Origin of the sequence: uncultured Sphingomonas sp., from assembly GCF_946477935.1 — a bacterium.
Lineage (GTDB): Bacteria > Pseudomonadota > Alphaproteobacteria > Sphingomonadales > Sphingomonadaceae > Sphingomonas.
Genome location: NZ_CAMLAC010000001.1, coordinates 1 through 55,286 on the forward strand (window position 1 = coordinate 1; position 55,286 = coordinate 55,286).

General features: G+C 65.2%; 58 protein-coding genes and 1 riboswitch (1 of these 59 running past the window's edge). Of the genes, 24 read left to right on the forward strand and 34 right to left on the reverse strand.

The window, feature by feature from the left end:
- Positions 1–222: 222 nt before the first annotated feature.
- The 13 genes from Q0U08_RS00005 to Q0U08_RS00065 form a co-directional block, all read right to left on the reverse strand.
- On the reverse strand, positions 223–972 hold the full coding sequence (locus tag Q0U08_RS00005) for an HAD-IIB family hydrolase (protein ID WP_004212890.1): 750 nt from the start codon (positions 970–972) through the stop codon (positions 223–225).
- Positions 969–3,470, reverse strand: coding sequence for a heavy metal translocating P-type ATPase (locus Q0U08_RS00010; protein WP_004212886.1), 2,502 nt, complete (start codon positions 3,468–3,470; stop codon positions 969–971). The genes Q0U08_RS00005 and Q0U08_RS00010 overlap by 4 nt, the downstream gene beginning before the upstream one ends.
- Positions 3,467–4,075 carry a cation transporter gene (locus Q0U08_RS00015; protein ID WP_004212885.1) on the reverse strand — a complete coding sequence of 203 codons (609 nt, stop codon included), beginning with the start codon at positions 4,073–4,075 and terminating at the stop codon, positions 3,467–3,469. Before Q0U08_RS00015 ends, Q0U08_RS00010 begins: the two co-directional genes overlap by 4 nt.
- Positions 4,072–4,758: a ZIP family metal transporter gene (locus Q0U08_RS00020; RefSeq protein ID WP_004212882.1), complete on the reverse strand. Its 687-nt coding sequence runs from the start codon at positions 4,756–4,758 to the stop codon at positions 4,072–4,074. The genes Q0U08_RS00015 and Q0U08_RS00020 overlap by 4 nt, the downstream gene beginning before the upstream one ends.
- Positions 4,759–4,761: 3 nt before the next feature.
- Positions 4,762–5,175, reverse strand: coding sequence for a hypothetical protein (locus Q0U08_RS00025; protein WP_004212881.1), 414 nt, complete (start codon positions 5,173–5,175; stop codon positions 4,762–4,764).
- A 47-nt stretch (positions 5,176–5,222) separates the two neighbouring features.
- Positions 5,223–5,600: a hypothetical protein gene (locus Q0U08_RS00030; protein ID WP_004212880.1), complete on the reverse strand. Its 378-nt coding sequence runs from the start codon at positions 5,598–5,600 to the stop codon at positions 5,223–5,225.
- Positions 5,597–6,085, reverse strand: a complete 489-nt coding sequence (locus Q0U08_RS00035) for an SRPBCC domain-containing protein (protein ID WP_004212879.1) — start codon at positions 6,083–6,085, stop codon at positions 5,597–5,599. Before Q0U08_RS00035 ends, Q0U08_RS00030 begins: the two co-directional genes overlap by 4 nt.
- Positions 6,086–6,138: 53 nt before the next feature.
- Positions 6,139–9,384 (reverse strand): CusA/CzcA family heavy metal efflux RND transporter, encoded by a 3,246-nt coding sequence (locus Q0U08_RS00040; protein WP_004212878.1) that lies wholly within the window; start codon positions 9,382–9,384, stop codon positions 6,139–6,141.
- A 3-nt stretch (positions 9,385–9,387) separates the two neighbouring features.
- Entirely contained in the window at positions 9,388–10,566 is a 1,179-nt protein-coding gene (locus tag Q0U08_RS00045) for an efflux RND transporter periplasmic adaptor subunit (protein ID WP_004212877.1), read from the reverse strand.
- The gene (locus Q0U08_RS00050) at positions 10,566–11,843 is read right to left on the reverse strand and encodes a TolC family protein (RefSeq protein ID WP_004212875.1); all 1,278 of its coding nucleotides are present in this window, start codon (positions 11,841–11,843) and stop codon (positions 10,566–10,568) included. Before Q0U08_RS00050 ends, Q0U08_RS00045 begins: the two co-directional genes overlap by 1 nt.
- Positions 11,844–11,903: 60 nt before the next feature.
- Positions 11,904–12,200 (reverse strand): hypothetical protein, encoded by a 297-nt coding sequence (locus tag Q0U08_RS00055; protein ID WP_007406840.1) that lies wholly within the window; start codon positions 12,198–12,200, stop codon positions 11,904–11,906.
- Between the two features lie 73 nt (positions 12,201–12,273).
- Positions 12,274–14,241 (reverse strand): cytochrome c/FTR1 family iron permease, encoded by a 1,968-nt coding sequence (locus Q0U08_RS00060; protein ID WP_020486673.1) that lies wholly within the window; start codon positions 14,239–14,241, stop codon positions 12,274–12,276.
- Complete coding sequence (locus tag Q0U08_RS00065) at positions 14,241–14,867, reverse strand: cation transporter (RefSeq protein WP_004212870.1); 627 nt, start codon at positions 14,865–14,867, stop codon at positions 14,241–14,243. The genes Q0U08_RS00060 and Q0U08_RS00065 overlap by 1 nt, the downstream gene beginning before the upstream one ends.
- Before the next feature lie 75 nt (positions 14,868–14,942).
- Between Q0U08_RS00065 and Q0U08_RS00070 the strand changes: the two genes are divergently transcribed.
- A complete protein-coding gene (locus Q0U08_RS00070) occupies positions 14,943–15,362 on the forward strand; it encodes a helix-turn-helix domain-containing protein (RefSeq protein WP_007406847.1) in 420 nt (139 codons plus the stop codon).
- On the opposite strand, the gene Q0U08_RS00075 is transcribed toward Q0U08_RS00070, so the two are convergent.
- The 3 genes from Q0U08_RS00075 to Q0U08_RS00085 form a co-directional block, all read right to left on the reverse strand.
- On the reverse strand, positions 15,356–16,558 hold the full coding sequence (locus tag Q0U08_RS00075) for an aspartyl protease family protein (protein ID WP_081609172.1): 1,203 nt from the start codon (positions 16,556–16,558) through the stop codon (positions 15,356–15,358). The two genes, Q0U08_RS00070 and Q0U08_RS00075, sit on opposite strands and share 7 nt — an antisense overlap.
- 262 nt (positions 16,559–16,820) lie before the next feature.
- Complete coding sequence (locus Q0U08_RS00080; protein ID WP_081609171.1) at positions 16,821–17,042, reverse strand: GDCCVxC domain-containing (seleno)protein; 222 nt, start codon at positions 17,040–17,042, stop codon at positions 16,821–16,823.
- Entirely contained in the window at positions 17,042–17,458 is a 417-nt protein-coding gene (locus Q0U08_RS00085; protein WP_017980799.1) for a mercuric transporter MerT family protein, read from the reverse strand. Before Q0U08_RS00085 ends, Q0U08_RS00080 begins: the two co-directional genes overlap by 1 nt.
- A 62-nt stretch (positions 17,459–17,520) precedes the next feature.
- Between Q0U08_RS00085 and Q0U08_RS00090 the strand changes: the two genes are divergently transcribed.
- Entirely contained in the window at positions 17,521–17,937 is a 417-nt protein-coding gene (locus Q0U08_RS00090; RefSeq protein ID WP_017980798.1) for a helix-turn-helix domain-containing protein, read from the forward strand.
- A 73-nt stretch (positions 17,938–18,010) separates the two neighbouring features.
- Here Q0U08_RS00090 and Q0U08_RS00095 read toward each other — a convergent pair whose 3' ends face one another.
- Positions 18,011–19,258, reverse strand: coding sequence for a cytochrome P450 (locus Q0U08_RS00095; protein ID WP_017980797.1), 1,248 nt, complete (start codon positions 19,256–19,258; stop codon positions 18,011–18,013).
- A gap of 212 nt (positions 19,259–19,470) precedes the next feature.
- Here Q0U08_RS00095 and Q0U08_RS00100 point away from each other — a divergent pair, with 212 nt between their 5' ends.
- On the forward strand, positions 19,471–19,992 hold the full coding sequence (locus Q0U08_RS00100; RefSeq protein ID WP_017980796.1) for a DUF6118 family protein: 522 nt from the start codon (positions 19,471–19,473) through the stop codon (positions 19,990–19,992).
- Between the two features lie 52 nt (positions 19,993–20,044).
- Here the strand turns inward: Q0U08_RS00100 and cueR are convergent, their stop codons facing one another.
- Both cueR and Q0U08_RS00110 read right to left on the reverse strand, forming a co-directional pair.
- Complete coding sequence (gene cueR / locus Q0U08_RS00105) at positions 20,045–20,428, reverse strand: Cu(I)-responsive transcriptional regulator (protein ID WP_017980795.1); 384 nt, start codon at positions 20,426–20,428, stop codon at positions 20,045–20,047.
- The gene (locus Q0U08_RS00110; RefSeq protein ID WP_282098034.1) at positions 20,425–22,899 is read right to left on the reverse strand and encodes a heavy metal translocating P-type ATPase; all 2,475 of its coding nucleotides are present in this window, start codon (positions 22,897–22,899) and stop codon (positions 20,425–20,427) included. Before Q0U08_RS00110 ends, cueR begins: the two co-directional genes overlap by 4 nt.
- Positions 22,900–23,113: 214 nt before the next feature.
- On the opposite strand from Q0U08_RS00110, the gene Q0U08_RS00115 reads away from it, so the two are divergent.
- The 3 genes from Q0U08_RS00115 to Q0U08_RS00125 all read left to right on the forward strand — a co-directional run bounded on the left by Q0U08_RS00115 (position 23,114) and on the right by Q0U08_RS00125 (position 25,798).
- On the forward strand, positions 23,114–24,427 hold the full coding sequence (locus Q0U08_RS00115; protein WP_017980793.1) for a hypothetical protein: 1,314 nt from the start codon (positions 23,114–23,116) through the stop codon (positions 24,425–24,427).
- 70 nt (positions 24,428–24,497) lie between these two features.
- Positions 24,498–25,376: a DUF4396 domain-containing protein gene (locus tag Q0U08_RS00120; protein ID WP_017980792.1), complete on the forward strand. Its 879-nt coding sequence runs from the start codon at positions 24,498–24,500 to the stop codon at positions 25,374–25,376.
- Positions 25,377–25,465: 89 nt separating this feature from the next.
- The gene (locus tag Q0U08_RS00125; RefSeq protein WP_017980791.1) at positions 25,466–25,798 is read left to right on the forward strand and encodes a four-helix bundle copper-binding protein; all 333 of its coding nucleotides are present in this window, start codon (positions 25,466–25,468) and stop codon (positions 25,796–25,798) included.
- 45 nt (positions 25,799–25,843) lie between these two features.
- Here Q0U08_RS00125 and Q0U08_RS00130 read toward each other — a convergent pair whose 3' ends face one another.
- Genes Q0U08_RS00130 through copC form a run of 3 tightly spaced genes read right to left on the reverse strand, consistent with a single transcriptional unit; the run spans position 25,844 to position 27,465 of the window.
- On the reverse strand, positions 25,844–26,113 hold the full coding sequence (locus Q0U08_RS00130; RefSeq protein ID WP_017980790.1) for a flagellar biosynthetic protein FliQ: 270 nt from the start codon (positions 26,111–26,113) through the stop codon (positions 25,844–25,846).
- 52 nt (positions 26,114–26,165) lie between these two features.
- Positions 26,166–27,092: a copper homeostasis membrane protein CopD gene (copD, locus tag Q0U08_RS00135; protein WP_017980789.1), complete on the reverse strand. Its 927-nt coding sequence runs from the start codon at positions 27,090–27,092 to the stop codon at positions 26,166–26,168.
- Between the two features lie 4 nt (positions 27,093–27,096).
- Positions 27,097–27,465 (reverse strand): copper homeostasis periplasmic binding protein CopC, encoded by a 369-nt coding sequence (gene copC / locus Q0U08_RS00140; RefSeq protein WP_020486671.1) that lies wholly within the window; start codon positions 27,463–27,465, stop codon positions 27,097–27,099.
- A gap of 127 nt (positions 27,466–27,592) precedes the next feature.
- On the opposite strand from copC, the gene Q0U08_RS00145 reads away from it, so the two are divergent.
- From Q0U08_RS00145 to Q0U08_RS00205, 13 genes are all read left to right on the forward strand, one after another.
- On the forward strand, positions 27,593–27,862 hold the full coding sequence (locus tag Q0U08_RS00145; RefSeq protein WP_020486670.1) for a hypothetical protein: 270 nt from the start codon (positions 27,593–27,595) through the stop codon (positions 27,860–27,862).
- Positions 27,859–28,299 (forward strand): periplasmic heavy metal sensor, encoded by a 441-nt coding sequence (locus Q0U08_RS00150; protein WP_017980786.1) that lies wholly within the window; start codon positions 27,859–27,861, stop codon positions 28,297–28,299. The genes Q0U08_RS00145 and Q0U08_RS00150 overlap by 4 nt, the downstream gene beginning before the upstream one ends.
- 10 nt (positions 28,300–28,309) lie before the next feature.
- Positions 28,310–28,879 (forward strand): RNA polymerase sigma factor, encoded by a 570-nt coding sequence (locus Q0U08_RS00155; protein WP_018251214.1) that lies wholly within the window; start codon positions 28,310–28,312, stop codon positions 28,877–28,879.
- Positions 28,880–28,946: 67 nt separating this feature from the next.
- Positions 28,947–30,980: a copper resistance system multicopper oxidase gene (locus Q0U08_RS00160; protein ID WP_018251213.1), complete on the forward strand. Its 2,034-nt coding sequence runs from the start codon at positions 28,947–28,949 to the stop codon at positions 30,978–30,980.
- A gap of 32 nt (positions 30,981–31,012) precedes the next feature.
- Positions 31,013–32,269, forward strand: a complete 1,257-nt coding sequence (locus Q0U08_RS00165; RefSeq protein ID WP_239434238.1) for a copper resistance protein B — start codon at positions 31,013–31,015, stop codon at positions 32,267–32,269.
- A gap of 15 nt (positions 32,270–32,284) precedes the next feature.
- Entirely contained in the window at positions 32,285–32,869 is a 585-nt protein-coding gene (locus Q0U08_RS00170; protein WP_024310687.1) for a cytochrome c, read from the forward strand.
- Between the two features lie 25 nt (positions 32,870–32,894).
- Positions 32,895–33,632: a PepSY domain-containing protein gene (locus tag Q0U08_RS00175; RefSeq protein ID WP_168845682.1), complete on the forward strand. Its 738-nt coding sequence runs from the start codon at positions 32,895–32,897 to the stop codon at positions 33,630–33,632.
- A 160-nt stretch (positions 33,633–33,792) separates the two neighbouring features.
- Positions 33,793–34,158, forward strand: coding sequence for a DUF305 domain-containing protein (locus Q0U08_RS00180; protein WP_018251211.1), 366 nt, complete (start codon positions 33,793–33,795; stop codon positions 34,156–34,158).
- 71 nt (positions 34,159–34,229) lie between these two features.
- Positions 34,230–34,679 (forward strand): DUF411 domain-containing protein, encoded by a 450-nt coding sequence (locus tag Q0U08_RS00185; RefSeq protein WP_168845684.1) that lies wholly within the window; start codon positions 34,230–34,232, stop codon positions 34,677–34,679.
- Between the two features lie 897 nt (positions 34,680–35,576).
- A complete protein-coding gene (locus Q0U08_RS00190; protein WP_018251210.1) occupies positions 35,577–36,794 on the forward strand; it encodes a TolC family protein in 1,218 nt (405 codons plus the stop codon).
- Complete coding sequence (locus tag Q0U08_RS00195) at positions 36,791–38,290, forward strand: efflux RND transporter periplasmic adaptor subunit (protein ID WP_061780583.1); 1,500 nt, start codon at positions 36,791–36,793, stop codon at positions 38,288–38,290. Before Q0U08_RS00190 ends, Q0U08_RS00195 begins: the two co-directional genes overlap by 4 nt.
- Positions 38,287–41,424, forward strand: coding sequence for an efflux RND transporter permease subunit (locus Q0U08_RS00200; RefSeq protein ID WP_298089054.1), 3,138 nt, complete (start codon positions 38,287–38,289; stop codon positions 41,422–41,424). Before Q0U08_RS00195 ends, Q0U08_RS00200 begins: the two co-directional genes overlap by 4 nt.
- Entirely contained in the window at positions 41,424–41,750 is a 327-nt protein-coding gene (locus Q0U08_RS00205) for a copper-binding protein (RefSeq protein WP_017980774.1), read from the forward strand. The genes Q0U08_RS00200 and Q0U08_RS00205 overlap by 1 nt, the downstream gene beginning before the upstream one ends.
- 21 nt (positions 41,751–41,771) lie before the next feature.
- Here Q0U08_RS00205 and Q0U08_RS00210 read toward each other — a convergent pair whose 3' ends face one another.
- The gene (locus Q0U08_RS00210; protein WP_017980773.1) at positions 41,772–42,539 is read right to left on the reverse strand and encodes a glutaredoxin family protein; all 768 of its coding nucleotides are present in this window, start codon (positions 42,537–42,539) and stop codon (positions 41,772–41,774) included.
- Between the two features lie 63 nt (positions 42,540–42,602).
- On the opposite strand from Q0U08_RS00210, the gene Q0U08_RS00215 reads away from it, so the two are divergent.
- A complete protein-coding gene (locus tag Q0U08_RS00215; RefSeq protein ID WP_017980772.1) occupies positions 42,603–43,007 on the forward strand; it encodes a MerR family DNA-binding protein in 405 nt (134 codons plus the stop codon).
- On the opposite strand, the gene dmeF is transcribed toward Q0U08_RS00215, so the two are convergent.
- The 6 genes from dmeF to Q0U08_RS00245 all read right to left on the reverse strand — a co-directional run bounded on the left by dmeF (position 43,004) and on the right by Q0U08_RS00245 (position 48,209).
- Positions 43,004–43,948 carry a CDF family Co(II)/Ni(II) efflux transporter DmeF gene (dmeF, locus tag Q0U08_RS00220; RefSeq protein WP_017980771.1) on the reverse strand — a complete coding sequence of 315 codons (945 nt, stop codon included), beginning with the start codon at positions 43,946–43,948 and terminating at the stop codon, positions 43,004–43,006. The two genes, Q0U08_RS00215 and dmeF, sit on opposite strands and share 4 nt — an antisense overlap.
- Before the next feature lie 10 nt (positions 43,949–43,958).
- Positions 43,959–44,234 carry a metal/formaldehyde-sensitive transcriptional repressor gene (locus Q0U08_RS00225; RefSeq protein ID WP_081609170.1) on the reverse strand — a complete coding sequence of 92 codons (276 nt, stop codon included), beginning with the start codon at positions 44,232–44,234 and terminating at the stop codon, positions 43,959–43,961.
- Between the two features lie 134 nt (positions 44,235–44,368).
- Positions 44,369–44,851: a hypothetical protein gene (locus Q0U08_RS00230; RefSeq protein ID WP_125960890.1), complete on the reverse strand. Its 483-nt coding sequence runs from the start codon at positions 44,849–44,851 to the stop codon at positions 44,369–44,371.
- Between the two features lie 12 nt (positions 44,852–44,863).
- Positions 44,864–46,099, reverse strand: coding sequence for a molybdopterin-dependent oxidoreductase (locus Q0U08_RS00235; RefSeq protein ID WP_298089055.1), 1,236 nt, complete (start codon positions 46,097–46,099; stop codon positions 44,864–44,866).
- A gap of 89 nt (positions 46,100–46,188) precedes the next feature.
- Positions 46,189–47,340 carry a TDT family transporter gene (locus Q0U08_RS00240; RefSeq protein ID WP_298089057.1) on the reverse strand — a complete coding sequence of 384 codons (1,152 nt, stop codon included), beginning with the start codon at positions 47,338–47,340 and terminating at the stop codon, positions 46,189–46,191.
- Positions 47,337–48,209, reverse strand: a complete 873-nt coding sequence (locus Q0U08_RS00245) for a LysR family transcriptional regulator (protein WP_298089058.1) — start codon at positions 48,207–48,209, stop codon at positions 47,337–47,339. The genes Q0U08_RS00240 and Q0U08_RS00245 overlap by 4 nt, the downstream gene beginning before the upstream one ends.
- A gap of 146 nt (positions 48,210–48,355) precedes the next feature.
- Here Q0U08_RS00245 and Q0U08_RS00250 point away from each other — a divergent pair, with 146 nt between their 5' ends.
- Positions 48,356–49,423, forward strand: a complete 1,068-nt coding sequence (locus Q0U08_RS00250) for a sulfite oxidase (protein ID WP_168847122.1) — start codon at positions 48,356–48,358, stop codon at positions 49,421–49,423.
- On the forward strand, positions 49,420–49,932 hold the full coding sequence (locus tag Q0U08_RS00255; RefSeq protein ID WP_168847123.1) for an MgtC/SapB family protein: 513 nt from the start codon (positions 49,420–49,422) through the stop codon (positions 49,930–49,932). The genes Q0U08_RS00250 and Q0U08_RS00255 overlap by 4 nt, the downstream gene beginning before the upstream one ends.
- A gap of 52 nt (positions 49,933–49,984) precedes the next feature.
- Here the strand turns inward: Q0U08_RS00255 and Q0U08_RS00260 are convergent, their stop codons facing one another.
- From Q0U08_RS00260 to Q0U08_RS00275, 4 genes are read right to left on the reverse strand one after another with little or no spacing between them, the layout of a single operon-like run.
- Positions 49,985–50,755 (reverse strand): anti-sigma factor, encoded by a 771-nt coding sequence (locus Q0U08_RS00260; RefSeq protein WP_021224441.1) that lies wholly within the window; start codon positions 50,753–50,755, stop codon positions 49,985–49,987.
- Positions 50,752–51,261 (reverse strand): RNA polymerase sigma factor, encoded by a 510-nt coding sequence (locus Q0U08_RS00265; protein ID WP_168847124.1) that lies wholly within the window; start codon positions 51,259–51,261, stop codon positions 50,752–50,754. The genes Q0U08_RS00260 and Q0U08_RS00265 overlap by 4 nt, the downstream gene beginning before the upstream one ends.
- A gap of 1 nt (position 51,262) precedes the next feature.
- Complete coding sequence (locus Q0U08_RS00270) at positions 51,263–52,702, reverse strand: YncE family protein (protein ID WP_168847125.1); 1,440 nt, start codon at positions 52,700–52,702, stop codon at positions 51,263–51,265.
- A gap of 1 nt (position 52,703) precedes the next feature.
- Entirely contained in the window at positions 52,704–53,069 is a 366-nt protein-coding gene (locus Q0U08_RS00275; RefSeq protein WP_211091110.1) for a DUF305 domain-containing protein, read from the reverse strand.
- 167 nt (positions 53,070–53,236) lie between these two features.
- Positions 53,237–53,313, forward strand: a riboswitch (Fluoride riboswitch).
- 24 nt (positions 53,314–53,337) lie between these two features.
- Here Q0U08_RS00275 and Q0U08_RS00280 point away from each other — a divergent pair.
- Positions 53,338–54,729, forward strand: coding sequence for a voltage-gated chloride channel family protein (locus Q0U08_RS00280; RefSeq protein ID WP_298089059.1), 1,392 nt, complete (start codon positions 53,338–53,340; stop codon positions 54,727–54,729).
- Entirely contained in the window at positions 54,729–55,094 is a 366-nt protein-coding gene (locus Q0U08_RS00285) for a DUF190 domain-containing protein (protein WP_168847126.1), read from the forward strand. Before Q0U08_RS00280 ends, Q0U08_RS00285 begins: the two co-directional genes overlap by 1 nt.
- A 129-nt stretch (positions 55,095–55,223) precedes the next feature.
- On the opposite strand, the gene Q0U08_RS00290 is transcribed toward Q0U08_RS00285, so the two are convergent.
- Positions 55,224–55,286 carry the final stretch of a hypothetical protein gene (locus Q0U08_RS00290; RefSeq protein ID WP_168847127.1) on the reverse strand. Its footprint extends 75 nt past the window's final position, so the window shows 63 of its 138 coding nt (coding positions 76–138); its start codon lies off the right edge, out of view; its stop codon occupies positions 55,224–55,226.

A 55,286-nucleotide genomic window follows, 5' to 3' on the forward strand; every position in this document is an offset into this window, starting at 1 on the left:
ATCGCTGGCCCAAATCCTTAGCGTAGGATTCCGCCCCCTCCCGCAAACGCCCCCTACGATTGAGAAGCGCGGCGGAATCTCTTAGATTGATCGCTGGAGGCTTTGTTCGCGGAGACGCGCACATTGCCTTCTTTTCGTTTTAGGAAGCGCTGCCCTAAGCGACAGAAGCCAGAGCTTTGACAATGCGGCATTCCGCGATGGAGCCGACCATGTATCTTGATCCTATCGGTGCAGACACGCGATGATGGCGGTCACGACGGCGGTGGTTTCCGCGACGTCGCGCACCCTCACTGTGTCGAGGCCGATTTCAGCAGCGGGATAGTCATTCCCACCGGGGAATATCGCATCCCCAATGAACAGCATCCCGTCGAGCGGGACACCGCTCTCGGCACTCAGGCGCTTCAGGCCATAGCCCTTGTCGATCCCTGCTCTGGTCACGTCGATCGATGTCGTGCCACCGAGATTGATCGAGAGCTCCGGCAGCTTCGCGCGCAACGTGGCCTGCAACGCGGTCCTCTTCTTTCGGTCAGGATCCCACGCTTCCTTTTCCTTCAGCGGCGCTGCCTGCCCCAGGCCCGAAAAGGTGATCTGGCTGCCCCGGTCCTCGATCCGTTCGCCCCAGATACGTTCGTCGGCGAGACCGGCATCGGTCAGCGCCTGATCGAAGGCCGTGCGGATCTTCGCCTTCTCCGCGTCGTCGAACAGTTCGGCATAGACCGCGCGCCAAGCGCCATTGATGAACCGATAGAGTTTCGTGCCTGTGGTCGGCATCAACCAGAGACGGTCGAGCGCGACGCCGGCAGGAAGGCGCGAGGCGATCTGCTTTTCGAACTGCGGCCAGTCCCCGCCCGAGATCACCGCCACATCCGTGATGGCGAGCAATCGGGCGAGGATTGCGGCCATATCCTCCGATAACGGCCGCTTGCTCTCGGCAAGCGTGCCGTCGAGGTCGAAGGCGATCAGCCACTTCATGCCGCCTTCCCTGCCGGATCGCGGTAGGCGAGCAGCCTGAGCGCATTGATGACGACGAGCAGCGTCGATCCCTCATGAACCGCCACCGCTGGCCCAATGCCGAGGCCGAGGATGGTAGCAGGCACCAGGAAGGCGACGACACCCAGGCTGACGAAGACGTTCTGCCGGATGATTCCACGGGTATGGCGGCTAAGACCGACTGCGAATGGCAGGTGCGCCAGATCGTCGGCCATCAGCGCCACGTCGGCTGTCTCCAGCGCAACGTCCGACCCCGCCGCGCCCATCGCGATGCCGACCGTGGCGCTTGCCATCGCCGGCGCATCGTTCACGCCGTCGCCCACCATCGCGACCTTGTCTTCGCCGGCGAGCTTCTTGATCGCGGCAACCTTGTCTTCGGGCATGAGGTCGCCCCACGCTTCGTCGATCCCGACTTCGTCGGCGATCGCTTCGGCGACTTTCTGGTGATCGCCGGAGATCATTATCATCCGCGACACGCCCATCTCGTGCAGCCGACGCAACGCGGTCTTGGCAGCTTCGCGAGGCGTGTCCATCAGGCCGATCGCGCCCAGGTCGCGGTCCCCCTTGCGGACCACCATTGTCGTGCGGCCGTTCTCGCGCAGCTTCGCGATTGCGTCCTGCGCGCCCTGCCCCAGCGCCGGAATGCCCTCACTTCCGAACATCTCGGCCTTGCCGATCCACACCGTCTCGCCATCCACGCTCGCGGTGACGCCCCGACCGGTCAGGCTCTTGAGGTCGCCGGCAGTCGGCACGGCACGATCGTTCAGACGTTCGCGGCCGTCCTTGACGATCGCTTGGGCCAGGGGATGGTCGCTCAACGCTTCGACGGCGACAGCCAGCGCCAGCAACTCGCCTTCATCGGCGCCATCGACGGGCACGACATCAGTGATGCGCGGACGACCTTCGGTCAGCGTGCCCGTCTTGTCGAAAGCGATCGCTTTGAGCGACCCGAGGTTTTCGAGCGGTGCACCGCCCTTCACGAGCACGCCGCCCCGCGCTGCACGGGCAACGCCCGACAGGACCGCGCTCGGCGTTGCGATCGCGAGCGCGCACGGGCTTGCCGCCACCAGCACCGCCATCGCGCGATAGAAGCTGTCGCGGAACGGCTCGTCGACGACCACCCATGCGAACAGCAGGAGCACTGACAGGACCAGGACGGCGGGCACGAAGATCCGTTCGAACCGGTCGGTGAAGCGCTGCGTCGGCGACTTCTGCGTCTCCGCTTCGCTCACCATCTTCACGACCTTGGCAAGCGCGCTTTCATTGGAACGGCGTGTCACCTCGATCTCGATCGCGCCGCCGCCGTTGATCGTACCAGCAAAAACCCGGCTTTCCGCGTCGACTGCATCGGGCTTGGCGCGTGCCGCTGCGGCATCTGCGACCGGCACCTTGTCGACCGGGATGCTTTCACCCGTGACCGGGGCCTGGTTGATCGCGCTGGTGCCCTTGATGACGAAGCCGTCGGCAGGCAGGCGCTCGTTCGGGCGGACGATGGCAATGTCCCCGACGACCATCTGCTCGACCGGGATTTCGCTGGTCTGCCCGCCGCGTCGCACGGTCGCGGTTTCGGGCGCGAGCTTCGCCAGCGCCTCGATCGCCTTCTTGGCGCGGCCCATTGCATAATGCTCAAGCGCATGGCCGAGGCTGAACAGGAACAGCAGCAGCGCACCTTCGGCCCATGCGCCCAGCGCAGCGGCGCCGGCCGCAGCGACCAACATCAGCGTGTCGATCTCGAACTTCTTCATCCGGAGGTTGTCGATCGCCTCGCGCAGCGTGAAGAATCCGCCGAAGAAATAGGCTGCGATATAGCAGGCGGTCGGCAGCCATTCGGGCGCGCCAGCGACCAGCCTCTCGATCGCGTAGCCGATCCCCAGCAGCGCGCCACAGGCGAGCGCGAAGATCAGCTCGGTATTGGGGCCGAGAAATTCGGCGTGGCTATGGTCGTGGCCATCGCCGGGGCCGTGCTTCTCTTCGCCCGCGCCGTGGCCCCCGGGGCCGTGGTCGTGGCCGGCATGTTCATCGGCAGCGACCCGCTTGCCCACCCTCACCTTCAGCTTGCGAAGCGCAGCGCGCACCTCCTCTTCGGTGGTTTCGCGGCGATCATATTCGACCCGGACAGACCCGCTGGTGCTGGCGCTTGCCTGGACCACGCCGGGCAAGGCGCACAGCGCATCGCTGACCGTGCGCGCCCGACGTTCGTGGTTGATCCCCGTCACCTGCCAGATCGCATGGCCGTAGCGCTCGGTGATTTCGGCACCTGCGGCGCGCACCATTTCGCGCAACCGTGGCAGCGGCAGCTTGGCGGCATCGAAATGGATGCACAGCGCCGCTGGCGTGTTGCCGTCGAGACAGATCACATGCGCCCGCTCGACACCTTCGCGCTTTGACAGGGTTGATACGAGACGGTCCAGGCAGGCATCGGCCGCGTCAGGAAGGTCCGGCAACAACACTGGAATGTCGAGTTCGAGCTTGTCGTTCATGACGACCTCCTTTCGCTTTTCTTGGTTTCGGCGCGCGCGTCGCGCAGGATTTCGACACCGCCCTTGATGGCGATGATGGCGGTGGCGAAGCCGACCAGCAGGTCCGGCCAATTGGTACCCAACCACAGCACCAGCACGCCGGCGATCAGGATGCCGCCGTTGGAAATGAAGTCGTTGAAGCTGAAGGTGGTTGCGGCCCGGAGATTGACGTCCGGATCCTTGAGGCGCTGGAGCAGCCGCAGGCAGAGGTAATTCACGACGCCGGCGATCGCGGACATGACCATCATGGTAGGTCCGATGGGCTCGCTGCCCTGCACGTAGCGCCGTCCGACATCGATCAAGATGCCGCCCGCGAAGATCAGCAGCATGACGCCCGAAGCGACCGCGGCGCGTGTCTTCCATGTCTGGCCCCGGGTGAGCGCCACAAGGCTCAGCGCATACACAGCCGTATCGGACAGGTTGTCGACGCCGTTGGCGATCAGCGCGCTCGAGTCCGCGAAGAAGCCGGAAACGAAGAAGCCCGCAGCGATCGCCGCGTTCAGCAGCAGGACGATCCACAGTGTGCGGCGCTCCTGCCCGCCATTGTTGTCGTTGCCCGGGATCATCCCATCATCTCCTCAAGTGTCAGCAGGGCCAGGAAGCCGACGAAAAACATCGAGCTGATGAGCGGGGTGTCGGGTTTCTCGTGCGCCTCGACCAGCAACTCCTCCGTGACGAGGTAGAGCAGCGCCATCAGCCCGAAGCTGAGGAAGCCGGCGATCATCACCGGCGACAGCGCGGCGACCGGCACGGCAGCGAGCGCGCCGATCGGCAGCAGCAGGGCCAATGCCGAGACGATCACGATGATGCGCAAGCGCGAGCGATAGGTTTCCGCCAGCTCGTCGGTCAGCGTCAGTCCCAGAAATAACACTTCCAGAGTGAGCGCGATCGTCAGCAGGAGACCTGCCTTCTCGCCCGCCACGAAAGCGAGGCCGAGCACCAGGCCGTCGACCAGAATGTCGATGCCGATCGCGGCGAGTAGCGCCATCGGCCCCTTGAAGCGGGCCTCAAGAGCCTTGAGCCCCAGCATGGTCGCGACGCCCGCCGCCCCGCCGATCAACGTCGCGCTGGGCGATGCCTCATGCTTGACCTGCGGCAGGATTTCGGTCGCTGCCGCCGCGAACACGACGCCGGCAGCGAGATGCTGTAGGCCCGCCACGAGGCCAGGTTTCAACTTGGTGCGGCTCGCGACAATCGCGCCGAGCACGACCGCCAGCACAGGCGCAAGCGTATAGAGCAGTGCCTGCATTTCCTAGGACTCCTCCGGGGTTCGGTGGCAGACGCGGATCTTCCCGCGTCGCGTGAACGCGATCGATCCGCCCGCCACGACAGCCCGCGAATGGTCGCCGCGAAACTCGTCACCGGTTCGCTGCGCGCGCAGGATCTCGGTCCTGCCCTTCGGCAGCCAGGTGACGGCCATTTTCAAGCCGTCATCGATGAAGTCGACATCGGCGCGTGTGCCGTCGTCGCAGTACATGATGCGCTGCGCGATTAGTTTCGACGTCAGATGCTTTTCATGCGCCGGCTCGGTAGGCTGGGTCGGCGCTGGATTACACGCCCCTATAACCGCCCCGGAGACGAGAACGACGCCGAGGCGCGCGATCGCCAGACCGGCCCGATTCAGGCCGCACAAGGTTGTCACATTTGAAATCGACGTGTCAGACATCGGTCTCTTCCGACGAAGCGCCCTGTGGCGTTCGAAGGCAGGGCAGTTCATCGCGTGCCTTCCCGCTCGCAGATCCGGGTACGGCCATCGCCTTCCACGATGGTGAGCTGCGACCCCTTGAAGGTCGCGGTGGCTGTTTCGCCGACATATTGCAGGCCCTGCGCTGGCGCGGTCAGCATCATCGGCGGTCCCCCGTTGGAGCGCCGCAAATCGATCTGCAGGCCGTTGTCCTTGTAATCGACGAACAGCGGTTCCCCGTCGGAACAGCGATATCTATGCCGCCCCATTTCCCCGGTCGCCACGGCGCTGTCGGACGAATGGATCTGCTGCTCCGTTGGCGGGGCTGGCGGCTTTCTTTCCGAGCACGCCGCGAGCCCGACAACGAGGATGACGGCGGGCAGCACCCGCTTACAGTGCATCATCATCGCGCCTTCCTCCTGTAGCGGAAGGGGACGCGCTGACGATTGATAGCCCGGGCAGGCTGACCTACCCGCCAGCGGAGATAGGTTGCGAGGCGATCGTCAGATTCGACCATCAGGGATCGCAGGCGGCGCAACATCATCGCCGCGAACGGCAGGGAGAGCGCCCCGCGCAGCGTGCAGCTATGCGTTAGCCTGGTGCCGCCATCGTCCCCCGCCAGCTCGTACCGCTCTTCGAGCGTGAACAGATAGGGGATGCCGCAGGACCAAGCGAAGGCGTGCGGTTTATCGAATCGATCAATCCGTGCTGGCGTCCGAATTGGCCGGGTGATGCCCTGGATCGCAAAGGTGCATTCTGTGTCGCCGAGCCGGGACGGATCATCGAGAAATACGAGCGGACTCCACGCCCGGCGATGATCCGGATCGGTGAGTGCCGACCAGATGCGCAGTGGCCCGCCGTGAAGCATCGAGCTGGTTATGGTGCGAGGCATATCCCCATCTCCCAGAGATGGGCGGGGCGATCGCGGATCGCCCCGCCCATCCATCAGGCCAAGTTGTTCACGAAGGTCTGACCGTGGTCGTCCCCTTCATGCTCCTCATTGTAGTGCTCGGGTTTCTCGATCACTTTCTGCCCGAACCGGGCATAGAGTGTCGGCAGCACGAACAGCGTAAGAAGCGTCGCCGAGATCAGACCGCCGATGACGACCGTCGCCAAAGGCTTTTGAACCTCTGCGCCGGCGCCTTCGCCCAGCGCCATCGGCACGAAGCCGAGGCTGGCGACTAGCGCGGTCATGATGACGGGTCGCAGACGCTGCATCGCGCCAACATGCGCGGCTTCCTCGCGGCTCATCCCTGATCGGATCAGATCTTGGATCGAGCTGACCATGACGAGGCCGTTGAGGACCGCGATGCCCGAGAGGGCGATGAAGCCCACTGCCGCCGAGATCGAGAAGTCCATGCCCCGCAGGAACAGCAACAGGACGCCGCCCACCAGCGCGAAAGGCACGCCGGTGAACACGATCGCGGCGTCGCGGACCGATCCCAACGCCCCGTAGAGGAGCAGCAGGATCAAGATGAAGCAAGCCGGAATGACCAGCTTCAGCCGTTCGCTTGCCGATTGGAGGTTCTCGAACTGGCCGCCCCATTCGAGATAGGTGCCGGCAGGCAGCCGGAGTTGGCTGCCGATCGCCGCCTGCGCATCCGCCACGACGGATCCGACGTCGCGGCCACGCACGTTGGCTTGCACCACCACGCGCCGCTTGCCGTTCTCGCGGCTGATCTGGTTCGGACCATCGACCACCTTGATCTCGGCGACGCTGGACAGCGGTACATAGCCGCCGCCTGCCACCGGCACCTGCACCTGTTGGAGCAGGCCGATGTCGGCACGCTGCGCCTCCGACAGGCGGATCACCACGGGGAAGCGACGGTCGCCCTCGAAGATCTGGCCCGATGTTCGCCCGCCGATCGTCGCAGTCACGGTGTCCTGCACATCCTGAGCCGTAACGCCCAACCGCGCCATCGCGTCGCGGTTGACGCGAATGTCGAGCATGGGAAGACCGGTCGTCTGCTCCACCTTCACGTCCGCTGCGCCTTGCGTTCTGCGCAGCACCGCCGCGATTTGCTCGGCCGTCCGGTTCATCTGGTTGAAGTCGTCCCCGAACACCTTCACCGCGATGTCGCCGCGCACGCCGGCGATCAGCTCGTTGAAGCGCATCTGGATGGGCTGGGTGATCTCGTAGGCATTTCCCGGAATCTTCGCGAGATTACCCTCGATCCGGCTGACCAGCTCCTCCTTGGGAAGCTCAGGATCCGGCCAATCCTTGCGCGGCTTCAGGATGACGAACATGTCGGTCGCGTTCGGCGGCATCGGGTCGGCCGCCAGCTCGGCGGTGCCCGTCTTGGAATAGACGAATTGCACCTCCGGCTGCTTCGACATCATCCGCTCGATCGGCACCTGCATCGCCTGGCTCTGCTGGACCGACGTTGCCGGAATGCGGAGCGACTGGATCAGCAAATCGCCTTCGTCGAGCTGCGGCAGGAACACCGAGCCGAGCGTAGTGAAAGCAAGCGCCGCCACCACAAGGCTTCCCACACCCGCACCGATCGTCAGCGTCGGGCGCTTCATGGCCCGGTCGAGACCGGGTTCGTAGCGCTTCTTCAGCCACGTGATGATGCGGCCGTCCTTCTCCTCGACCTTCTTCGACAGCCAGATCGCAATCATCGCCGGCACGAAGGTGAGAGAGAGGATGAAGGCGAAGGCGAGCGCGATGATGACGGTCAGCGCCATCGGTCCGAACGTTTTACCCTCCACGCCGGTCAGCGTGAGCAGCGGTACGTAGACGAGGATGATGATTGCCTGCCCGTACACAGAGGGACGGATCATCTCACGCGCAGCGGCTGCCACGGTCGCGAGCCGTTCCTTGACGCTGAGCAATCGGCCTTCATGATGCTGTTGCTCGGCAAGCCGGCGCAGCGCGTTTTCGACAATGATGACGGCGCCGTCGACGATCAGACCGAAGTCCAAAGCCCCAAGGCTCATCAGATTGGCCGAGACCCCAGCGCGCAGCATACCAAAGCCTGTCAGCATCATGGTGATCGGGATGACCAACGCCGCGATCAGGGCCGCACGGAAGTTGCCGAGCAGCAGGAAGAGCACGACGATGACCAGCACCGCGCCTTCGGACAGGTTTTTCGCGACCGTCTTGATCGTCGAATTGACCAGCTCGGTGCGGTTCAGCACCGGCTGAATTACGACGTCAGGAGGCAGCGAAGCGTTGATCGTCTTCAGTTTCTCAGCGACCGCGGTCGACACGATGCGGCTGTTCTCGCCGATCCGCATGATCGCCGTGCCGACGACGACTTCGGTACCGTTCTCCGATGCCGAACCCATGCGGATCGCCTGACCCGTCTTCACAGTCGCAACTTGTTCGACCGTGATCGGCACGCCGTTACGTGTCGCGATCACGGTCCTGGCCAACTCGCTGGCATTGCGAACGAGCGCATCCGAGCGAACAGCCAGACCTTCGCCATTGCGATTGACGAAGCCACCGCCGACGCTGGTGTTATTGCGCTCCAGCGCATTTCCCAGGTCCGTCAGCGTGATGCCGAGCGAGGCCAGCTTCTGCACGTCGGGCACGACGAGGAACTGCTTGGCGTAACCGCCAATCGAGTCGACACCGGCGAGGCCCGGTGTGGTCTTCAGAAGCGGCGTCACGATCCAGTCCTGCGCGGTGCGCAGGTAGGTCGCCTTGTCCTCTTCGGTCGTCAGTCGCTCGCCCTCTGGCGTGATGTAGCTGCCATCGGGCTGTTGGCCCGGTTCACCGGGCTTGTGCTTGTCGTCCTCGCGATGATCGAGACGAACGGTGTACATGTACACCTCGCCCAGGCCTGTCGCGATCGGACCCATTTCAGGGTTCACGCCGTCGGGCAGATTCTCTTGCACGCCCCGCAGACGCTCGCCCACCTGCTGGCGGGCGAAATAGATGTCCGTCGCGTCCGAAAAGACCGCCGTGATCTGCGCGAAGCCGTTGCGGCTCAACGAGCGCGTATATTCCAGGCCGGGGGTGCCGGCGAGCGCGGTTTCGATTGGAAACGACACCTGCTTCTCGACCAGCTCGGGCGAGAGGGCAGGCGCGCGGACGTTGATCTGGACCTGATTGTTGGTGATGTCCGGCACCGCGTCGATCGGTAGCCGGTAGAGGGAAAAGGCGCCGATGGCGGCGACGATGACGGTGAGGAGCAGGACTAGCCAGCGCTTCTCGACCGCCCAGGTTACGATACGGGCGATCATGGCTTAATCCTCGTGGCTCGCTTCGCCCTTGCCGATCTCGGCCTTGAGCGTGAAACTTCCGGTGGTGGCGATCTGTTCGTTGCCGGTCAGGCCCGACCGGACGATCACCGTGTCGCCCGACGCATCGCCGAGCTGGACCGGGGTCGCCTTGAAGCCGGTGGGCGTGCGCACGAACACGACCGACTTGCCCTCGAAACTCTGGACCGCCGTCGTCGGCACGCGGACCGCCCCGCTCCCGCCGCTGCCCGTGAGCTGCACGGCTGCCGTCACAGGCTCGCCGACCCGCCATTCGCCACCGCGATTGTCGAGGGTGGCGAGCGCAGGCACGAGCCGCGTCTGCGGATCAAGCGCCGGCGACACGAAGGTCACGCGGGCGGTCGCCTGACGGCCTGCCGCCTTCACCAGCACCGTATTGCCGGGACGCACCCGGCCCGCATCCTCGGGCTTGAGATTAAGCGCGATCGACACCTGGCTCAGGTTGGCGATGCGATAGAGTTCGGCATCCGCCGCGACCGTTTGTCCCAGCGTCACGGGGCGCGCAATGATCTGGCCCGAGATCGGCGCGGCAATGCCGAGCCGGTTGAGCCCGCCGCCGCCGACACCCGCCGCCGAAACCATGCTCTGCGCCTGCGTCAGGGCGATCCGCGCCTCCGTCGCCGCTGTGCGGGCGGCGATCAGATCCTGTTCAGGGGAGACTCTCTGCGCGAACAGCCGCTGTTCGCGCGCGAGGTTCGAATTAGCGAGCTGAAGCCGCGCCCGCGCCGCCTCGACCTCGCCCTTGATCTGCGCCGCCTCGCGGCTTTCGATGACCGCAATGGTCTGGCCGCGTCCGACCGATTGGCCGAGGTTACGGGTGAGCGCGACCACGCGTCCCGCAATTGCGGCCGAGACGACCTGCGTTCCCTGTGGGTCGCCCTCGATGATCGCGGGCAGCTCGATCGTCCCGGCCCCGCCGATGATCGGCCGTCCGACCTGGACGCCCGCTGTGGCGATCTGGTCGGCACCCAATGTGACGACGCCTTCACCGGCATGACCGCCTTCAGCACCGCCCTTTTCCGTGCCCGCTGCCGTCTCATTGGCAGCTGCGCCTTCGGCAGTTGCCTCGTTTCCGCCATCCTTGCCGCCGCAGGCAGCCAAGAGCAGGGCGAGCGACGCCGCGCCCGCGAGATAAAAGCTCTTCATCACTGATTCCCCCCATTGGGCGCACGAGCGGTCAGTCGCTCCACTTGCGCGCGGGCATTCTGGTAATTGGCAAGCGCGTCGATCGCGGCGACCCGCGTTTCGGCGAGCGTGCGTTCAGCATCGAGCAATTCGAGCTGGCCGAACTTGCCCTCGCGATAGCCGATCCGCGCGATGCGGGCGGCCTCCTGTGCAGCCGCCAGCGCCGGCCCCGACGCCGCACGAGCCGTCGTTGCGGCATTGGCCGCCTGCGCCTGCGCGTCCGTGATCGCCTGTTCGATGTCGAGCGCGGTCACGCGGCGCTGCGCATCCGCCTGGGTCCGCTGCGCGGTCGCCTGCGCAATCGCGGCGCGACCATTGTTGAACACCGGGATCGGGATCGACACGCTGAACACCGCCGCCATGTCGTTGGTCGCTTCCAGGCGGCGGATCGACGGCCCGACGTTCAGGTCAGGCACGCGATTGGCGCGCGCGAGCCGCACGCCGGCTTCGGCAATGGAGAAATCCGCGTTGGCTGCCGCCAGCGCGAGTGTGCCGGTCGTGTTGACCGGTGCCAACGGCCCATAGACGTTCACACCGGGAAGGCGATCGAGCAGCGTGTCATCGAGCAGGCCGTCGATCGGCCGTCCGATCCGACGCGCCAGATTGGCGCGGGCCGCCTCGGCCAAGCGAAGCTGCCGCTCCACATTGGCGTCGGCATTGATACGCGCGACATCCGCGCGCTGTTGCTCGAGTGGCGATGCCCGCCCTGCCTGCACGCGAACGCTCGCGGCCCGCAGCGCATCGCTGGCGATCCGGGCCTGATCGCGGGCTGTCATTACCCGGCGATCGGCCGCGACCGCTTCGACATAGAGCTGCGTTACCTGAAGCCGGACATCCGCCGCGATGATCGCGGCCTGGATCTCGGCCCGGGACAATTGCGCATTGGCGACCGCGACGCGGGCGCCGCGCTTGCCGCCTAGCTCGATCGGGATCGCAAAGCCGACCGTGGTTTCCGCGCTGCGGACCCCCCGATACGGCCCGGAGCCGATGACATTCTCGACTTGGCCTTGAACCACCGGATTGGGCCGCAAGCCGGCGACTGTGCGACCTGCACGGGCCGCGTCGATTCCAGCTGTCGCCGCTTCCGCAGCAGGGGCCGAACCGCCCGCTGCACTGACCGCTTGGTCAAGCGTGTAGACCGGCGCATCCTGCGCAACAGGCGCGGACGGTCCGACCTGCGCCTGCGCCATCGTGGCGCAAGACGCTGCGGCCAGCATGGCCGCGAGGATACGATTCATGAAAATAGGACTCCTGACGATGATCGACAGGGGCGCGCCAACGCACGCCCAAATCGGACGTCAGGCTTGGGGGGGCCTCAAATGGACCATGCCGGTGCGGCCGTCGAGCGACGCAGAGGCGGAGATTGTCGGCTTGGGCACTGTGAGGACGGGGGTATATTCCATCGTCGTGCGCGCAGGCGCGCCGACGTCGTGTCCGTGACAATAATTGTGATGATGCGGGACATTCTTGTCCGAGTCCGATGGCACCTGATCGATGTCACCGGCGGTATGGACCGTGAACTCAACGCCCGCGATGCTTCCCCCCGCCAGATCGGCGGCATGGGCCATGCCGGAGAAGCTGGTCAGGACCAGCATCAGGCATGTCAGGAAAGGCAAAAAGGCTCGCACTAGCTTGCCTCTATCACGGAAGGGTTTTCATGTCATTGCACTAATTCGAACCAAGGGTCACTGAGCCGGAACCCGAGCGGGATCGGTCGCGCCCGTTCCAGGCGAACCCGACCGCAATGGCGACCGCCATCAGGAGTTGCGCCAGCACCGATTGCCAAGTGGGAAACACGCCGAGCATCGACAGCCGTGGCACGTCCGCGAGCGGTGCGATGTTGATAAGGCCGGCTTCCTGGAGCGCGGCGACGCCTTTACCCGCCAGCACGACGGTCAGGACCGCCATGAGCCAGGAGCTATAGCGGAAGAACTGCGCGATCGGCAGCTTGCGACTGTAGCGAAGCATGGCCCAAGCGATCAGGCTGAGCAGTCCAATCGCCGACCCGGCCCCCGCGAGAAGCATCCCGTTGTCACCTTGCGCCGAAAGCGCGGCATAGAACAGGATCGTCTCGAAGACCTCGCGATAAACTACGACGAACGCCAGCCCGAACAGGAACCAGCCCGACCCGCCCGAGAGCGCCCGCGACATCTTCTCGCGAATATAGCGCTGCCACTGATCGGCCTGCGCCTTGCCGTGCATCCAAATCCCGACCGAGAGCAGCACGACCGCGGCGAACAGCGAGCCAAACCCTTCCGTCAGCTCCCGGCTCGCACCGCTGATCCCGATCGCATAGGTGGCGACCGCCCAGGTGATCCCGCCCGCGATGATCGCGCTGACCCAGCCGCCATGCACGTACCGCAGCGCCTCGCCGCGCTCGGCTTTACGCAGGAACGCGATCATGGCGACGACGATGAGCAGGGCTTCGAGCCCTTCACGCAGCAGGATCGTGAACGCGCCCAGGAACGTGGACGCCTCGGTGGCGGCATCGGGCGCGAGCGCCGCTTCTGCATCATCGAAAAAGCCGCCCAGCACCGTGACCTTCTCCGCGAGATCATCGGGCGATGCGCCCCGGTCGATCGCGGCGCGGAACTCCCCCATGGCGCCCTCGATTCGGCCCATCAGCGTCGCGTCGCGCGCGGTGAGCGTTGGTTCGATCGGCTCGAACCCATCGAGATAGGCTGACAGCGCCAGCTCTTTTGCCATCCGCGCATCGCCACGCCGGGCAGCGGCCACGCTTTCGGCGAGTTTGGCGCGGGCGACCGCGAGCGAGCCGGGAGCCTGTTGCATCACCTGTTCAGGGTGGCGACGCAGGAACGCGAGCACGGCGTCAGCCTTGGCGTCGCCGATCGCCGCGCCGAGCGCGGCCGGGGTGAGTGCGACCAGGGTTTTCAGGTCCGGGATGCGACGGCGAAGGGTCGGATCGGATTTCCACAGCCGCTCGCCTTCGCGCGCCTGCGCGTCCGTGAAGGCGAAGCTCCCGGCTCGGAATGCTACCGCCCAGCGCTGATCGTTCGGCAGATCGGCGAAGCTCTGCATCGCCGTCCCGTCGATGCCCTGCGTCACCACCTGATAGAGCGCGAAGACGCTGCGCTGGCGCGCACGTTCGGCATCGGTAAAGGCGATCGGGGGTGTCGCGAGCTTGGCGGCGTCGGGGCCACGGCCGTTGCCCGTCATGCCGTGACAGGACGCGCAGGATTGTTGGAACAGGGCATGGCCGGAGACGAGGTTCGGAGCCTTATCGGGCGCGAGCGGCACCGGGTAGGCGCGCAGCAGATCGGCCGCGAGCCCGTGCGCCAGTGTTGCCACCTGTTCAGTCGATCCCTTTTCCGCGATTACCGCTTGGAGGTTGGCGGCCCGCTGAATGAGGGCTTGGCGCTCCGGCTTCGCCGGCAGGCCTTGAAGCCGTGTCGAGACCGACGCGGCAAACTCATTCATTTCGGCGTATTCCGACGCGCTCTTGATCCGACCGTTCGCGACCGCGCCTCCATAATCGACGGCCATATAGTCGAGCAGCCGCCATGCGGTTTGCACGTCGCCGGGTTCGGCGAATGCCGCAGCAGGGATCAGCAGCGCAGCGAGCGCGGCGAGCAGCCGCAGCGAGAGCATTGCCCGGATCAAGGTGAGCAGACGCACTACCGCTCTCCCAGTTCGCGCCGAGCGCCAGTGACGATTTCATAAGCGGAGTGGAGGAACAGGAGGGCGATGAGGCCGGCGACGGCGAGGTCCGGCCAGGCGCTTCCTGTCCACGCCACCAGACCGGCCGCGGCGATCACCGCGACATTGGCGAGCGCGTCGTTGCGGCTGAACAGCCAGATCGCGCGAACATTGGCGTCCCCTTCCCGGAAACGCGCAAGCACCAAGGCGGACACGACATTGATCGCGAGCGCGACAACGCCGATTGTGCCCATCAGTTCGGCATCCGGCGCGGTTGCGTTCAGGGCGCGCCAAATCGCGAAACCGATTACGCCCACGCCAAGCGCACCGAGAAACAACCCCTGCGTCAGCGCGACCTTTGCCCTCGCCCGTGCGGACCAGGCAAGCGCGAGAAGACCGATAAGGCTGATCGACCCGTCCCCGAGAAAATCGAGGGAATCCGCTTTCAGCGCTTGGCTATCGGCGATGAACCCGCCGAACAGCTCGGCGACTCCGAAGCCGAGGTTGAGCACCACGACGGTCAGCAGCGCACGGCGATAGGCCGGATCGGTTTGCGCGCGCGCGGGCTCCCCGTGGCACCCGCAGCTTTCGGTAGAAGCATTCATGCGGCCTTCCTTACCACCTCCAGTCGCTGTAGAAGCAAGCGAAATGTGCGACACGTTCGCATTAGCAAGGATGGCATGATGAAGCCGGTGATGATTGGGCAGCTCGCCAGCGAGACGTCGACAAAAGTGACGACGATCCGGTTTTATGAGTCGATCGGGTTGCTGCGCTCCGCCCCGCGCACGGCGTCGGGCCGTAGAACCTATGATGCCAGCGACATCGAGCGTTTGCACTTCATCCGCAACGGTCGCCGGCTCGGCTTTTCGGTCGACGAAATACGATCGTTGATGGGGCTGGCGCAGAACCCGGACCAGGATTGTGGTGCCGCCTCAGCTATCGCTGCTCAGCACCTCAAGGATGTTGAGGAGAGGCTGGCGCAACTCGCGGTGTTGCGGGATGAGTTGGCAATGCTCAGCCAGAGCTGCACCAAGGCGCGCATGGCCGATTGTCGGATCATGAAGGCGATCGGCAAAGGCCACCCTCAAGCCGATCAGTAATAGTCGGCTAGCCTGAGGTCGCGCACATCACCCGAGGCTATCGTCAGCTTTACGAGGGTGCCAGCAGGCCGGGAGCGCACTTGCCAGAGCTCCCCACGCGTATAGTTCGCATCGATCGAATGGCCGTTCACCGCCACGATCCGGTCGCCAACCGCCCAGCCAGCCTTTTCCGCGGGACTGTTCGCCGCCACATGAACGACGGTGAGCGCCGTTGGTGAGGCTGCGAGGCCAAGGCCGCTACGGTCCTTCAGCATCGGCAGGCGACGACGAGGACCGAGTGGCCGGAGCCACACGAATCCGGCGGTCACGTCGAACACCACGTCGAATTGAGCGATCAGCGGTAGGCCGACATTGCCAACCGTGCTGGTGGAGAGCCAAGCTCTCATCCCGAGTGTGGGGACGTTCGAGACGCCAAGCCCTTCAATGTTGATGTTCTGGGTTGTGAAAGCATCGTTGACCCGCACGCCATCGACGCCGCCGATCGCCGCGGTCGAGACGAGCTTCCCGTTCAACAGCCCTTGATCGCGGGCATAGGCCGACGAGAGCATCAGCGCGGCCGAGCTGCCAAGATCGATCATCAAGGGCACGGGAGACAGGCCCTCGACGGAGGCCCGGATGAACAGCTCCTGCTTGGCACCGCGTCCGAGCGCGACAGCGCGCCAGTCGGGGCCGGCGAGAAACGTGCCTGACTTGACGACCGCCATACGCCTGTTCGCGAAATCGAGCGCGATGCAGCTGCCCGTGAACATATCGGCACCGAGGAGAACGTCGATCGGTCGTCCGAAGGCCGCCGACACTGAACTCAGATCACCAACAACGGCAAAGGGTAAGCGACGGGTTTCGCGGGCGAGCTGTACGTCGATGTCGCGGACCAGCAGCACCGGGGCCTTGGCGCTCAGCCCGCTAATCATGCGCCGCTCACCATTGTTCAAGCCGAGCTTCGTCGCGAGCGCCGTGCTCATGATCGACGCGCCGCTGCCACTGTCGAGCACCGCCCGCGCCGGCACTCCGCGCACTTGTGCCGAAACAAGGAGGGTATCACCCGTGCCGACTTCCAGCGGCTCCCATTCGAGGTGAGCCGCGCCGAAGTTCCACGAGGCCGCAGACCGGGAAGTCTGTCGCGCGAGCGTTGGAGAACCGAGCACCAAGCCGGTTCCACAGGCCACCAGCCGCGCCACTAATGAGCGTCGAGACATACCGATTGCTTCAACACGGGCCGTCAAAAAGCCACCTCCAGCCCCCCGTCCGCAGGAGAGCAAATTGCGGTTACATGCTCTAGCAACTGGAGGAGCAAGGGTTTTTGAAGCGCCCGAAATGCTATCCTGTTCAAATGCCCTCTCGAAAATGAGCAGTTGAGGCAGGTCAGGAACCGGTCGAATAAGACCGAAGTAGGCAATTTCGCTTGCGCGACCTTGGCGAGCAGGACCCCAGTTCACGAAGAAACGTGAAGCTATCGCCTCACCCGCAGCAGCCCGCCACAGTCCCGTTTGCTTTCGCTTCCTGGATCGGAGGGCATGGGACATCGCCAAATGAGCAGAACACGCAGCAGTCGCCAGCCAGGGGCCGCAGCACCACCGCGCAATGCCGGCAATCATAGAAGAATTGGCAGGCGTTGGTGGGCATCCTTTCGGTGGCCACCCCGCCGCATTTGGGACAGGTCAGGGTTGAGGTGAGCTGCATCAGGAAAGCGCGTTCATCAGCGGCGCTTCTAGGAGGTCCCAGGCGAACGCGATAAGCGTCAGAACCGTTCCGATCGCGAGCAGGATAGGTGTCGCGCGCGAGGGCAGCGGCATTGTGCAGGACCGGTCCCCAGCACAGGACCTCCGCCGCTGCGCGTAGGCCCACCACCCAGCAGCCAAGCCGATGAGGGAGGTCGCCGTTAGCGGCCACCGTAGTGGTATCAGCGCGGCGAAGTTGCTGGACAGGCCCGCCCCCAGGCCGAGCGCCGCGAGTGCGAGGGGCAGGACGCAGCATGACGCCGCAGCTAGAACAGCGGCTAAGCTCGCAAGCGCGCCGAGGGCGGATAGCCCCGTGTCGGCGCGACGTCGTGACGTTGGTGCGCCTAGGGGTTCACGCGGGATGGTCTCTTGGTTCATCTATCGCCTCTAGCGGGTTAGCCCGTTATGCATCCTGTAGTGACTACAGGAGCAAGCAATATATGCGCGTTGAGGAAAGCATCACGATCGGCGAGCTGTCTCGCCGGACTGGCGTGAATATCGAGACGATCCGGTACTTCGAGCGCGTTGGTGTTCTCGCAACGCCACCCCGCACAAGCGGCGGGCGGCGGGTATATGGGACCGGTCACGTCCGCGCACTTGGGTTCGTCCGTCGCGCGCGCGAACTCGGCTTCTCCCCGGCCGAGGTGCGCGCGATCCTGTCTCTTGGCGGTTCTGCGCAGGCGTCATGCAGTGAGGTCCGCGAGATCGCGGCTCACCATCTAGAGCGTGTGCGCGCTAAGATGGAGGATCTGGCGCAACTAGAAAGCCTGCTGGCTGCGACCATCGACCGTTGCGAAGGCGACGGGGCGGCGAGGTGCGCCGTGATCGACTTGCTGAACCAACATTCGACTGCGTAGATGTCGCATCGCACCCCGTACTCGCGCAAACGGTCGATAACGGAGCCGATCACCATCACCACGGCACGCGGCCCTAGCCACCTATGTGGACGTTGCGCATCACGAAGCCGCTTTTCGGAAGCGCTGGCAGCCTGGCGAAATCGATGCTCAGGTCTTGGTCCGGTACGTCATAGCGCATCGCGTTGACGAGGAGGTGTGCCGCCACCTTCATGATCGCGAGGACGATCCATTCGCCGGGACAGCGATGGCCGAGATAGTGATCGCCGCCGCCCTGCGGAATGAAGTTGAAGGAGTCTTCGTCCCAAGCCCTGAAACGCTCAGGGCGAAACTCCTGGGGGTCGGCCCAGGTCGCTGCGTCGTGATTGCTCCCATAAAGGTCTAGCACCACTTGACGCCCTTCCGGAAAGGCCATCCCCTCCCACTCGAAATCTTGGCTCGCGCGCGCCACCACAGCGGGAAAGAAGGGATAGAATCGGCGGACCTCTTGGACGAAGAGCTCGGCATAGTCCGGCTGCTGAACCAAGGCCGCCCTGATCCCTGAACAGGTTTGCAGCGCGTGGGCGACGAAGGTGATGTACACTGCGATCGCGACGGTCGGGCGAAGGACATTTACCAGTTCGACCGCTGCGACGTGCGGCGAAAGAAGATCGTCGTGCCGGTCGCGATGCCAGGCTATCGCGTAAGCCGCGGTCCCCGAGCCCGAGCCGATGCTCCCGGCCCGAATGCCTTCAATGATCCGCTTCGCCCATGCGTCGACGCGACGACGGGCCAGCCGTGACCAAAGATGCCTTGGGCTCGCCGAGCCGGCGGCGTCGAACAGCGCCCGCAGCTCGCCCGCGCGGTTGCCGGCTTCATCGTCCGGAAGAGGAACTCCCGCCCAAGCGCATACCGCTCGCGTCAGCGGCTCATGCAACTCGTCATAGAAGACGATCTCTCCTTTGCGCGTCCAGCCCGGCACCGCCCTGCGCCACTCGGCCTCGAACAATTGCGCCAGCGCCCGCACGCGCTCTGGTGTCATCAGGCCCATGAACATCTGCTTGCGGTGCCGATGGGTCTCGCCGTCCAGACCCTGAACGCCGCCTTGGCCCAGCAGTGTCTTCTGAATAGCGACCGGCATGGCACCTTCGCGCTCGAAGCGGGTCGTATCGTAGAAGATTTCGGCGGCCTTGGCCCCCTTAAGGCAGTTGGTCTTTTTCAGCAGGAAACGGGATTCAAAAGCGTTTGCGCCTAGGCGCTGGCACTGCCTGGAGATGAACCGATAGGGATCGGCGAGGAGAGAAAGGGTTTCGTCCGGGCCTTTCGTGTGTGGTGTCTTAGGCATGACCGGTCCGGTGATTGTTGGGTCTCCTTTGATTAACTCGGAGGAATATCACGGGTTGCAGGCTCACGACAGGTGACGAACGAGGACGATCAGGGCGGAGCAGGCGCGGCCGAGGCGTTCGAGGCCATGCGCGGCGAGCTGGCGCTGCGCCGTGGAGGGCTTGGCGGCCGAGCGCGGCGATCGACATACCCGACCATACCGAGACGCTTGGCGTGCTCCAGCAGAACGTGAACACGGCAGGCGAGAACGTCGCGCGCATCGGCCAATTCCTGAAAGCGGCCCCGGCGCTGGCGATGACGCCGGAGCAGATGGCGCAGCGCATCGCCGCGGCGGGCAGCGCCGCCCGGCGCGAGGATCAGGCGGCGCTCGCCAAGGCGGGCGAGGACAAGGCCCGCATCATGGCCGATCTTCGCGCCATCGCCGGGTCCGCATGGACACGCGCCGACCAGAAGAATCGGCAGCTATGGTTTGCCCTGGGTGGGGTGGCGGCCGGCATCCTCGCATGGGCGATCGTGCCGGGCCTGGTCGCGCGCGAGATCGCACCGGCGAGCTGGCAATGGCCCGAGCGCATGGCGGCGCGGACGCTCGACTTGCCCCGCTGGGAAGCCGGGCAGCGTATGATCCAGAGCGCCAGTCCCACCGCGTTCCGCGCCATCGTCGGGGCCGACAGGATCGTGACGGCCAACCGCGCGGCGATCGAGGGGTGCGGCAAAGCCGCAGCGCGAAACGCGTGAAACGGTGCGACGCACGATCACGCTCAAGTGGAGTAAAAGTTAGCCGCGCAAGTTATTCAGCCAAGCGTTCGATGATCGGACAATCAGGCCGATCATCGCCATGACAGGCTTGGGCGAGCCCGGTAAGCGAGCGGCGCATGGCGTCCAAGACGCGGACCTTGCGGCCCAGTTCGGCAGCGCGGGCTTCCGCCAGCGTCTTCACTTCCGCGCTCGACCGATCGCGATCCGACCACAGCCCCAGCAGCGTGCGGATTTCCTCGATCGGGAACCCCAGGTCGCGCGCGTTGGCGATAAATCGCAGCCGATGAACGTCAGCGTCGGCGTAGTCCCGGTAGTTCCCGCGCCGTGGCGGCGCGGGCACCAAACCAATCTTTTCATAGTGGCGGATCATGCGTTGGGAGACGCCGCTGGCGTCCGACGCCGCTCCGATGTTCACAGCTTTACCGCGTTGAGCCGCAGTGCGTTCAGGACCACGGTGAAGGACGAGAGCGCCATCGCTGCACCGGCCAGCATCGGCGACAGCAGGATACCGGCAACCGGGTAAAGCACGCCGGCCGCAACCGGCACGCCGATTCCGTTGAACAAGAACGAGAAGAACAGGTTTTGGCGGATATTTCGCATCGTCGCGCGAGCGAGCTTGCGGGCGCGCACGATCGCCGAGAGATCGCCGCGCGTGAGCGTCATGCCGGCGCTTTCGATCGCCACGTCTGTTCCCGTTCCCATCGCCAAGCCGACATCCGCGGCGGCGAGCGCCGGGGCGTCGTTGATCCCATCGCCCGCCATTGCGACCCTTGCGCCGCTCGCTTTCAGCTCGCCGATGATACGCGCCTTGTCTTCCGGCAGCAGATCGGCGAGCACGTCATCAAGACCGCCCACGGCGCGCGCGACAGCATCGGCCGTCCCACGATTGTCGCCGGTGAGCATGACGACCCGCAGGCCCTCCTTGCGAAGCGCGGCAATAGCGTCGCGCGCCGATGCGCGCACCGGATCGGCGACTGCGAGCAGACCGGCGAGCGCCCCGTCGATCGCGACGAGGATGATGCCCGCGCCTTCGCCACGGTGACGATCGGCCGCGGCGTCGACCGGCTTGAGATCAGCGCCGATCCGGCTCATTTGCACCGCATTGCCAATCACGACCGAGCGGCCGCCCACCGTGGCGCTGACACCCAGCCCGGTTTGCGAGGCAAAGTCCGCGACTGTGCCGAGCTGCAATCCTCGTTCTTTGGCGGCAACGACGATTGCGTGCGCGAGCGGATGTTCGGATTGGCCTTCGACGGCCGCGGCAAGCGCGAGCATGTCGTTCTCTCCGACCGCGCTGACCGTCTCGACCGCGATCAGCTTGGGCTTGCCTTCCGTGAGCGTACCCGTCTTGTCGATGACAAGGGTATCGACCTTTTCCAGCCCCTGTAAGGCTTCCGCGTTCTTCACCAGCACGCCGGCCTGAGCGCCGCGTCCCGTGCCGACCATGATCGACATGGGCGTGACGAGCCCGAGCGCGCACGGGCAGGCGATCACCAGCACTGCGATGGCGTTAAGCAGGGCATGGCCCATGCGCGGCTCAGGGCCGACCAGCGACCAAGTGATGAAGGTCGCAATCGAGATCAGCACGACGAGCGGCACGAACCATCCTGAAACCCGATCGGCGACCGCCTGTATCGGGGCGCGGCTTCGCTGCGCTTCCGCGACCATGCGGACGATACGCGCGAGCATCGTGTCCGAACCAACCGCGCGGGCTTCCATCACCAGGCTGCCCGTCCCGTTGACGGTGCCCCCGGTAACGATCGCCTCGACTTCCTTGAGGACCGGCGCGGGTTCGCCGGTGAGCATGGCTTCGTCGACCGACGAACGACCCTCGACCACGACGCCATCGACCGGGATGGCTTCACCGGGGCGGACCCGCAGCCGGTCACCGGTTGCCACGTCGGCAAGCCCGACTTCTTCTTCAGAACCGTCAGGCTGCAAGCGTCGCGCCGTCTTGGGGGCGAGATCCATGAGAGCGCGGATCGCGCGCCCTGTCGCCGCCCTAGCGCGCAGTTCGAGCACTTGCCCGAGCAGCACCAGTGTCACCACGACGCCAGCCGCCTCGTAATAGACGGGAACCATGCTCCCATGCGTGCGGAAGGTCGCTGGGAAGATGCCCGGCGCGAGCGTCGCGACCACGCTATAGAGGAAGGCGGCACCTACGCCGATCGCGATCAGTGTGAACATATTGAGATGGCGGGTACGAAGCGATGTCCACCCCCGCTCGAAAAACGGCCAGCCCGCCCACAGCACGATCGGCGCGGTGAGTGCGAGCTGGACCCAAGGCGAGGCCGCAGGGCTAACCACATGCAGGCCTAACATTTCCGCGAACATCGAGACGACGAGCAGCGGGATCGTGAGCGCGCCCGCCACCCACAGTCGGCGCGTGAAGTCGACCAGCTCAGGGTTGGGAGTATCGTCGAGCGACGGTTCTTCGGGTTCGAGCGCCATGCCGCAGATTGGGCAAGTTCCCGGCCCTTCCTGGCGAATTTGCGGGTGCATCGGGCACGTCCACATCGCCCCCGGCGTCGCCATCGGCTCCGGTTTCGGCTTATCGCTCAGATAGGCGTCAGGATTGGCGACAAACTTGCTCCGGCACCCTGCGCTACAGAAATGATAGGCATGACCAGCGTGCTCGGCATGGTGTGTCGTTTTTGCGGGATCGACCGTCATGCCGCACACCGCGTCGATCACTGCTGCTGCGGCATCGTTGTCCTTACTGCCCGAGCAGCAGCCGCCCGCTTCGGTGTGATGATGTTCGTGCTCGATCTTTGCGGGAGCGGCCGAGCCGCCCCCGCAACAGGATGAGGGCGTGGAGACCGATTCAGGCGCAGGCTTCGAACAGCCGCAACCCCCGGCTTGGGAATGGGAATGAGGGTCGTTCATGGCAAGACTCCTTCGACCCGAGAGCATGTAGGGTATGACACCGTGTTAGGGTCAAGGCCCTGTCGGCACCGCTGGCGTGTATGTTGAATCTACGCGCGGGAGCGGCGTTGCCCTCATATTGCGGGGGCCAGCTCTACACCCTCGACGCCATAAGGGCCGCAGCTTAGGTCTATTACTAGCTCGCCAAACGCGGGCCGGGGGCAATCGGGGACATATGGCAGCGCAGATCGACAGTCTTTCTACTGGCACCGACCATGACGGCCTGGTGCGCCGCTTAATTGCCCGCTGGCGTGACGATCAGGGCGCGACCTATCGGAGCTGGTTTCTTTGGGACGAGCGGTTGAAGAACTTCCGATCAATCCGGCGCGGCATCACCCAGGTTGTCGGCGAGATCGAGCGCGGCACGTTCGGCGTCGCCTACCGCGGATCGTCGCTCGAAACCGTCGTCCATTCCGTCGCCGAGCAGCGGCAAATCTTCAAGGGCGCGGACCATGCGTTCCTCTGGAAGCCGAAGCTCCGCATCCCCGACATTTACGAGAGCCCCGACAATCAGCGCGCGTTCGGCCGCTTGCTCGACGCCTGTTCCTGTTGCGACACGGCCGAGGAGATCATCAGCCATATCCACGCGATCGACCGTTTGAAGATCAAGGGGCTGGGTCCGGCGGTCGCCAACCTCCTCTACTTCCTTCACCCGACGCTGGTGCCGCCCTTCAACACCGCAATCGTTAAGGGCTACAACGCGCTGACGGGGGCGAATGTGAAGCTCGGGAGCTGGGAGCATTTTCTGGCGATGCGGACCGGCATCCTCGATCTCAACGACCGCTTCCGCGAGCTGCTATCGAATGATTTAGGCGCGATCGGCGGTCTGTTGTTCGACATCGGCTCCGATCGCTATCCGGCTCCGCCCCTCGACGTGAGCGGCGCGACGCTGGCGAGCTGGGGGCAGCGGCTTGAGGCGGCGCGTGAGGAAGCGCGCACGCTCAGCAAGGCCGCTCAGCGCGAGGGCGAGAACGAGCGCACCCATACCGAAATCCAGGCATGGCTTCGCGATCTAGGGTTGGCGCTCGGCTATGACGTATGGATCGCCGCGAACGACCGCAGCCGCGCCTTCGACGGATCACCCTTGGGCGCAGGATGCCTTGAGCGCCTGCCCGACACGATCGCGACGTCGAAGGGCGCTGACTCGATCCGGCTGATCGACGTGCTGTGGCTTGAGAAGGCCGGCGATCATGTCGCCGCGGCGTTCGAGGTGGAGCATTCGACCTCGATCTATTCGGGCATCGTCAGGATGCTCGACCTGGCCTTGAGCGGTGGCGACCTTCACGCGACCGCGGGGCTGTTCCTTGTCGCGCCCGACGCGCGCGAGACGGACGTTCGCGCGCAGTTGCAGCGGCCCGCGTTCAGCCGCGTAGCCGACCTCGACATATCCTACCTGCCCTATGGCGAGCTGGAGAAGAACCGGGAGGCCATCGCGCGGTTCGGATCGGGACTGAAAGCGATCAAGGCCGTTTCCAGCAAGCTCGCCTAGCCCGCTCCGCGCAAGGGATGATCCGGAGAGCCGCGTATCCTCTAGCATGTAGAGGAGTGCTGCCGTGACGATGCCATCCCCGGCCCCCTGGCTCGACGCCGTGCTGATCGGATGGTTCGTGCTGACCGCCCTTTCGGTCGCTTACGTCGCGTGGGATGCCTTCACCCGCAACCCCGAGCTGCGCGTGATGAAATGGGGGTGGCTGTTGGTCACGCTCTATGGTGGCCCGATCATGGCCGCGGCCTATGTCCTGTCCTGCCAGGAGCCGGCGAACGAGCGGCACGAGGATTTCGTTCGACCGCTCTGGAAGCAGGCGTTCGGCTCGGCCATCCATTGCATGGCGGGCGATGCAACCGGCGTCATCGCCGCAGCCGCGATCACCACGGCGCTCGGCCTGCCGATGTGGCAGGACGTGATCGCGGAATATGTGTTCGGCTTCGCGTTCGGACTGCTGATTTTCCAGGCGCTTTTCATGCGCGACATGGCGGGCGGTTCCTATTGGGGCGCGCTTCGCATGTCGTTCATCCCCGAATGGCTGTCGATGAATGCCGTCATGGCCGGCATGATCCCGACGATGGTGGTGTTGATGAGCCGCGACATGGCCGCGATGCACGCCAGCTCGCTCCGCTTTTGGGGCGTCATGTCGCTGGCGACACTCGTCGGGTTCGCAGTCGCCTATCCGATCAACCTTTGGCTGGTTGGCGTGCGCTTGAAGCACGGCATGGGCACGGTGCGCGCGCTGGGGCATGGCGGACACGAAGTCGGCGCGGACCGGCAATCGGCCACGCCGATGCCGGACATGGGACACGACGCAATGGCAGGGATGAGCGGCATGGCGGCCGGCGCGCGCGTGACCGGACCTCAGATCGCCGCGATGACAGTGTTGACGCTCATCATGCTTGGCGCGGGCATCATCGTTGCGACGCTGTTCGGTCGGTGGGCCATGTAACTTGCCGCGAACGACGGAGATCGCGGCAAGGGGTGATCGCGCGGCGCGCGTATCTAGGAACAGGCGGGGGCTCATACGGAGATAATGCGATGCACCAGATCGACCCCGGCATGAAGGCGTGCATGGACGCCTGCCACGAATGCCATGTGACCTGTCTTCACATGGCGATGAACCATTGCCTCGAAATGGGCGGCCAGCACGCCGCGCCCGAGCATATGAAGATCATGGCCGACTGCGCGCAAATTTGCGCGGTTGCGATCGACTTCATGGCGCGCAAGTCCGCCCACCATCAGCATATCTGCCGCGAGTGTGCCGAGATCTGCCGGGCTTGCGCAGCGAGCTGCGAGGCCCTGGGCGGCATGGAGGATTGCGTGGCAGCGTGCCGGAAGTGCGCCGATTCCTGCGATCGGATGGCGGCATAGCGGGGCTTGCGCGGGCGGTCGCCCGCCCGCGCAGCTATCTGCATATCAACGGCCCATGCTCGCGATCACAGCGAACAGCTCGGCCGTGAACTTGGTCAGGAGCTCGGTCGCTGCGCTCCCGAAAATCACCAAACATACGCCTAGCGCGATCAGCTTAGGCACGAAGCTCAGCGTCTGTTCGCTAATCGACGTCGCCGCCTGGATGATGCTGATTATCAGCCCGACGATCATCATCGGCACGAGCAGCACCACGCAGATCAGGCCGGCCACGGCCAGCATCCTCCCCGTCTCGTCGAGCAGGATCGACTGATCCATCAGGCGCGGCCCCGTGAACGGCCGGGGACCGCGAGGGCTCCCCGGCCGCGCATCACATCGCCGATGCAGGCGGCGCGAGCGTCCCGAGCCAGGCGATCAGCCCGAGAACCGCGATGACACAGGCGGTTTCGATCGCCAGACTTGTCCGCAGCGCGCCGAGGGCGCCCTTGTGATCGTCCGCTGCGATCGACCGCTCGAATGCCGGCGTGAGCCGGAAGCGGTTGAGCGAGGCGAGCCCTAGCATGGCGACGAACAGCGCCAGCTTTGCGATCAGGAGCTGACCATAGAGCGTCGCAGGAAGCGTGGCGAGGTTGCCGATCCCGACCAGCATCCAGCCGTTGACCAGGCCGGTGACGAGGATCGTGCCGACCACAACCGTCCCGATCGCGCCGAACCCGTGCAGCGCGCGGTGCGTCAGCCCCAGATGCGCCGCGTCTACGCGCGCCGCGGGTCGGGAGACGAGCAGGAGCAGCCCCAGTAGTGCGCCAACCCAAGCGCCCGAGGCGATCAGATGGAGAATGTCGACGATGAGGTGGACCCAGCCCATCACGGCTTCGTCCATCGCGCCGTGTCCGGTCCACGCCAGCGTTGCGAGTGCCACGGCCGAGCAGAGCGCGACGATGCTCAGCCAGATGCCGCGCCCGCCCGCGACCAGCGCTGCCAGCGCCGCGAGGGCCACCATGACCATTCGCAGCTTCCATGCTGCTCCGATCGCAGAGCCGGTGAGCAGCGCGCCGACTGCTTCACGGTCGATCGGCCAGGCCGGCGTTCCGGCCATTGAGGAGGCCATCAGCACGACCCAGGCGCCTGAAAACAACAGGCTCAGGCCAGCGCTGGCGATGAACCAGGGACGCAGCGCGAGCGCGTCGCCGCGCTCGCGCGCCCGCAGCCCATAAAGGCTGAATGCGGCAAGGCCGAACAGCGCAGCCAGCGTCACGTAGAGCGCGAAGCGGACGCCGATAAGCGACCAGTCCCCCATCGCCTCACTTCACCGCGAAGACGTAGGTTCCTGCGACCTTGTGGGTGTCGGTCGAGACGACATTCCACGCGACGCTATACCGACCCGATGGGAGCGGCGATTTCGGGGTGATGACGAGGGTCCGGCCATCGGACGAGAGCGCGGAGGCGCTGGCCATCTTCATGGCTGCCATGCCGGGCATCGCTGCCATCGTGAGATCGGCCTTGGAGAAGGCTGGCATCAGCTTCTCGCTGAAATGAAGTTCGATACGAGCGGGCTTCGCGACCGTCGCATTGGCGGCCGGCGATGCCGACACCAGCTTAGGATGGGCGTTCGCCGTTCCGGCGAACATGACGAGAGCGGCAGCAGCAGTCAGAACGGATAGGCGGCGCATAGGGGGCCTTTCGACAGGAGGGTTCCTGTCCTTCATTACGCGCCCCGATCGACCACCCCTCACGGATGGATTTGAGGGATGGGCGCGTCGCTTGCGTAATCCATGCTAGAGGGGTGGAGTGAACGACATGGACCTCGACGCAGTATTGATGAGGCTGGCGCAAGCACCCGTGCCCGCGAGCCTTGATGGCATGGAAGATCGCGTGCTGGCGCGGGTCGCCGCACGTCCAGCGGCGCGCGCCGGCTTAGGCGTTGGGGCAATGACGATCGCTGCGGCGCTCGTCATGGGCATCTTCGGTGCCGGTGTGCCCGCGAAGGAAGCCAGCGCGGCTTCGCTATCGCCCTTGGGGCCGGTGTCGCCGCTCGCGCCCTCCACGCTGCTCGTCGGCGTGCAATGAGCGGCCGCATCCGCCTTCTGCTTGGCATTGTCGCGTGCTTCATCGCCGCGATCATCGGTGTGTTCGTGGGGCGGGCGCTACTTCCGCCACGTGCCCAGCCCGGCTCGGAGCTGCACGACGTGCTGCATCATAAGCTGGCGCTGGACGCCAACCAGGAAGCGCGACTTGAAGTGCTGGAGCAGCGTTTCGCCGTGCAGCGGCGCGCATTCGAGCTGGAATTGCGGGCGAACAATGCCCGGCTCGCTGAAGCGATCGAGGCCGAGCATGGCAACGGGCCGCGCGTCGCCGCAGCGGTCGACCAGAGCCACGCCGTCATGGGCGAGCTCCAGAAAGCGACGCTGGCGCACATCTTCGCCATGCGCCAGCTCTTGCGGCCCAATCAGACCGGCCAGTTCGATCAGGCCGTGGTGAAGGCGCTCACCGACGACGCACGTTGAGGTTCGGCGCGTGAGCCTCGACTGGACCACGCTTACGGACGGCGAGCTGGCGACCCTCAGCATCGCCGGGCGCGAAGCCGCCTTCGCCGAGATCATGCGCCGCCATCGGCAGTCAATCTTCCGCATGGTGCGCGCGTGCGTCGGCGAGGCCGACGAGGCGCTGGACCTTCTGCAGGAGACCTTCGTCGCGGCGCATCAGGCCCTGCCCCGCTACGACGGCGATCGATCGATGCGCGCGTGGCTATCGACGATCGCGATCAACAAGTGCCGCGATTGGGGGCGCAAGCGCACCGTGCGGCGCTTTCTGGCGTTCGCCGCACCGATCGGCCCGGAAGCCGAAGCCATTGCAGACGACCAGGTGGCGATCGACGACGCGACGGGCGACCGACAGGAACTCGACCGCGTGACGCGCGCCATTGCGGGCTTGCCGACCGCATTGAAGGAATCCTTGGTGCTGCGCACGATCGAGGGGTTGAGCCAGGCTGAAACCGCGGCAGTGTTGTCGATCAGCGAAAAGGCGGTAGAAACCCGCCTCTATCGCGCGCGATCGAAGTTGCTGGAGCGATTGGGCGGGCGCTGAGGGATAGCGCCCTGAGCTGCGTATCAAGGCTAGAGGGACACTCCCGTTCGAGAGCCTTGAGGACCGTATGAGCCGCACTATCGATCGCCGCCAGATGCTTCGCGGCGCCGCCCTTGCTGGCGGTGGCATGGCGCTGACCGCCTATATGCCCGCGTGGGCGCAGCCTGTCTCGGGCGGGATCGTCAAACCGCTGCCGACCGTCTCGGGCACTGACATCGCGCTGACGATCGACAGTTTCAGACTTCCCGTCGACGGCAAGTCGACGCCCGCAATCGGCGTCAACGGCACGGTGCCGGCCCCTCTCATTCGCTTGAAGGAGGGGCAAAAGGTCCGCCTCTCCGTCACCAACAATCTCGACGAGGACAGTTCGATCCACTGGCATGGGCTGCTCGTGCCGTTCGCGATGGACGGCGTGCCCGGCATCAGCTTCCCCGGCATCAAGGCGCGCTCGACCTTCATCTACGAGTTCCCGATCATCCAGTCGGGCACCTACTGGTATCACAGCCATTCCGGCGAGCAGGAGCAGGGCGGACTTTACGGGCCGATCGTGATCGACCCGGCCGGTGCCGATCCGATCGCGTTCGACCGCGAGCATGTGATCGTGCTGTCCGACCACAGCCAGATGACCGGCGAGCAGATTTTCCGGAAGCTGAAGCAGATGGGCGGCGCCTATTTCAACTATCAGCGGCCGACCCTCGCGGGCTTGCTCGCGGGTCGGGAAATGCCGCTCAAGGACCGGATCGAGTGGGGAAAGATGCGAATGGACCCCGCCGACATCGCCGACGTCACCGGCTCGACCTATACCTTCCTGGTCAACGGCTACGGGCCGTATGACAACTGGACGGGGCTGTTCAAGCCGGGCGAGCGGGTCCGCTTGCGGATCATCAACGCCGCGGCGCAGACCAACTTCAACGTCCGCATCCCCGACCTGCCGATGACCGTCGTGCAGGCCGATGGGCAGAATGTCCGTCCGGTGAAGATCGACGAGTTCCAGATCGGCGTTGCCGAGACGTTCGACGTGATCGTGACGCCCGAGGACCGGGCCTACAGCTTCGTCTCCGAGGCTATCGATCGCTCCGGCATGGGCCGGGCGACGCTCGCCCCGCGTGAGGGGATGGTCGCCCCGGTCCCGCCGCTTCGTCCGCGCACGCTGCTGACCATGACCGATATGGGCATGGACATGGGGAGCATGGGCGGGATGCAGGGCATGTCCGGCATGAAGGACGAGAGCCCGGTCGCCACGCGCGGGCCGGACCCCACCTTGATGCAGAACGCCTCGCGCAATCTTTGGAAGCTGACGGGCTGGAAGGGGCCGACCGATCACGGGACGGTCGCGGCAGGCGCAGCGATGGCGGGCATGTCCGGCATGTCGGGCATGGACCACAGCCAGATGGGCGGCGCTGTAATGCCCGGGATGGACCATAGCCAAATGGCAGCGGGCGGTGCTGGCATGGCCGGCATGGACCATAGTGCCATGTCGGGCGGATCGGGCCAGGCTGGCGGCATGGCCGGGATGGACCACGGGTCGGGTGGCGGCATGAACATGAACATGCGCGACCCGAAGAATGCGCCGGGCGTGAAGATGGGGCCGGGCGTGCAGACCATCTCCCCGATGCCGAAGGACCGTAGCGGTGAACCGCCCCAGGGTCTGGAGGGCCTGGATCACCGCGTCCTCACCTATCGCGACCTCGTTTCGCTCGCGCCCAACCCCGACGTGCGCGCGCCGTCGCGTCAGTTCGAGATCCATCTGACCGGTAACATGGAGCGCTACATGTGGGGCTTCGACGGGCAGAAGCTGAGCGATCCCGCCGACCCCATCCCGTTCCGCAAAGGCGAGCGGGCGCGGGTGACGTTGGTCAACGATACGATGATGCCGCACCCCATCCATCTCCACGGCCATTTCTTCGAGCTGGTGACGGGGCACGGCAATCATGCGCCGCGCAAGCACACCGTCAACGTGCCGCCTGGAGGCAAGATGACCTTTGATCTGACCGCCGATGCACCCGGCGATTGGGCGTTCCACTGTCACAATCTCTACCACATGACCGCAGGCATGATGCGCGTCGTCACCGTTCGCCCGTTCGCGGGAGAGGCGGCATGAACCGGCTGACCGCGGCGCTCGCCGCCACCACCATGCTCGGCATCGCCGGTCCTGTCGCCGCTCAGTCGATGCAGGGCATGGATCATTCGGCAATGCCGGGCATGACCATGCCGATGCCTGCGAAAAAGAAGCCGGTGGTGAAGCCCACGGCCAAAGGCAAGCCGGCCAAGACTAGGTCAGCTCCTGCGAGGCGACCATCAGCTTCGACGACGAAACGCCGCGCCGCGCCAACGGCCGGCATGAATGGTATGGATCACGGGACCATGCCGGGCATGGATCACTCGTCTATGCCCGGCATGGACCATGCGGCTCCGCAGGGCTCACAGCAGGGCATGGAAGCCATGCCGGGGATGCAGATGCCCGGAAACGGCCAAACGGTCCCTCAGGGCTCCCAGCAGCCGATGCAGGGCATGGACCATTCGGCGATGCCGGGGATGACCATGCCAGCCGACCAGCACAGCGGCCACGACATGCAGGGCATGTCGGGAATGGCCGGAATGCCAGGCATGGCGGCCGATGGGGTGCAGCAGACTGGCACCGCGCTTCCCGCAGGAAACGCCCCCGCCCCGCCCCTGCCGACCGACCATGCGGCCGACAGCGTTTACGGCGCGGACGCGATGGCGATGGGTCGCCATCACCTTCAGCAGCATCACGGCGGTCAAAACTTCAGCCAGGTGCTATTGAACCTCGCTGAGTATCAATTCCGCAACGGTCGTGACGGCTATCGCTGGGATGGCGAGGCGTGGTTCGGGGGTGACATCAACCGCCTCTTCATCAAGTCTGAGGGCGAGGGAGCCTTCCGCGAGGGCATCGAGAGCGCCGAGGTGCAGGCGCTCTATAGCCGGACCATTGGCCCTTATTTCAATCTACAAGCGGGTGTCCGCCAGGATTTGGGGCCGTCCCCGAAACGCACCTATGCGACCGTCGGGCTGGAGGGGCTGGCACCGGGCTTCTTCGAGCTAGAGGGCGCGGTATTCCTGTCCAACAAGGGCGACCTGCTAGGGCGGCTTGAGGGCTATTACGACCAGCGCATCACCCAGCGGCTGATCCTGCAACCGCGCGCCGAGCTCAATTTCGCTGCGCAGGACGTGCCGGAAAACCGGATCGGATCGGGCCTATCCAACGCCGAGCTTGGATTGCGGCTGCGTTATGAGATCCGGCGCGAGTTCGCCCCCTATGTCGGCGTGTCATGGGATCGCCGCTTCGGCGACACCGCCCGCTACGCGCGCGCCGATGGGGATCGCGCAACGTCCAAGAGCATCGTCGCCGGCGTTCGTGTCTGGTTCTGATCGATGGAGGAACAGATGGCTCAAGACGGCAGGCGCTCGATAAGGCAGCACTTCCCGAGCCTGCCGTTCGTAGGCGCCCTGGCGATCGTCCTGGCGCTGGGCGCAGCCGCGTTTATCTACCTTGGCGTGTATAACATCGCGGCCGACGAACCGCACACGCCGGCGGTCTATTCAATGCTCGAACGCCTGCGCGATCGGTCGATTGAGGCACGCGCGCGCGGCATAACACCCCCGGCCGATCTGGCATCGGCGCAGCGCGTGTCAGTCGGCGCGGGCCTTTACGGAGAAATGTGTTCCGGTTGCCATCTCGGCCCCGGCGTCGAGAAATCCGAGATGAGCCAGGGCCTCTATCCACAGGCGCCGGAACTCGCGCGCGCTCAAGATCTCACCCCCGCCCAGCAATTCTGGATCATCAAGCACGGGGTGAAGCTCAGCGCCATGCCGGCATGGGGCAAGACGCATCCCGACCCCCTAATTTGGAATATGGTCGCGTTCGTCCGCAAGCTCCCCGGCATGACGCCCGAACAGTATAAGGCACTGGTCGCGAGCGCCCCGGCCGATCACGACGAGATGATGAAGGACATGCCGGGTATGAAGTGACCCCGGCGACGAGGTTGAGGGAGGAGTGGTTCTGAAAAGCGCGAAACTGAGGCTGCATCTACTCGCGAGCCGCACGCACAAATGGCTCGCGATCATCATCGGCGCGCAGCTCCTGCTATGGTTCGCAAGCGGCGCCCTGATGAGCTTCCTGCCGATCGATCGGGTGCATGGCGATCACCTCGTTGACCGCAAAGCCGCGGCGCCCCTTCCCCGCGGCAGCACGTTCGCCCCACCATCGGCGATCGTAGGCGCAGCAGATGCGCCCATCGAGGCCATCACCTATCGCATGTGGCTTGGCCGCCCGGTCGCCGAGGTCGCGACAGCCAAGGGAACGCGCCTGTTCGACGCCGCGACGGGCCAAGCGCTGCCAGCACCAACGGCTCGTGAGGCCGAGGAGATCGCGCGTTTGGCATGGCGTCGCGGTGCTCGACCAGCGGCGAAGGTAGAGCGGATCGAGCGCGCCAGCCCCGAATATCGCGGCACGCTCCCCGCCTGGCGCGTCGCGTTCGCCGACCTCGATTCCACCCGCGTCTTTGTCGCGGCCGACACCGGTCGGATCTCGGCTGTCCGAACCGGCACTTGGCGGCTCTACGACTTCTTCTGGGGCCTTCACATCATGGATTGGACGAATCACGAGAACTTCAACACGCCCTGGCTGCTCGCCTTCGCGATCGGTGGGCTTGCGCTTTGGTTAGGGGGGGCAGTGCTTCTCTACATGCGATGGCCCAAAACGCGGCGTCGCAACATCGTGATCGAGGCATAATATACGCGGCTCAGGAGCGTAGCCCTCGGAAATAAAGTCCTGTTTCCTGACAATTCCTCGCGCGTTCTAGCACCCCGGGTGAGGGATAGCCGCCTCGCACGCGTAGAAGTCTTAGAACCCAAGGAGATCAATAATGCGCTTCGCACCAACATTCGCAGCTTTGGCGCTGCTCGCCACGCCCGCCCTCGCGCAGCAGAGCGGCGGAATGCAGGGCATGAACCACGGTCAGATGGCCGGCATGAACCACGACGACATGGCGGGCATGATGGCCGGCAATCCCTACGGCCAGGCCGAGATGGACATGCATCAGAAGATGATGGCGGCCAAGCAGGGCGACGCGGCCGAAATGTGGACGCGCAAGATGATCGAGCATCACCGAGGCGCCATCGCCATGTCGCGCGTTGCGGTGCGTGACGCGCGCGACGCCGAGACCAAGCGCATGGCGCAGATGACGATCACGAAACAGGAAAAGGATATTGCCGAGCTGCAGGCGTGGCTCAGCAAGCACGGCAAGCGCCCGCAATAAGGGAGCGCTGCCCCGCCCTGTCGATCCCCCTACCCCCCGGCAGGGCGGGGATTTCCTTTTAGGAGCTGATGATGAAGAATGGTGTTCGTGGCGCCGTCGCCGCCTTGCTAATGACCATCCCAGCGGTCGCATCGGCCGCGGCCGACATCGCCATGCACCGCGATCCGGGTTGCGGCTGTTGCGAGAAATGGGCGGCGCAGGTGCGTCAGCAGTTCGGCCGCAAGGTCCAGATCATCGACGATGATCGCCGTGAGGTGCTGCAGCGTAAGATCGGCCTGCCCGCTGACCTCGCGTCCTGCCATACCGCGATCATCGACGGCATCGCGTTTGAGGGACATGTCCCGATCGCAGACATGAAGCGCGCGCTGGCCCAGCATCCTAAAGGCGTGCGCGGCTTGGCCGTGGCCGGAATGCCGATGGGCTCACCGGGCATGGAGGTTCCCGGCATGAGAACCCAGCCCTATGACGTCATTGCGTTCGGTGCCGCTGGCCGGCGTGTCTTTGCTAGCCACGGCGCCTAAACGACAGGTTGTCTTGTGAGCGGCAAATCTTCCCCGGCGCTTCATGCCGGCACTACGGCACCCGGCAAACCACCCGTATTGACCTCGGCGTTGACAATTGGGATAGTATCCGGGTGTTGAAAGCTCGTCTTTCTCTCTTGCTTCTTGTTGGAGCGTTGCTTGGCCTTTTGGGCCAAGGAATTGCGTATGCGGCCGGCCCATCGCTCTCACCCAAGATGGCGATGAGCCATGTCACCCCATCCCGCATGGATTGCGCGGGTATGGCGACCCCGGATCCGTCATCGGAACACCCATGCAAAGGACTGACGCTGGCGTGTATCGCCCAAATGGGATGCGTTGTTCCCATGACGTTTGAGGAGCCGGCAAGAGTGCTGAAGCGCTCGATCGCATCTCAAATCGTTATCTGGCCTGCCAGCCGGGCACTTGCCGGCCTCAACGTCGCTCCCGAGCCCGAACCGCCTACCGTTTGATCGAGTCAAGCCGTGTCAGGCTGCAGCCGTTCGCCGGTTGCGGCTCTGCCGATTTTAAATCTCGATCAAATTGGAAAGTGACATGAAAACGTTCATCTTGGCGGTATTTGCCGCTAGCCTCGCCGCGTCGGCAGCGACGGCGGCCACATCTGAAAATAAAAGCAATGGTCATTGGGAGTGGCGTTCCAATTACCAGCCGGGCCCGCGGGCGCCGCTTCAAGCCCCACGTCGCGTATGGGTTACGGACGTTCCCCAGTCGAGCGCCTGCGTGTGCCCGATGATGGAACGCGGTCGCGACGCCTGCATGTCAATGAAGGGCGGCCAGTCAACTTAAGCTGGCGAGCCTGAACAGGTGCCGGGCTCCGATCAACCATTTGGAGCCCGGCCATCATTATGACATGAAGGGACTAGAGGGATGCGCGCATCCATGATGCTCGCGGTCGCCGCGCTCACGACGAGCGCCGCGCACGCGCAGACACTTACCTATGACCAAGCGCTGCGCGATGCGGTTGCCAACGCCCCGGGAGCGGTTGCCGGTCGCGCGGGGGTCAGCGCCGCCCAAGCCGATGCACGTGCGGCGGGAAGCCTTCCGGACCCCCGTGTGTCGATCGGAATCGAGAATTATCCTGTCTCTGGGCCACCCGCCTTCTCCCTATCCAGAGACGACATGACGATGGGGCGTGTCGGTTTCCAACAGGACCTACCCAACCTTGCCAAGCGTCATGCCGCGCAAGCGCAGGCACGCGCCGTGATCGCAACGGCAGAAGCATCGCAAGCGACCAAGCTCCGGGAGGTGCGATTGGGAGCGGGGCAGGCATGGATCGACCTTGCTTATGCCGAGCGTCGACTAGCTGCCCTCGACACCGTTCTGCTATTCCTTCGATCTCTCCCTTCCGCTGCGCGGGCCGCCGTGACGACCGGTTCGGTCCGCCCTGGTCAGACACTGACGACCGATCAGGAGATCGCGGCACTCGACGACCGCCGCGACGAGTTGATGGCCGCCGTTGCGCGCGCCCGCGCGATGCTGGCTCGCTGGACCGGCGTATCGGCGCCCGAGATTGCCGGCGATATGCCCGCGATCGATCTGGCTCCGGCGCGGCTGCGGGACGCGCTCAGCCTTCACTCCGACATGGTTCTCGCCGAGGCCGGTATTCAGCGCGCCCAGGCCGACGTGGATGCGGCGCGAGCGGAGAAGCGACCCGATTGGGGGGTAGAGGTAGCTTATCAACGCCGTGACCCCCGGTATGGCGACATGGTGTCGGCGGGAGTTTCGATGAGCCTGCCGCTGTTCGCTCGATCGCGTCAGAACCCGCGCATCGAAGCCCGCAAATCCGCACAGGCGCAGGCCGAGGCCGCGCGCGAAGAAACCCGGCGCACATTGGCAGCCGATCTGGAGGCCGCGCTGGCGGACCACCAAATGCATCACAGCCAATGGCAGCGCGCGCGCGACGTGCTCCTTCCGCTCGCTCGGAAGCGAGCCGATCTGGAGATAGCGAGCTACTCTGCCGGTCGCGCGAGTCTTGCGGATGCCATCGAAGCCAAGACCGCGCTCGCCGACGCCGAGCTGACCGTGCTCGACCGTGAGGCGCTCGTCGCCGCAGACTCTGTCCGCCTCACCATTACCTTCGGGAGCGCCGATCGATGAGCGACACTACCATTACCCGCGCCCGCCTTGTCACCGCGGTAAGCGCGCTGGTGCTGGTCGCAGGGGGCGTGGGCTTCGGGCTCGCGAAACTTGGCACGTCCTCGGCTGCCGATCAAACGGCATCCCCAGCCCCGCAGAAGAAGATCCTCTACTGGTATGATCCGATGATCCCGGGGGAGCGGCACGACGGCCCGGGTCTCTCGTCGATGGGGATGAAACTGATCCCCCGCTATGCCGACGAGGGCGCAGGCGGTAGCGCCGCACCGGGCGTAGCGATCGATCCGGCCAGCCTCCAGCGGCTCGGCGCGCGGATCGTCACGGTCGAACGCGGATCGTTGTCAAACTCGGCCTCGGCAACCGGCAGCATCGAGTTCAATGACCGCAACGTTGCGGTCGTGCAGGCACGCAGCGGCGGCTTCGTTCAGCGCGTCTATGCGCGCGCGCCAGGCGATGTCGTGCCGGCAGGCGCCCCGCTCGCCGATATCCTTGTGCCCGAATGGGCGGGCGCGCAGGCGGAGTATCTCGCCGTGCGCCGCACCGGGGATGCCGGGCTCACGCGGGCGGCACGAGAGCGCCTGTTGCTTCTCGGGATGCCCGCCGGATCGATTGCATCGGCGGAGTGGCGCGGCCGACCGCAAGGTGTGACGACGATCAGCACGCCCGTGGGGGGCGTCATCAAGACGCTCGGCGTCCGACAGGGGATGACGGTCGCGCAAGGACAGACACTGGCGGAGGTGAACGGCCTCGCCACCGTGTGGCTGAACGCGGCTGTCCCTGAGGCCCTCGCAGGAAACCTGCGGATCGGCACGCCCGTCATCGCCACGCTGGCGGCTTTCCCGGGCGAAAGCTTCAGGGGCCGCATCGCTGCGATCCTGCCCCAGGCCGAGGCAGCGAGCCGCACGCTCACAATCCGCGTCGAGCTCCCCAACCGTGCCGGCCGGTTGCGCCCCGGTATGTTCGCCAGCGTGGCGCTCGACCAGGGGAGCCGCGATGCACTCCTTGTTCCGAGTGAGGCCGTGATCCGGACCGGCCGGCGCACACTCGTCATGTTGGCAGGGCCGGGTGGACGCTTTCGACCCGCCGAGGTTCGCACTGGCGCAGAAGGCGGCGGCAAAACCGAGATAGTCGCCGGCCTGACCGAGGGTGAGAAGGTTGTCGCGTCGGGCCAGTTCCTGATCGACTCCGAAGCGAGCCTCGCTGGCCTCGATGCGCGTCCGATTGGTGTCGAAGCGTCACCCGCAACAAAGCCGGCCGTGAAACCCACCGCGTCGATCTACGAGACGGTCGGCAGCATCGAGGCGATCGATCGCAGTTCCGTCACCCTGTCCCATCAGCCCGTTCCGGCGATCGGCTGGCCGGCCATGACAATGACGTTCCGCGTCGCCGATCCCGCGTTGGTGCGTGGGTATCGCAAGGGTGAGCGGGTGCGGTTCGGCTTTGATCAACCCGCCGATGGTCCAACGCTGCGCCGCATGACGCGCGAGGCTGGGCGATGATTGCCGCGATCATCCGCTGGTCGGTCGCGAACCGCTTCCTCGTCGTCCTGGCGGCCATCGCGCTCGCCATGGCCGGGGTGTTCGCAATGCGTGCCACCCCCGTCGATGCGCTCCCCGACCTGTCCGACACGCAGGTCATCATCCGCACGAGCTGGCCGGGCCAAGCCCCGCAGATCGTCGAGAACCAGGTGACGTATCCGCTCACCACGACGATGCTGTCCGTGCCTGGCGCGAAAACCGTGCGCGGCTATTCGTTCTTCGGCGACAGCTACGTCTATGTCCTCTTCGAGGATGGGACCGACCTCTATTGGGCGCGCTCACGCGTGCTGGAGTATCTGAGCCAGGTGCAGGGACGGCTTCCCCAAGGCGCGCAGGCCGCGCTGGGTCCTGATGCGACGGGGGTCGGCTGGGTCTATGAATACACGCTGTTGGACCGCACCGGCCGCCGTGACCTGTCGCAGCTCCGATCCTTGCAGGACTGGTTCCTACGTTATGAACTGAAAACGCTGCCCGGCGTTGCGGAGGTGGCGAGCATCGGCGGAATGGTGAAGCAATATCAGGTGCTGCTCGACCCGACGCGGCTCGCCGCATTCGGTGTCACGCACACTCAGGCCGTCGATGCCATTCGCCGCGCCAATCAGGAGGCCGGCGGGTCCGTCCTCGAGCTGGGCGAAGCCGAATATATGGTGCGCGCGCCAGGTTACTTGCGCACCGTCGACGATTTCCGCGCGATCCCGCTCAAGGTCGCCGGTGCCGGCGTCCCCGTTACCTTGGGCGACGTCGCGTCGATCCAGATCGGCCCCGAGATGCGCCGCGGCATCGCCGAGCTGAACGGCGAAGGCGAGGTCGCGGGCGGAGTCGTCATCCTGCGTCAGGGCAAGAATGCACGGCAGACGATCGAAGCCGTCAAGGCCAAGCTCGCGGAACTGAAAGCGAGCCTTCCCCCCGGCGTCGAGATCGTCACCACCTATGACCGCTCGCAATTGATCGACCGCGCGGTGGAGAATTTGACGGGCAAGCTGATCGAGGAGTTCGTCGTCGTCGCGATCATCTGCGGGTTGTTTCTGTGGCATGTCCGGTCTGCGCTGGTCGCGATCGTCACCTTGCCTCTGGGGGTGCTCGCGGCCTTGCTCGTCATGCGTGTGCAGGGGGTGAACGCCAACATCATGTCTTTGGGCGGTATCGCCATCGCGATCGGCGCGATGGTCGATGCCGCGATCGTGATGATCGAGAACGCGCACAAGCGGATCGAGCGATGGGAACACGACCATCCGGGCGTGGCGCTGGCGGGCGAGGAACGCTGGCGCGTCATCACCGAGGCCGCGGCCGAGGTCGGGCCGGCGCTGTTCTTCAGCCTCGTCATCATCACGCTGTCGTTCGTGCCGGTGTTCACGCTCGAAGCGCAGGAGGGACGGCTGTTCGCCCCGCTCGCCTTCACCAAGAGCTATGCGATGGCGGCAGCGGCGATCCTGTCGGTAACGCTCGTGCCGGTCCTGATGGGATGGCTGATCCGGGGACGCATTCCGGCCGAGAACGACAACATTATCAACCGCGTGCTCACCCGTGCCTATCGCCCGGCGCTCGACCGCGTGTTGGCGCGGCCTTGGGCGGCGATCGGCATCGCCGCCCTGGTACTGGCGACGACGGCATGGCCGCTGACCCGATTGGGTGGCGAGTTCATCCCGACGATGGATGAGGGCGATCTGCTCTACATGCCGTCCGCGCTTCCCGGCCTTTCGGCCGCGAGCGCCTCGGCCCTGCTCCAGCGCACAGACCGGCTGATAAAAACCGTTCCCGAGGTCAAAACCGTGTTCGGCAAAGCCGGGCGCGCCGAGACCGCGACCGACCCGGCACCGCTCGAGATGTTCGAGACGACCATCCAATTCAAGCCGCGCGATCAATGGCGCGCGGGGATGACGCCGGCAAAGCTGGTGGAGGAGCTGGACCGCACAGTGCGCGTGCCCGGCCTCACGAACGTATGGGTGCCTCCGATCCGCAATCGGATCGATATGCTCGCGACCGGCATCAAGAGTCCCATCGGGGTGAAAGTGTCGGGGTCCAACCTCTCCGAGCTGGACCGCATCGCCGGCAGCATCGAACGTGTCGCCAGGACCGTGCCGGGCGTCAGCTCGGCATTGGCAGAACGGTTGACCGGAGGCCGCTATGTCGATGTCGATATCGATCGGGTGACCGCGGGGCGCTACGGTCTCAACATCGCCGATGTGCAGGAGATTGTGTCCGGCGCGATCGGCGGCGAGACGATCGGCCAGACGGTGGAGGGCCTTGCCCGCTACCCGATCAGCGTCCGCTACCCCCGCGAGCTGCGTGACAGTCTGGAGGGACTGCGAACTCTCCCAATCGTCACCGCATCGGGTCAGCAGATCACACTCGGCACCGTCGCATCCGTGTCGATCGCGGAAGGTCCACCGATGCTCAAGACGGAAAATGGTCGACTCTCGACATGGGTCTATGTCGACGTGCGCGGGCGCGACCTGGCCTCCACGGTCGCCGATCTGCGCCGTGCTGTTGGCAAAGATGTTCGGCTCAGCCCCGGCGTCTCGATCGCCTATTCCGGACAATTCGAGTATCTGCAGCGTGCCGAGGCTCGGTTGATGCTCGTCGTGCCGGCGACACTCGCGATCATCTTCCTTCTCCTCTACCTTACCTTCGGTCGCCTCGACGAGGCGGCGCTTATCATGGGCACACTGCCCTTCGCGCTGACCGGCGGCATCTGGACATTATGGCTGCTCGGCTATGCGCAATCGGTCGCCACAGGTGTCGGGTTCATCGCGCTCGCCGGCGTGTCGGCGGAGTTCGGCGTCGTCATGCTGATCTACCTGAAACACGCATTGGCCGAGCGCGGGCCGTCACCGTCGGGCGAGCAAGTATCGGAAGCGATCAGGGAGGGCGCGCTGTTGCGGGTACGTCCCAAGGCGATGACCGTCGCTGTCATCGTCGCCGGGCTGTTCCCCGTGCTGATCGGGCATGGCGCCGGATCGGAGGTGATGAGCCGGATCGCCGCGCCGATGATCGGTGGAATGCTGACCGCCCCTTTCCTCTCCATGTTCATCCTGCCAGCCGCCTACTTGCTCTTGCGGCGGCGAGCTTCAACCCGCCCCGAAAGGAAGATCTGATGAAAGCCACTTTCTCCATGCGCGCCGCATTCATGCTACTAGTCACGCCGATCGCAGCGAGCGCTCTTGCTCAAGGCAGCAGGCCGGCTGCATCGGCTGTAAAATCCGGCAGCGGATCGGGGACGATCACTGCCGTCGACGCGAAAGGTGGAACCGTAACCATCAAGCACGGCCCGATCCCGACGATCGGCTGGCCCGCAATGACGATGACCTTCCGGGCATCCCCCCCGACCCTGCTCAAGGGACTGCGGTCGGGGCAGCGGGTCGCATTCACCGCCAAGGCGAAGGGTATGACGGCAGAAGTTACGGCGATCAGCCCGCATTGACGACGCGTGCCGACCTTCGCGTCAGTGCGCCATCGCCAGCACGGGCGGCGCAGCGATCATCCACAGCGCCATCGCGACCATCATCAGGTTTTCGGTGAGCGAGATGAAGCCGAGCGGCACGTTGCTGTCCCCGCCCACGCACGCGCATTTCAGCTCACGCTTGTCGATGTAGACGGCCTTGAACACCGACACCGCGCCGATCGTACCGATAACGAGCGCGACGGGCACCGACAGCCAGGTCAACGCGCCGGCTGCCATCAGGACGCCCGCCGCTCCTTCCGCGTAGGGATAGACATAGGAATAGGGCACCCAGCGCTTCGCGAGCAGATCGTAGTTGAGGAACATGCTCGAGAAGCTCTCGACGTTCTGGAGCTTGAGCATCGCCAGAGCGCACATCGAGAACGCGATGAACCATTCACCCGCCCGCACCGTGAAGGGCGTGCCGAGTACCGCATAGCTGGCGGCGAGCGCCATCAGCGCCGTCATCGCGAACACGGCAATCACCGGGCGATAGGTGACGGCCTTGGGGTCGCGGACCATCTTGCCGAAGAAGCGGCGCAGATCGTCATAGCCGCCGACCCGCTCCCCGGCGATAAAGATCTGCGGGGTCGTCTTGACGCCGTGCTTCGCCTTGAAAGCGTCGGTTTCTTCCCGCGTCATCAGCCAATGGTCATCGACCGCATAGCCTTCCCGGCGCAGAAGATCCTTCGCCTTCAGCCCGAAAGGGCAGGTATGTTCCGGCATCACCATCCGGTAGATCGTCGCCTGTTTGGCGGGGGCGCTCGCCATGCCGCTTCTCCAATATCCTCGCCCCGCCTATATAGGGTCCGTACCATAGTACGGAGTCAAGGCATGACCGGCATGACGATCGCGGCGCTCGCGCGCGAGGGCGGCGTCGGCGTCGAAACGGTGCGCTACTATCAGCGTCGCGGTTTGCTGGACGAGCCAGACCGGCCGACCGGGGCTGGCGCCGGAGGCGGCATCCGGCGCTACGGCACCGATGACGCCCGCCGCCTTCGCTTCATCCGCTCGGCGCAGGCAGCCGGTTTCACGCTCGAGCAGATCGGTGAGCTTCTGGCGCTGGATGCGACCGACGATCGCGCCCGCGCGCGCCAGCTCGCGGGCGAGCGCATTGCCGAACTGGATGCGAAGATCGAGGAGCTTGAGCGGGTGCGCGCCTCGCTTCGCCGGCTCGCACATGAATGCGGGTCAGGAGCGGAGGGACCATGCCCGATCCTGACCGCCTTCGAGGGCTAGCGGCACTCGACGGTCAGGTGCGCGATTTCATGAACCGGTGCGAGGCGGGCGCGGATATCGTCGCCGGTCACGCCCTGCCCGCCTACGACGCTGACGATCGCGGCGTGGGCTTCCGGACCGACGCGCCAGACATGAAGATCGGTGATACGCGCGTCGCCTGGCGCCTCGACCAACTCGCGCACTTCCTCCTCTACATGATGATCGGTCGCATCGAGCAACACGGACGCCGTGTCGCGCATCAGCGTCCATGACCAGCGCGCGATGACGATCGCACCGACGATGCCCATCACCGGATCCATCCACACCCAGCCGAGATAGCGGCCCGCCAGCAGCGCGGCGATGGCGAGAACCGAGGTGAGCGCGTCGGCCAGGACATGGACATAGGCGGAGCGCATGTTGTTGTCACCGCCATGCGCGCCGTGCGCATGCCCGTGCCCGTGATGGTGGTCATGCCCGTGATGATGGTCGTGCCCGTGATGGTGCCCGCCCGAGAGCAGGAAGGCGCAGGCGATGTTCACGCCCAGACCGACCACCGCGATGAGCGTCGCTTCCCCGAATGCGACCGTGATCGGCTGAAACAGGCGAAGGATGGACTCGACACCGATCCCGAGCGCGATCAGGCCCAGCACCATCGCCGACGCGAACCCGGCCAGGTCGCCGACCTTGCCCGTGCCGAAGCTATAGGCCCGGCTGGAGGCATGGCGCTTGGCATAGGCGTAAGCGGCCGCGGCGACCCCGAGCGCGCCCGCGTGTGTCGCCATGTGAAAGCCATCGGCGAGCAGCGCCATCGAGCCGGTCAGATAACCGGCGATGATCTCCACCACCATCATCCCGGCGGTAAGCGCCACGACCCACAGGGTCCGGCGGGCATTGTCGTCGTGCGCCGCGCCCAGGAATACATGGTCGTGCGTGAAGGCGTCGATTTCGGGCAAAGCCGCCATGAAAAGCGTCCTATTTGGCGTAGCGGCGGATCACCGCCAGCAGTTCTTCGGCACCTGCCGCCCGCTCGGCATCATCGAGGCCGGGCCGCGACACATGCGCTTCGAGGTGTTCGGCGATAATCTCGTCCATGAGGCCATTCACCGCCCCGCGCACGGCGGCAACCAGATGGAGCACGTCGGAACACGACGAGTCCGATTGAAGTGCTCGCTCGACCGCGCCGACTTGTCCGGCGATGCGACGAACGCGGGCGACCAGATCGACATTGGTTTGAGACAAATGTGACATAGGATACCCCCCTAGCCTATAGGCCAGTAAACAGCAAGTCGGTGTCAAAACCGTCCGTGGCTGTTGAAAAAGTCCTACTGAAGGCTGCCGATCGTCTGTCGAAATCGCCTTTTTAGGTTATGCGAGAGGTTTGCTTATCCGGTTCCACCTGAGACATCAGGAGCCACCTTGGGGTCGGGATCCTGTGCCTTGCCGGTTGCGGGTGCCGCTTTCTGGCTCGGCATAGCGATGAGATAAGCAACGATCGCGTCGACGTCCTTTTCGGCCACCGGCGCCTTGTACACCTCACGCATCTTGGTGACGGTCGCCTTCCACTGATCCACCGATAGCGCAGGCTGAGTTAGCGCCATGCTGGCCGAGTGGCACGAAGTGCAGTTGGCGTTGATGACGTCGGCGTGCGGACCATCGGGGTAGGTAGCGTCATCGACCGGCAGGTCGACGCTGGTCGAGGCGAGCGAAAAGCCGCGGGCTGAGACGCTGGTGGGCGGTGCCGGCTCGGATGTCTCGGAGATCGGGGCAGGCGCCTTGCGGCTGCTCGGCGCCCCGATCGAGACGAGGATAATGCCGGTCAGGCCGATCAGGCCAGCAGCCATGATGCCGGGAGACGGGGTCTTCATGCTACTCGCTCCTCAGGCCGCGATGATGGTGGTGGTCTCGATATTGCCGCGCATGAACCCGCCCGGGTTCCAGATCGGCTTCATCGGCTGGGCGACACCGTTGGTGTTCCAGCAGCGCACCATGATCGGGTTGGCACCGCGTCGCAGCGGCACGCGACCATCCCACCGACGGAAGCTGTACCTGCCCTCGTCCGCTCCGAGCGTCGTCCTGTACCAGGTGCGGCCTCCGTCCGACGACACATCGACCTTGGCGACGCCGCAGTCGCCGCCCATCGCGATGCCGCCGACCGGGATCGATGCCTCATAGGCTATCGTCTGGCCATCGGGCAGGCTGGTCATCCAGCTGCGCGGGATCATGCGGTTGATGGGGACAGTCGGGAAGTCTCTGGCGCCGGGCGCGACATTCGCGCCCGGCGTCGCGGGGATCTTGTAGGCCTTGGCCATCCAATACTGGTCGTCGGGGCCGGGCAGTACCTCGATCGAGTTCAGCATCTTGACCCAATAGGTCGAGTACCAGCCCGGCACGATCAGCCGGCAGGGAAAGCCATTGAGGAGCGGCAGCTGCTCGCCGTTCATGCCGAAGGCGATCATCACTTCGCCGTCGCGGGCATGGTCGATGTCGAGCGCCTTCTCAAAGTCAGGGGCGCCCGCCACGACCGGTTGATCGAGCGCACCGAAGCGCACCTGCACCGCGCCTGTCTTGACCCCGGCGAGGTCGAGCACGTCGCGCAGGCGCACACCGAGCCATTTGGCATTGCCCATCGCGCCGTTGCCCCATTGCGCGCCGGCAACACGTGGCTGGAACAGCCCACGGCTGTTTCCCGAGCATTGGTTGACCGCCGCCATCTCGACCCGCGGCAGGCGCAGCAGCTGGGCGAGGCTGATCGACAGCGGTCGGTTGACGTGGCCGAAGACGTTGAGGCGGAAAGTCTCGACATCGATCGAGGTCGGGATGTCGGCCCAGTGCCAGCGGACGAAGAACTGGTCGTTGGGCGTGAACACCGACTTGTCGAACACGTCCATCGGCGTTTCCAGCAAGGGCGGATGGACACGCTGGAGGATCATGCTGCCCTTGCCGGGAAAGGCGCTGGTCATCGGCCGCTCGGCATTGCCGCCGGGCAGCTTCAGGTCGACGAGCTGCTGCGCCAGCGCAGGTGCTGCGGCAAGGCCGGCGGTGCCGAGCGCCGTACGCCTGAGAAAGCGGCGACGACTGGTTTCACTCGCCAGCGCGGCGTCAAAATTGTCCATGACAAGGCTCTCCTGTGGCCAGCCAGGCTGGCGGATAGACGGGTCGATGCGCAAGTGATCGGATCAACTGATCCGATCACCACAGCGGATCAGTTCGGGGTAGCGATGCAGGGCGAGACGAACAGGTTGCCACGCCATGCTCCGGCGAGCGTCTTGGCGCCGACCAGCAGCCACATGGCCGCGAGCGCTATCGTCAACACCGTGCCGACGATACCGAAAAACCCAAGGTTCAGCGTCGTGCCGAGACGGAAGGTGGCGACGGTGTAGACGCCGAGCGGGAAGGTATAGCCCCACCAGCCAAGGTTAAACGGTACGCCGGCGCGCCAGTAGCGGATGGTGATAAGCGTCGCGAGCGCCAGCCACCACAGGCCGAAGCCCCACAGGCAGAGCCCGGCGACAACGCCGATCCCTTGCGCAACGGTACCGACTCCGGCCAGCCCGTGTGCGGCGAGGATCGCCGGCGCGTCCGCCCCGAGCACCAGCATGCCCAGAGCACCCGTGCCGATCGGTCCCAGCGCCAGCCAGGAGGACGCCGCCATGCTCTCATGCGGCAGCTTGTGGAGCGCCATGCGCAGGATGAGGATGGCGAGGATGCCGAACGCGACCGGCACCGAATAGGCCCACAGCACATAGGAGGTCGCAAGCGTGACTAGCTGCGCGTGAGGATCGGTCAGATGCGGCGCGAGCAGCCCGCCGCTGGCGCCCGCCACTTCGGCAGCGACGACCGGCAGCAGCCATACCGCGGTCATGCCGTCCAGGCTGTGCTCGTGACGGGTGAACATCATGTACGGGATCAGGACGCCACAGGCGAGCGACATGGCGACGTCGATCCACCACAGGACGTGTGCGACCGGTACGATGCCATTCCCGAACCGTGCGATGCCGAAGGCGAGGCAGCCGTTGATGATCGTCGCGAGGCCCATCGGGATGGTGCCGATGAACATCGACACGGTGTTATGCCCGAAGATGCGCCGCGCCTCGTGCCCGAACATCGCCCAGCGCGCACCATAAAGGCCGGCGAACAGCGCGAAAAGTGCGATATTGAAGAACCACAACACCTCGCCGACGGGTTTAAGCGAAGGCCCGATGCCGGGCACCTGCGGCAGCGCGAGGGCAAGAATGCCCGTGCCCATCGTCGCGGCGAACCAGTTGGGCGTGAACTGACGGATCATCTCGCGGGGATGATCGAGCCGGCTGAGCGGCTTGAGGCCGCTGAGAACGGAGTGCGTGTCGGCAGTCATGCGACCTGCTCCTTGATAAGATCCGTCAGCGCGTCGGCCGCGCGGGTGCGATAGCGTTCCTTGTGGCGCAGCGCGTGAAAGGCGCGGTCGGGCAGCCCGAGCGGCAGCTCGACCAGATCGCCGGCCTTGAGCGCGCGCGCGACGACCAATCGCGACAAGACGGCAACGCCGGCACCGGCCTCAACGGCGGTGCGCACCGCCTCGTTGGACGGCAGCGTCATCGCTATCGTCAGCTGGGCCGGATCAAACCCGCGCGTTCGCAGCACGTCCTCGAAGGTCGAGCGCGTACCCGATCCCTGCTCACGGACGATCCAGCGTGCAGTGCGCAGCCAGGCCTCGTCGATGCGTTCGGCTTCCTCGCGGCCGACCAGTACCATCGGGTCACGCCCGACCTTCCAGTGGGCGAGCGCCGGTTCGTCCACCTCGCCCTCGACGAAGCCGAGTTCCGCCGCGCCGCTCAGCACCTGCGCTGCCGCGCCCTCGGTGTTGTCGATCGCCAGCTCGACCGCAATCTGCGGGTGGCGTTCGTGGAAGGCGGCGAGCTTTGCCGGCAACCAATAGCTCGCGATCGTTTGGCTGGCGACGATCCGCAACGAACCACGCGCAAGCCCGGCATAGTCCGCCAGCATCATCTCGGCATGCGCTGCCCGCCCCAGCACCGCGCGCGCTTCCTCCAGAAAGCCGCGGCCCGCCTCGGTCAGCTGGATGCCACGCCCGACGCGGTGGAACAGCGGAACGCCGTAGCGCGCTTCGAGGGCCGCAACCGCGCCGGAGGCAGCGGACTGCGTGACGTTCAGCACCTCTGCTGCCTTGGTGACGTGTTCGCGCTCCGCGACACCGACGAAGATTCTGAGCTGCTCCAGGGTCATGCAGCTTGTATCGCGCAGCCTGATCGATACGACCAACCGTTTGATATGGTCATTCTAATCTGGATATCGGAATGATCGGCAGCCTTTCGTCTGCGATGGTCTCGAAGACTTGAAGCGTTACGCGGGCCCGCGACGTTTAATCGTCCATGACAGATATGATCAAGCGCAGTTCCGATCCCTACAACGCCGAGCCGACGCCCGGTGCGTTGATCGAGCGGTTCCTGACGCCGCAGGCGCTGTTCTACGTGCGCAGCCACGGGCCAGTGCCGGATCTGCCCGCCAATCATCGGATCGAGGTGAGCGGGACGGGCATGGCGAGCCGCTCCTTCTCGGTGGAAGAACTTAAAGCTACGTTTTCCACGCACTCGGTGACAGCCGTGCTCCAATGCGCGGGTAACCGGCGCACGGACCTCCAGCAGGTCGGCAAGACGTCGGGCGATCCTTGGGATGTCGGCGCGATCGGCAATGCTGAGTGGACCGGCGTACGCCTGGCCGATGTTCTCGATGCGGTGGGCGCGCCTGATGCGTCCAACCTGTTCGTGGCGTTCACCGGCGCCGACGAGGTGGACATGGAGGGCAAGGAAGCCTTGTTCGGGGTCTCGATCGCCATGGACAAGGCGCGGCAACCCGACGTCCTCATTGCCTGGGCGATGAACGGCGAGCCGCTGACGCCCGAACACGGCGCCCCGCTCCGCATGGTGGTGCCGGGCTATGCAGGCGTGCGCAGCGCCAAATGGCTGACACGGATCGAGGTGCGCGACGCGCCTTCCGACGCACCGATCCAGGCGCACGACTACAAGCTGTTTCCCGCCGATGTGACGAGCGACACCGTCGACTGGAGCCAAGGTCTGACGATCAATGCCATGCCGCTTAACGCCGCGATCTGCTCGCCCGGTGCGGGCGAGAGGTTGCCCGCCGGGGCGGTGCGGATTGAGGGCTATGCCATTGCCTATGACCGCCGAATTTCTCGGGTCGAAGTGTCGGTGAACGGCGGTCGCGACTGGCAACAGGCGACCTTCGCCGATGATCCGGAGACGCGCTGGGGCTGGCGGCGCTGGACCCTTGACGCCACACTCGCCAAGGGACGCCAGCACTTTGTCGCCCGCGCCTTCGACGAGACCGGGCAGGGACAGCCCGAACGACCGGACACGATGTGGAACTTCGCCGGCTACCTGTGCACCGCCTGGCACCACGTTCACGTGCTGGTCGAATGATCGAAGCGTCAGCGGCATCGGACATCGGCTTCTGGATCGACGTGATCGGCCGGCTGGTCGTGGCGACCGCGGCCGGGATGGTGCTTGGTTGGGAACGCTCGCGCGAGAACCGGCAGATTATGGGGTTGCGGACGCTAGGTCTGGTCGGTCTGGCGAGTTGCATCGCCGTGCAGGCGATCGTGCATAGTGGCCTGCCGAATGTAAACGCCGACGCCGCAGGGCGGGCGATGCAGGGCATTCTGTCCGGCGTCGGCTTCATCGGTGCCGGTGCGGTGCTGCGGGTCGGCCAGGGTCAGGAAGTGCATGGTTTGGCGACCGCCGCGTGCATCTGGGTGACGGCCACGATCGGCGCGGCAGCGGGATTGGCGGTGTGGCCGCTCATCATCGGCGGGGTGAGCCTTGCAATGCTCGTCCTGTTTGTCGGCGCGCCGCTGGAACGCCGCATCCGCGAGCGGGCTCGCCTGACGCCGGCCGAGGCCGACAGGAAGGATGCCGAGCGCAAGCCCTAATCGCGCTGGCCTGCCCGGTGCCTGTCGGTGCTGAGGAGCAGCAAGGGCGCTATCAGGACACCAGCGCCGCATCGGCCTGCCGCCGGACTTCATCGGCAATCGGATGCAGCTCGGCCGCAGGCCGCTCGCCCACCACACTATAGCCGATCCCGTCGACCGCCCATGTGACCCGGCCCATGGTCCCGCTGGACGTGCTGGTCATGCTCGCAGTCTTGTCGATCTGCATAGGCCTCGTCAGCACCGCGAGTTTCGACGCTTGCGGTCCGTCGTAGAGGAGCAGTGCCGCAGGGCCGTGAGGCGTCGCGACCAATCGCCCCCCCCCATAGCGGTAACCGGCTGTGCTGAGGTCCGGGATGGTGACGCGCTCACCCAGTCGGGCGGAGGTCCATCGGATCAGCATGGCGCGCTGGTCGGGGCCGATCTCCGCCGGTCGTATCCGGTCGGCGGCATAGACACGGAAATTGTCACTCGCCTCGTTGGCCAGCGCCGCGATGCCCGCGCGGGGTTCACCGCTCCACTTCGCGCTCGACCAACCACCGCCAAACCCGACCGCCAGCAGAAGTGACGCGGCGATGGCGAATTGCCATCGCGGCTGACGTTGCCGCCCCCTGATGGCTGCGACGCGCATCGTCGCCGGGATCGGTTCATCCGCGATCGGGGCAAACAGGGATGCAAGGGCTCGCGCCTGCTCCGCCTGTTCCCGCAAACGGGCATGCAGGTCCGGCTGGCCTTCAAGATAGGCGTCGACCAGGCGCTGCCGCTCGGGCGACAGCCTGCCATCGATCCACGCGGCCAGATCGTCCTCGCCGATCGGGCTGGTCATTGCACACTCCTCAATCGCGGCCGTTCACCCTCCCGGAGGAGGGTCGCCAGTCGGTCGCGCGCCCGGAATATGCGCGACATCACCGTGCCCAGCGGCACGCCGACAACGGCAGCGACCTCCGCATAGGGCAGGCCCTCGACCGATACGAGGAGCAGCACCGTTCGCTGCTCCTCGGGCAACGCATCAAGGGCGCGCAGCAGGTCGCGGTGGTGCAGGCCTGTGTCCTGATCGGCCGGACGGCCGAGCGTGGCGTCGTCCACGAGGTGGAGCGGAACCGCCGTACCTCGCCGGCTATGCTGCCGCTGATGGTCGACCAACAGATTGTGCAGGATCGTATAGACCCATGGGCGCACCTCCGCCCCGCGTCGTTGTCGCCAGCGCCCGACCGCGCGCTCGAGACAATCCTGCACCACGTCATCTGCCATTGCCCGATCGCGCAACCACGACCGGGCATAGCGGCGCAGACCGGGGATCAGGGGCTCGATCGCGGCGGTAAGCGGGTCCATGTCAGTCGCGCTGTACCTGCACGATGCGTCCCGGCGCGCCGTTCACCACCTCAGCGACCGCCAGAAAACGGCGGGGCGTCGCGGTGCTGCCTTGAACGATCTGCCGGATCGGACCCGACGCGTTCACGATCGCCGCACCTGCCGGGTTGCTCATGAAGTTCGCAAGCGGCTCTACAGCGCCGCTACCATCCGCGTTGGCCGTCAGCACGAGCATGTAGGGCTTCTTGGGCTGCAAACCGGTAACGGCACTCTGCACGACCTGAATGATGCCTTGGTCGAAGAGGGTAATGCTGCTTGCCGTACCCCTGCCGCCGATCGGCCCCATAGTCAGATGCAACGCTTTGCCGGCCGTGCCGAGCGGCTGGAGATTGTCGGTACCGGGGCCTGTCGGAACAGCGTTCGGCACATAGGCGATCGCCTGCGGTGCCTGTCCGACCGGCACGGTGGCGACGACCGTGTTGCCAGCGGTGTCGATCGCGGCCAGCTTATCGGCATTCTCCAGCCCGACATAGATGCGCCGACCGTCGCCCGACGGCCAGACACCGTGCGGCATCTTGCCGACCGGGATGGTGGCGACGGGCGCGAAGTCGGATGTGCGAAACACCCTGACCGTATTCTCCCCGCCGACCGTCACATAGGCGAACTGCCCCTTGGCCGTGCGGGCGAAGTTGACGTGATTGGTGATCGGCCCGGTATCCAGCACCTTGAGGATTGTGAAGGGTGGCCTGGCATCGAATGCGACCGTCTTGCCGATGTCCTTTAGCGTAAACCACACCTGCTTGCCGTCCGGCGTCGCGGCGATGTTGGGACAGAAGGGGCTCGGCTGTGCCACCTGTCCGACTTGCGCGTGGGTCGCGACATCGAACACGGCCAACACCGGATTGAACGACGAACAGACATAGCCGTACCGGCCATCGGGCGAGAAGATCGTCATACCCGGACCACCGGGCGTCTTGATGCGACCCGTCTCCTTGTACGTCGTAGGGTCGAGCACGGTGATATAGTCTTCGCCACGTACCGTGACCCACACCTCCTTGCCGTCCGGCGTGAAGAACGCCTCGTGCGGACTGCGTCCGACATAGGTCGTGTGCTTGACGGTGTTGGTGGCGGTGTCGATCCACGACACGGCGTTCGATCCGATCGACACGACCGCCAAGGTCTTCCCGTCCGGCGAGAAGCCGAGGCCGTGGACCAGCACCTGTCCCTTGTAGAGCGGGGAAAAGTTCATCGGCTGGGGATCGCCGAGCTTGATGACGCCGAGCAGCCGGTTGTCGGCCGGGTCGGTCACCGACACGGTGTTGGAGAATTGTTCAGACGCATAGACCCGGTCGCGGTGGCTGACGGGTACGTCCTTGGCATTCCACGGCGCCTGCTGGGCCATGGCGATGCCCGGTGCGGCGCTCATCAGCAAGGCGGCCGAGCGCAGTATGGTCCGGATCATGTCAGTGCTCCATATGACTGTGGTGGTCGCCGCCCTGCGTCGGGGCTGGCGTCGAAGGGGGTAGCGGCTGACCGATCGCCAGCTTCATGGCGGCGATCTCCTGCTGCTGATCAATGATGATTTCTTGCGCGATGCGCTTGAGCTGCTCGTTATGGCCGTAGCGCAGTTCCGCCACCGCCATATCGATGGCGCCCTGATGATGCGGGAGCATCATCGTGACGAAGTCGCGGTCGACATCGCCGGACGGCTTGACCATCATGCCCGCCATCATCCGGTCCATCGCGGCAGACGCCATGCTGGCGTAGCCATCGGCGGGAGCGGCCGCGACTGCGCCGGTGAGCAGGGCCGAAGCCACCAGGCCCAGCATCCAATCTCGTCTATGCATAAGCCCCTCCGGCGCATCAGTCTCGAAAGCGTAGACGATGCTCGTCCGGGTTTATTCCATGGGCGGAGCCAATTATTTATCCTCACCAAAACAATGGTCTTATCGTGACCCTGCCGTTGGTTGACCACGTCGCCGTCGGACAGCATATGCGCAGGCACGGTGATGGATTTCCGCCGGGCCATCTGGCCGAACCGCCCTCGCAAGGGCCGATGATTCCTACCAGGCGCCGCAAGGCAGCGAAGGAGGAATCGTGCGCGCGACGTTTCGTAATCTGTACCATGAGTTCAACGTAGCGGCGTTCTTTCGCGACCGGCGCGACCATACCATGTCGGTGGTTCGCTGGACGCTGATCCTGCTGCCGATGGCGGCGCTGGTCGGAACGTTGTGTGCGGCCTTCCTGTGGAGCCTTGATGCCGCCACACAGGCCCGCTTCGACCATCCCTGGCTGCTGTATTTCCTGCCCGTGGGCGGGGCAGCCATTGCGCTTCTCTATCATCATACCGGACGCTCGGTCGAAGCCGGTAACAATCTGATCGTCGAGCAGATACATGAGCCCGGGGGCGGCGTGCCGCTCCGTATGGCGCCGCTGGTCTTCCTCGGCACCATCGCGACGCATCTGTTCGGCGGCTCGGCGGGACGCGAGGGAACCGCCGTGCAGCTCGGCGGTAGCCTTGCCAGTGCCATCGCCAGCATGTTCCGTCTCGACACATCGGGCATTCGCATCCTGTTGATGACCGGCGTGGCGGCAGGCTTCGGCGCGGTGTTCGGCACCCCCTTAGCAGGCGCTGTGTTCGCCCTCGAAGTGCTGGCGCTCGGCCGCGTCGAATATGGCGGGATCATACCGTGCCTGCTTGCCGCGCTAGCTGGGGACTGGACGTGTCACGCCTGGGGCATTCATCACACACTTTACCACATCGCCTATGCCGGCCCTGCCACGGGCGCGCTGCTGGTCGAGCCGCTAATGCTCCTCAAGGCGACGATCGCAGGCGTCGCTTTCGGGCTGACCGGCCTCGTCTTCGCTGAAGCGAACCATGCATTCGGCGGCTTCCTCAAGCGTCACATACCTTACGGGCCTGCTCGTGCCGCCGTGGGCGGCGTTTTGGTCATCACGCTGGTCGGGATAGTTGGCACCCGCGGCTATCTCGGCCTTGGTGTATGGTCCGCCATCCCAGGCGACCCGACGATCGCCGGCTTCTTCAACGGCCCGGTCGATCGATGGAGCTGGGCGCTCAAGATGTTGTTCACCGTCGTGACGCTGAGCGCGGGCTTCAAGGGTGGCGAGGTGACGCCGCTGTTCTTCATTGGTGCTGCGCTCGGCAACACGCTCGGCTGGCTGCTCGGTGCGCCGCTCGACCTGTTCGCAGCGCTCGGCTTCGTCGCTGTATTCGCCGGTGCCGCCAACACGCCGCTGGCCTGTACAATCATGGGGATCGAGCTGTTCGGTGCCACCCCTGCCGTGCCGATCGCGGTGGCCTGCTTCGTCGCCTACATCAGCTCGGGCCATAACGGCATCTATCTGTCGCAGCGAATTGCCGTGCCCAAGCGTCCCGGCCGCGCTCATACCGGTATGGTGACGCTGCGCGACACCCGCGCCTCCCGTCGTAGCCGGTGCCCTTCCAACACCGTCAAGGAGCATAACTGATGCCCCACAAGGTCATGCACAGCGAAATCGGAATGATCCGCATCTACATGAAGCCGTCCGACAAGGCTGCTGGGTCGTCCAGCTTCTGGTCGCGCAAACCGCTCTATCGGGAGCTGATCGCACAGGCGAGGCGCGACGGCATCATGAACGCCGTCGCCCATCACACCCACTACGGCTACAGCAATCACGGCCCGATCCGGGAAAACGGCTCCGAGATCTCCGATCCGCACCTGACGATGTGCGTCGAGCTGATCGGCCAGCGCGGCGAGCTGGAGCGCTTCTGCGAGGGGCATGGCGACCTGCTCGGCGGCAAGGTGATCGTCTACAAGCATCTGGAGCATTGGAGCATTGCCCTACGGGCTTGATCCATGAAGAGTCCTCCGATGATAGCGGAGTCAATCAATAGCCGCAGTTGCCTAGATGCTGGTTATCTTGATCCTATTGTTTGCCGCTATCGCCACATCGATCTACGTGGCGCGCTAGTGGAATTGATGTCAATCGTTGCTCTGATTTTCTGATCCTGCCGGCTTGGTGAGCTTTGCTTTTTTGTCTTTTTC

Bases quoted from the DNA above. Each gene is read 5' to 3' on its own strand.
- Q0U08_RS00235 (WP_298089055.1), bottom strand. From the start codon at position 46,099: ATGGACAATTTTGACGCCGCGCTGGCGAGTGAAACCAGTCGTCGCCGC.
- Q0U08_RS00120 (WP_017980792.1), top strand. From the start codon at position 24,498: ATGCCATCCCCGGCCCCCTGGCTCGACGCCGTGCTGATCGGATGGTTC.
- Q0U08_RS00170 (WP_024310687.1), top strand. From the start codon at position 32,285: ATGGCTCAAGACGGCAGGCGCTCGATAAGGCAGCACTTCCCGAGCCTG.
- Q0U08_RS00250 (WP_168847122.1), top strand. From the start codon at position 48,356: ATGACAGATATGATCAAGCGCAGTTCCGATCCCTACAACGCCGAGCCG.
- Q0U08_RS00210 (WP_017980773.1), bottom strand. From the start codon at position 42,539: ATGGCGAGCGCCCCCGCCAAACAGGCGACGATCTACCGGATGGTGATG.
- Q0U08_RS00200 (WP_298089054.1), top strand. From the start codon at position 38,287: ATGATTGCCGCGATCATCCGCTGGTCGGTCGCGAACCGCTTCCTCGTC.
- Q0U08_RS00190 (WP_018251210.1), top strand. From the start codon at position 35,577: ATGATGCTCGCGGTCGCCGCGCTCACGACGAGCGCCGCGCACGCGCAG.
- Q0U08_RS00090 (WP_017980798.1), top strand. From the start codon at position 17,521: ATGCGCGTTGAGGAAAGCATCACGATCGGCGAGCTGTCTCGCCGGACT.
- Q0U08_RS00020 (WP_004212882.1), bottom strand. From the start codon at position 4,758: ATGCAGGCACTGCTCTATACGCTTGCGCCTGTGCTGGCGGTCGTGCTC.
- Q0U08_RS00005 (WP_004212890.1), bottom strand. From the start codon at position 972: ATGAAGTGGCTGATCGCCTTCGACCTCGACGGCACGCTTGCCGAGAGC.
- Q0U08_RS00035 (WP_004212879.1), bottom strand. From the start codon at position 6,085: ATGCCTCGCACCATAACCAGCTCGATGCTTCACGGCGGGCCACTGCGC.
- Q0U08_RS00215 (WP_017980772.1), top strand. From the start codon at position 42,603: ATGACCGGCATGACGATCGCGGCGCTCGCGCGCGAGGGCGGCGTCGGC.
- Q0U08_RS00285 (WP_168847126.1), top strand. From the start codon at position 54,729: ATGCCCCACAAGGTCATGCACAGCGAAATCGGAATGATCCGCATCTAC.
- Q0U08_RS00045 (WP_004212877.1), bottom strand. From the start codon at position 10,566: ATGAAGAGCTTTTATCTCGCGGGCGCGGCGTCGCTCGCCCTGCTCTTG.
- Q0U08_RS00010 (WP_004212886.1), bottom strand. From the start codon at position 3,470: ATGAACGACAAGCTCGAACTCGACATTCCAGTGTTGTTGCCGGACCTT.
- Q0U08_RS00165 (WP_239434238.1), top strand. From the start codon at position 31,013: ATGCTCGGCATCGCCGGTCCTGTCGCCGCTCAGTCGATGCAGGGCATG.
- Q0U08_RS00160 (WP_018251213.1), top strand. From the start codon at position 28,947: ATGAGCCGCACTATCGATCGCCGCCAGATGCTTCGCGGCGCCGCCCTT.
- Q0U08_RS00225 (WP_081609170.1), bottom strand. From the start codon at position 44,234: ATGTCACATTTGTCTCAAACCAATGTCGATCTGGTCGCCCGCGTTCGT.
- Q0U08_RS00110 (WP_282098034.1), bottom strand. From the start codon at position 22,899: ATGAACGACCCTCATTCCCATTCCCAAGCCGGGGGTTGCGGCTGTTCG.
- Q0U08_RS00265 (WP_168847124.1), bottom strand. From the start codon at position 51,261: ATGGACCCGCTTACCGCCGCGATCGAGCCCCTGATCCCCGGTCTGCGC.
- Q0U08_RS00195 (WP_061780583.1), top strand. From the start codon at position 36,791: ATGAGCGACACTACCATTACCCGCGCCCGCCTTGTCACCGCGGTAAGC.
- Q0U08_RS00125 (WP_017980791.1), top strand. From the start codon at position 25,466: ATGCACCAGATCGACCCCGGCATGAAGGCGTGCATGGACGCCTGCCAC.
- Q0U08_RS00070 (WP_007406847.1), top strand. From the start codon at position 14,943: ATGATGAAGCCGGTGATGATTGGGCAGCTCGCCAGCGAGACGTCGACA.
- Q0U08_RS00260 (WP_021224441.1), bottom strand. From the start codon at position 50,755: ATGACCAGCCCGATCGGCGAGGACGATCTGGCCGCGTGGATCGATGGC.
- Q0U08_RS00065 (WP_004212870.1), bottom strand. From the start codon at position 14,867: ATGAATGCTTCTACCGAAAGCTGCGGGTGCCACGGGGAGCCCGCGCGC.
- Q0U08_RS00145 (WP_020486670.1), top strand. From the start codon at position 27,593: ATGGACCTCGACGCAGTATTGATGAGGCTGGCGCAAGCACCCGTGCCC.
- Q0U08_RS00095 (WP_017980797.1), bottom strand. From the start codon at position 19,258: ATGCCTAAGACACCACACACGAAAGGCCCGGACGAAACCCTTTCTCTC.
- Q0U08_RS00185 (WP_168845684.1), top strand. From the start codon at position 34,230: ATGAAGAATGGTGTTCGTGGCGCCGTCGCCGCCTTGCTAATGACCATC.
- Q0U08_RS00255 (WP_168847123.1), top strand. From the start codon at position 49,420: ATGATCGAAGCGTCAGCGGCATCGGACATCGGCTTCTGGATCGACGTG.
- Q0U08_RS00080 (WP_081609171.1), bottom strand. From the start codon at position 17,042: ATGCAGCTCACCTCAACCCTGACCTGTCCCAAATGCGGCGGGGTGGCC.
- Q0U08_RS00130 (WP_017980790.1), bottom strand. From the start codon at position 26,113: ATGGATCAGTCGATCCTGCTCGACGAGACGGGGAGGATGCTGGCCGTG.
- Q0U08_RS00115 (WP_017980793.1), top strand. From the start codon at position 23,114: ATGGCAGCGCAGATCGACAGTCTTTCTACTGGCACCGACCATGACGGC.
- Q0U08_RS00245 (WP_298089058.1), bottom strand. From the start codon at position 48,209: ATGACCCTGGAGCAGCTCAGAATCTTCGTCGGTGTCGCGGAGCGCGAA.
- Q0U08_RS00055 (WP_007406840.1), bottom strand. From the start codon at position 12,200: ATGCTGGTCCTGACCAGCTTCTCCGGCATGGCCCATGCCGCCGATCTG.
- Q0U08_RS00150 (WP_017980786.1), top strand. From the start codon at position 27,859: ATGAGCGGCCGCATCCGCCTTCTGCTTGGCATTGTCGCGTGCTTCATC.
- Q0U08_RS00270 (WP_168847125.1), bottom strand. From the start codon at position 52,702: ATGATCCGGACCATACTGCGCTCGGCCGCCTTGCTGATGAGCGCCGCA.
- Q0U08_RS00040 (WP_004212878.1), bottom strand. From the start codon at position 9,384: ATGATCGCCCGTATCGTAACCTGGGCGGTCGAGAAGCGCTGGCTAGTC.
- Q0U08_RS00240 (WP_298089057.1), bottom strand. From the start codon at position 47,340: ATGACTGCCGACACGCACTCCGTTCTCAGCGGCCTCAAGCCGCTCAGC.
- Q0U08_RS00030 (WP_004212880.1), bottom strand. From the start codon at position 5,600: ATGATGATGCACTGTAAGCGGGTGCTGCCCGCCGTCATCCTCGTTGTC.
- dmeF (WP_017980771.1), bottom strand. From the start codon at position 43,948: ATGGCGGCTTTGCCCGAAATCGACGCCTTCACGCACGACCATGTATTC.
- Q0U08_RS00275 (WP_211091110.1), bottom strand. From the start codon at position 53,069: ATGCTGGGCCTGGTGGCTTCGGCCCTGCTCACCGGCGCAGTCGCGGCC.
- Q0U08_RS00085 (WP_017980799.1), bottom strand. From the start codon at position 17,458: ATGAACCAAGAGACCATCCCGCGTGAACCCCTAGGCGCACCAACGTCA.
- Q0U08_RS00015 (WP_004212885.1), bottom strand. From the start codon at position 4,075: ATGATCCCGGGCAACGACAACAATGGCGGGCAGGAGCGCCGCACACTG.
- Q0U08_RS00205 (WP_017980774.1), top strand. From the start codon at position 41,424: ATGAAAGCCACTTTCTCCATGCGCGCCGCATTCATGCTACTAGTCACG.
- Q0U08_RS00050 (WP_004212875.1), bottom strand. From the start codon at position 11,843: ATGAATCGTATCCTCGCGGCCATGCTGGCCGCAGCGTCTTGCGCCACG.
- copD (WP_017980789.1), bottom strand. From the start codon at position 27,092: ATGGGGGACTGGTCGCTTATCGGCGTCCGCTTCGCGCTCTACGTGACG.
- copC (WP_020486671.1), bottom strand. From the start codon at position 27,465: ATGCGCCGCCTATCCGTTCTGACTGCTGCTGCCGCTCTCGTCATGTTC.
- Q0U08_RS00075 (WP_081609172.1), bottom strand. From the start codon at position 16,558: ATGTCTCGACGCTCATTAGTGGCGCGGCTGGTGGCCTGTGGAACCGGC.
- Q0U08_RS00025 (WP_004212881.1), bottom strand. From the start codon at position 5,175: ATGTCTGACACGTCGATTTCAAATGTGACAACCTTGTGCGGCCTGAAT.
- Q0U08_RS00230 (WP_125960890.1), bottom strand. From the start codon at position 44,851: ATGAAGACCCCGTCTCCCGGCATCATGGCTGCTGGCCTGATCGGCCTG.